At 70.6% G+C, this 57671-nt stretch carries 49 protein-coding genes and 1 tRNA gene (1 of these 50 running past the window's edge); 37 read left to right on the top strand and 13 right to left on the bottom strand.

Annotated elements, in window-relative coordinates:
* The 4 genes from ABD264_RS09895 to ABD264_RS09880 form a co-directional block, all read left to right on the top strand.
* A protein-coding gene (locus ABD264_RS09895; RefSeq protein ID WP_344205836.1) for a hypothetical protein crosses the window boundary here: on the top strand, positions 1-328 show its final stretch. Its footprint begins 2798 nt before the window's first position; the window shows 328 of its 3126 coding nt (coding positions 2799-3126); the start codon falls outside the window, past its left edge; its stop codon occupies positions 326-328.
* 441 nt (positions 329-769) lie between these two features.
* Complete coding sequence (gene betT / locus ABD264_RS09890; RefSeq protein ID WP_425554322.1) at positions 770-2800, top strand: choline BCCT transporter BetT; 2031 nt, start codon at positions 770-772, stop codon at positions 2798-2800.
* Entirely contained in the window at positions 2797-4290 is a 1494-nt protein-coding gene (locus ABD264_RS09885; RefSeq protein WP_144942402.1) for an aldehyde dehydrogenase family protein, read from the top strand. Before betT ends, ABD264_RS09885 begins: the two co-directional genes overlap by 4 nt.
* A 176-nt stretch (positions 4291-4466) precedes the next feature.
* Positions 4467-6047 carry a GMC family oxidoreductase gene (locus ABD264_RS09880; protein WP_344205835.1) on the top strand — a complete coding sequence of 527 codons (1581 nt, stop codon included), beginning with the start codon at positions 4467-4469 and terminating at the stop codon, positions 6045-6047.
* 221 nt (positions 6048-6268) lie between these two features.
* On the opposite strand, the gene ABD264_RS09875 is transcribed toward ABD264_RS09880, so the two are convergent.
* Together ABD264_RS09875 and ABD264_RS09870 are read right to left on the bottom strand one after the other, a co-directional pair.
* Positions 6269-6565, bottom strand: a complete 297-nt coding sequence (locus ABD264_RS09875; protein WP_126874927.1) for a hypothetical protein — start codon at positions 6563-6565, stop codon at positions 6269-6271.
* Positions 6566-6784: 219 nt separating this feature from the next.
* Entirely contained in the window at positions 6785-7984 is a 1200-nt protein-coding gene (locus tag ABD264_RS09870) for a glycosyltransferase family 4 protein (protein ID WP_344205834.1), read from the bottom strand.
* A 116-nt stretch (positions 7985-8100) separates the two neighbouring features.
* Between ABD264_RS09870 and ABD264_RS09865 the strand changes: the two genes are divergently transcribed.
* Positions 8101-9945 (top strand): cell division protein PerM, encoded by a 1845-nt coding sequence (locus tag ABD264_RS09865; RefSeq protein WP_222126493.1) that lies wholly within the window; start codon positions 8101-8103, stop codon positions 9943-9945.
* A 109-nt stretch (positions 9946-10054) separates the two neighbouring features.
* On the opposite strand, the gene ABD264_RS09860 is transcribed toward ABD264_RS09865, so the two are convergent.
* Positions 10055-10699: a hypothetical protein gene (locus ABD264_RS09860; RefSeq protein WP_153245895.1), complete on the bottom strand. Its 645-nt coding sequence runs from the start codon at positions 10697-10699 to the stop codon at positions 10055-10057.
* 86 nt (positions 10700-10785) lie between these two features.
* Here ABD264_RS09860 and purN point away from each other — a divergent pair, with 86 nt between their 5' ends.
* A complete protein-coding gene (gene purN / locus ABD264_RS09855) occupies positions 10786-11379 on the top strand; it encodes a phosphoribosylglycinamide formyltransferase (protein WP_055083468.1) in 594 nt (197 codons plus the stop codon).
* A 175-nt stretch (positions 11380-11554) separates the two neighbouring features.
* On the top strand, positions 11555-13165 hold the full coding sequence (gene purH / locus ABD264_RS09850; RefSeq protein ID WP_055083470.1) for a bifunctional phosphoribosylaminoimidazolecarboxamide formyltransferase/IMP cyclohydrolase: 1611 nt from the start codon (positions 11555-11557) through the stop codon (positions 13163-13165).
* Between the two features lie 238 nt (positions 13166-13403).
* Here purH and ABD264_RS09845 read toward each other — a convergent pair whose 3' ends face one another.
* On the bottom strand, positions 13404-13916 hold the full coding sequence (locus ABD264_RS09845; RefSeq protein WP_344205845.1) for a gamma carbonic anhydrase family protein: 513 nt from the start codon (positions 13914-13916) through the stop codon (positions 13404-13406).
* 58 nt (positions 13917-13974) lie between these two features.
* Positions 13975-17331, bottom strand: coding sequence for a beta-phosphoglucomutase family hydrolase (locus ABD264_RS09840; RefSeq protein WP_344205830.1), 3357 nt, complete (start codon positions 17329-17331; stop codon positions 13975-13977).
* 259 nt (positions 17332-17590) lie between these two features.
* On the opposite strand from ABD264_RS09840, the gene glyA reads away from it, so the two are divergent.
* From glyA to ABD264_RS09805, 7 genes are all read left to right on the top strand, one after another.
* On the top strand, positions 17591-18877 hold the full coding sequence (gene glyA, locus ABD264_RS09835) for a serine hydroxymethyltransferase (RefSeq protein ID WP_055083476.1): 1287 nt from the start codon (positions 17591-17593) through the stop codon (positions 18875-18877).
* Position 18878: 1 nt separating this feature from the next.
* Positions 18879-19769, top strand: coding sequence for a bifunctional methylenetetrahydrofolate dehydrogenase/methenyltetrahydrofolate cyclohydrolase (locus tag ABD264_RS09830; protein ID WP_094393553.1), 891 nt, complete (start codon positions 18879-18881; stop codon positions 19767-19769).
* 275 nt (positions 19770-20044) lie between these two features.
* Positions 20045-20581: a hypothetical protein gene (locus ABD264_RS09825; RefSeq protein ID WP_126874922.1), complete on the top strand. Its 537-nt coding sequence runs from the start codon at positions 20045-20047 to the stop codon at positions 20579-20581.
* A gap of 59 nt (positions 20582-20640) precedes the next feature.
* Positions 20641-21480 carry an exodeoxyribonuclease III gene (locus ABD264_RS09820; RefSeq protein ID WP_055083482.1) on the top strand — a complete coding sequence of 280 codons (840 nt, stop codon included), beginning with the start codon at positions 20641-20643 and terminating at the stop codon, positions 21478-21480.
* A 183-nt stretch (positions 21481-21663) separates the two neighbouring features.
* Positions 21664-22692, top strand: a complete 1029-nt coding sequence (gene trpS / locus ABD264_RS09815) for a tryptophan--tRNA ligase (protein WP_344205825.1) — start codon at positions 21664-21666, stop codon at positions 22690-22692.
* A 63-nt stretch (positions 22693-22755) separates the two neighbouring features.
* Complete coding sequence (locus tag ABD264_RS09810) at positions 22756-23328, top strand: 2'-5' RNA ligase family protein (RefSeq protein WP_303106537.1); 573 nt, start codon at positions 22756-22758, stop codon at positions 23326-23328.
* Positions 23315-24517: a YihY/virulence factor BrkB family protein gene (locus tag ABD264_RS09805; protein ID WP_303106538.1), complete on the top strand. Its 1203-nt coding sequence runs from the start codon at positions 23315-23317 to the stop codon at positions 24515-24517. The genes ABD264_RS09810 and ABD264_RS09805 overlap by 14 nt, the downstream gene beginning before the upstream one ends.
* Before the next feature lie 138 nt (positions 24518-24655).
* On the opposite strand, the gene ABD264_RS09800 is transcribed toward ABD264_RS09805, so the two are convergent.
* The 4 genes from ABD264_RS09800 to sdhC form a co-directional block, all read right to left on the bottom strand.
* A complete protein-coding gene (locus tag ABD264_RS09800) occupies positions 24656-25438 on the bottom strand; it encodes a succinate dehydrogenase iron-sulfur subunit (RefSeq protein WP_126874919.1) in 783 nt (260 codons plus the stop codon).
* The gene (gene sdhA, locus ABD264_RS09795; protein ID WP_126874918.1) at positions 25438-27189 is read right to left on the bottom strand and encodes a succinate dehydrogenase flavoprotein subunit; all 1752 of its coding nucleotides are present in this window, start codon (positions 27187-27189) and stop codon (positions 25438-25440) included. The genes ABD264_RS09800 and sdhA overlap by 1 nt, the downstream gene beginning before the upstream one ends.
* Before the next feature lie 106 nt (positions 27190-27295).
* The gene (locus tag ABD264_RS09790) at positions 27296-27781 is read right to left on the bottom strand and encodes a succinate dehydrogenase hydrophobic membrane anchor subunit (RefSeq protein ID WP_055083498.1); all 486 of its coding nucleotides are present in this window, start codon (positions 27779-27781) and stop codon (positions 27296-27298) included.
* Positions 27782-27785: 4 nt separating this feature from the next.
* Positions 27786-28163, bottom strand: coding sequence for a succinate dehydrogenase, cytochrome b556 subunit (gene sdhC / locus ABD264_RS09785; protein WP_083482375.1), 378 nt, complete (start codon positions 28161-28163; stop codon positions 27786-27788).
* Positions 28164-28500: 337 nt separating this feature from the next.
* On the opposite strand from sdhC, the gene ABD264_RS09780 reads away from it, so the two are divergent.
* The 18 genes from ABD264_RS09780 (at position 28501) to ABD264_RS09695 (ending at position 48576) form a co-directional block, all read left to right on the top strand.
* Positions 28501-29616 (top strand): mannose-1-phosphate guanylyltransferase, encoded by a 1116-nt coding sequence (locus ABD264_RS09780; RefSeq protein WP_055083500.1) that lies wholly within the window; start codon positions 28501-28503, stop codon positions 29614-29616.
* A 65-nt stretch (positions 29617-29681) separates the two neighbouring features.
* Positions 29682-30950 (top strand): amidohydrolase, encoded by a 1269-nt coding sequence (locus tag ABD264_RS09775; protein ID WP_344205818.1) that lies wholly within the window; start codon positions 29682-29684, stop codon positions 30948-30950.
* Positions 30951-31070: 120 nt separating this feature from the next.
* Positions 31071-32162 (top strand): BMP family lipoprotein, encoded by a 1092-nt coding sequence (locus tag ABD264_RS09770; RefSeq protein WP_144830762.1) that lies wholly within the window; start codon positions 31071-31073, stop codon positions 32160-32162.
* Between the two features lie 27 nt (positions 32163-32189).
* The gene (locus tag ABD264_RS09765) at positions 32190-33830 is read left to right on the top strand and encodes an ABC transporter ATP-binding protein (RefSeq protein ID WP_055083506.1); all 1641 of its coding nucleotides are present in this window, start codon (positions 32190-32192) and stop codon (positions 33828-33830) included.
* The gene (locus ABD264_RS09760) at positions 33827-35044 is read left to right on the top strand and encodes an ABC transporter permease (RefSeq protein WP_303105967.1); all 1218 of its coding nucleotides are present in this window, start codon (positions 33827-33829) and stop codon (positions 35042-35044) included. The genes ABD264_RS09765 and ABD264_RS09760 overlap by 4 nt, the downstream gene beginning before the upstream one ends.
* Positions 35041-36366, top strand: a complete 1326-nt coding sequence (locus ABD264_RS09755; protein WP_186320775.1) for an ABC transporter permease — start codon at positions 35041-35043, stop codon at positions 36364-36366. Before ABD264_RS09760 ends, ABD264_RS09755 begins: the two co-directional genes overlap by 4 nt.
* Positions 36367-36407: 41 nt before the next feature.
* A complete protein-coding gene (locus ABD264_RS09750; protein WP_144830769.1) occupies positions 36408-36821 on the top strand; it encodes a cytidine deaminase in 414 nt (137 codons plus the stop codon).
* Positions 36822-37053: 232 nt separating this feature from the next.
* Entirely contained in the window at positions 37054-38865 is a 1812-nt protein-coding gene (locus ABD264_RS09745; RefSeq protein ID WP_344205811.1) for a hypothetical protein, read from the top strand.
* Positions 38866-38867: 2 nt separating this feature from the next.
* Complete coding sequence (locus tag ABD264_RS09740) at positions 38868-40067, top strand: adenosine deaminase family protein (protein WP_344205809.1); 1200 nt, start codon at positions 38868-38870, stop codon at positions 40065-40067.
* Positions 40064-40951, top strand: coding sequence for a MazG nucleotide pyrophosphohydrolase domain-containing protein (locus ABD264_RS09735; protein WP_344205807.1), 888 nt, complete (start codon positions 40064-40066; stop codon positions 40949-40951). Before ABD264_RS09740 ends, ABD264_RS09735 begins: the two co-directional genes overlap by 4 nt.
* Positions 40952-41054: 103 nt before the next feature.
* Positions 41055-42338, top strand: a complete 1284-nt coding sequence (gene eno, locus ABD264_RS09730) for a phosphopyruvate hydratase (protein WP_344205805.1) — start codon at positions 41055-41057, stop codon at positions 42336-42338.
* A gap of 149 nt (positions 42339-42487) precedes the next feature.
* Positions 42488-43021 (top strand): FtsB family cell division protein, encoded by a 534-nt coding sequence (locus ABD264_RS09725; protein ID WP_126874765.1) that lies wholly within the window; start codon positions 42488-42490, stop codon positions 43019-43021.
* Entirely contained in the window at positions 43018-43569 is a 552-nt protein-coding gene (locus ABD264_RS09720) for a DUF501 domain-containing protein (RefSeq protein WP_126874766.1), read from the top strand. The genes ABD264_RS09725 and ABD264_RS09720 overlap by 4 nt, the downstream gene beginning before the upstream one ends.
* A gap of 60 nt (positions 43570-43629) precedes the next feature.
* Positions 43630-44577: a Ppx/GppA phosphatase family protein gene (locus tag ABD264_RS09715; protein WP_344205801.1), complete on the top strand. Its 948-nt coding sequence runs from the start codon at positions 43630-43632 to the stop codon at positions 44575-44577.
* 70 nt (positions 44578-44647) lie between these two features.
* Positions 44648-46006, top strand: coding sequence for a S8 family serine peptidase (locus ABD264_RS09710; protein ID WP_344205799.1), 1359 nt, complete (start codon positions 44648-44650; stop codon positions 46004-46006).
* Positions 46007-46114: 108 nt separating this feature from the next.
* Positions 46115-47500: an NAD(P)/FAD-dependent oxidoreductase gene (locus tag ABD264_RS09705; RefSeq protein ID WP_303105981.1), complete on the top strand. Its 1386-nt coding sequence runs from the start codon at positions 46115-46117 to the stop codon at positions 47498-47500.
* Positions 47501-47556: 56 nt separating this feature from the next.
* Positions 47557-47630 (top strand) — tRNA-Leu (locus tag ABD264_RS09700).
* Positions 47631-47775: 145 nt separating this feature from the next.
* The gene (locus ABD264_RS09695) at positions 47776-48576 is read left to right on the top strand and encodes a Bax inhibitor-1/YccA family protein (RefSeq protein WP_055082577.1); all 801 of its coding nucleotides are present in this window, start codon (positions 47776-47778) and stop codon (positions 48574-48576) included.
* 191 nt (positions 48577-48767) lie between these two features.
* Here ABD264_RS09695 and ABD264_RS09690 read toward each other — a convergent pair whose 3' ends face one another.
* Complete coding sequence (locus ABD264_RS09690) at positions 48768-49370, bottom strand: nitroreductase family protein (protein ID WP_232300192.1); 603 nt, start codon at positions 49368-49370, stop codon at positions 48768-48770.
* Positions 49371-49443: 73 nt separating this feature from the next.
* On the opposite strand from ABD264_RS09690, the gene ABD264_RS09685 reads away from it, so the two are divergent.
* Together ABD264_RS09685 and ilvA are read left to right on the top strand one after the other, a co-directional pair.
* Positions 49444-50814: an AI-2E family transporter gene (locus tag ABD264_RS09685; RefSeq protein ID WP_344205795.1), complete on the top strand. Its 1371-nt coding sequence runs from the start codon at positions 49444-49446 to the stop codon at positions 50812-50814.
* Between the two features lie 150 nt (positions 50815-50964).
* Positions 50965-52212 (top strand): threonine ammonia-lyase, encoded by a 1248-nt coding sequence (gene ilvA / locus ABD264_RS09680; protein WP_344205793.1) that lies wholly within the window; start codon positions 50965-50967, stop codon positions 52210-52212.
* A 126-nt stretch (positions 52213-52338) separates the two neighbouring features.
* On the opposite strand, the gene ABD264_RS09675 is transcribed toward ilvA, so the two are convergent.
* The 3 genes from ABD264_RS09675 to ABD264_RS09665 all read right to left on the bottom strand — a co-directional run bounded on the left by ABD264_RS09675 (position 52339) and on the right by ABD264_RS09665 (position 53825).
* Positions 52339-52554, bottom strand: coding sequence for a hypothetical protein (locus tag ABD264_RS09675; protein ID WP_055082585.1), 216 nt, complete (start codon positions 52552-52554; stop codon positions 52339-52341).
* A 110-nt stretch (positions 52555-52664) separates the two neighbouring features.
* Positions 52665-53162, bottom strand: coding sequence for a transcription elongation factor GreA (gene greA / locus ABD264_RS09670; protein ID WP_055082587.1), 498 nt, complete (start codon positions 53160-53162; stop codon positions 52665-52667).
* A gap of 183 nt (positions 53163-53345) precedes the next feature.
* Positions 53346-53825 carry a DUF4307 domain-containing protein gene (locus ABD264_RS09665; protein WP_344205789.1) on the bottom strand — a complete coding sequence of 160 codons (480 nt, stop codon included), beginning with the start codon at positions 53823-53825 and terminating at the stop codon, positions 53346-53348.
* 203 nt (positions 53826-54028) lie between these two features.
* Between ABD264_RS09665 and mca the strand changes: the two genes are divergently transcribed.
* The 3 genes from mca (at position 54029) to ABD264_RS09650 (ending at position 57514) form a co-directional block, all read left to right on the top strand.
* On the top strand, positions 54029-54949 hold the full coding sequence (gene mca, locus ABD264_RS09660; RefSeq protein ID WP_126874772.1) for a mycothiol conjugate amidase Mca: 921 nt from the start codon (positions 54029-54031) through the stop codon (positions 54947-54949).
* A gap of 6 nt (positions 54950-54955) precedes the next feature.
* The gene (locus tag ABD264_RS09655) at positions 54956-55288 is read left to right on the top strand and encodes a hypothetical protein (protein ID WP_083482306.1); all 333 of its coding nucleotides are present in this window, start codon (positions 54956-54958) and stop codon (positions 55286-55288) included.
* A 99-nt stretch (positions 55289-55387) separates the two neighbouring features.
* Positions 55388-57514 carry a thioredoxin domain-containing protein gene (locus ABD264_RS09650; protein ID WP_344205785.1) on the top strand — a complete coding sequence of 709 codons (2127 nt, stop codon included), beginning with the start codon at positions 55388-55390 and terminating at the stop codon, positions 57512-57514.
* Positions 57515-57671: the final 157 nt, after the last annotated feature.

The following is a 57671-nucleotide window of genomic DNA, read 5'->3' as shown; positions in this document are numbered from 1 at the left end:
GGGGCTGTACCGGATCAACCACCACCACAAGACGCGCTACGCGTACCGCACCGCCGAGGATGTCGCTTCCGGCCACGCCCGGTCCGTGTCCTCGAACCTCGGCAAGCACGTGGTGGCACGCGAGACCGGAGTGGCGCTCGTGAGCTACGACCCCGAGCTGCGGCTGCTCTCAGTGCCCATCGGAGCCGCGCTGCCGGGGCTCTACGGGCGGGCCGCGGTGCTGTGCTCGGGGCTGCTGCCCACGCTCGTGGACGAGGACTTCTCCCTGAACTACGGGGACATCTCCCCGGAGTTCGCCCACACGCTGGTGGCCAAGCTGCTGGGGTGAACCGTCCGGTGCCGTCTCGTCCGTGCCGTTCGGGGACCCGCAGCGGCCCCGAACGGCACCGGGTGGCTCCTGTGCCGTCCCCCGAGCGGCACCGTGCAGCCTCCGCGTGCCGCCCGCTCGGCGGGTCCGGAGCTCCAGCGCGCGATGTGCCGTTCGCGTGCGACTGCCCTACAGTGGGAGGGCCGCAGCGGACTACCGTGCGGTAACACGACGTCTCGACCCCGGGTCGCCCGCGTCCGGCCCAGACATGTGGACCCTTCCATGAGTGAATCCTCGACCACACCTCCGCAGCCTGCCGGATCCTCCGTGAGCCGCGCCCACACCACGGTGAAGCCGGATCGACGAGCGCGGCCAGATCGGCCCCCGCAGCCAGATCGACCCGCGCAACCGGGGCAGTCCGCATCGGCCGATGCCGAGCCGCGGCTTCCGATCAACTGGCGGGTGCTGATCGCGGCTGGAACAGCCATCGTGGCGCTGTCCGTGTGGGCCATCATGGCTCCGGAGCACGCGGAGACCGTGATCGGCGGGGTGGTCGCGTGGGTGGGTTCGCGCCTCGGCTGGTTCTACATCCTCACCGCCACCCTCGTGATTGTCTTCGTGATCATGGTGGCCGCAAGCCGCGGGGGCACCGTGCGCATGGGGCCGGACCACGCGCGGCCCGAGTTCAACATGTTCACCTGGACGGCGATGCTCTTCGCCGCGGGCATCGGCGTGGACCTGATGTTCTTCTCCGTCTCCGAACCGGTCAGCCAGTACCTGGCGCCGCCCACGGGCGAGGGGGAGAGCCTCGAGGCCGCGCGCCAGGCGGTCGTGTGGACGCTGTTCCACTACGGGATCACCGGGTGGGCCATGTATGCGCTCATGGGGATGGCCTTCGGCTACTTCGCCTACCGTTTCGGGATGCCCCTGAGCATCCGCTCTGCGCTCTACCCCCTGCTGGGCAAGCGGATCCACGGGGTCGCGGGGGACGCGGTGGACACCGCCGCCCTGCTGGGCACGGTCTTCGGTGTGGCCACGTCCCTGGGCATCGGCGTGGTGCAGCTCAACTACGGGCTCAAGTCCCTGTTCGGCGTGCCCGAGAACCTCGCCGTGCAGTCCGCGCTGATCGCGCTGGGCGTGGGCATGGCCGTGGTCTCGTGCGTCTCCGGCGTGGACAAGGGCATCAGACGGCTCTCCGAGCTGAACATTGTGCTGGCCATTGGGCTCATGCTCTACGTCCTGGTCACCGGGCGCACCGCGTTCCTGCTGGACTCGATCGTGATGAACATCGGGGACTTCATCTCCCAGTTCCCCGGGATGACGCTGAACACGTTTGCATTCGAGGCGCCGCAGGAGTGGATGAGCGCCTGGACGCTGTTCTTCTGGGCCTGGTGGATCGCCTGGGCGCCGTTCGTGGGGCTCTTCCTTGCCCGGATCTCCCGCGGGCGCACCCTGCGCCAGTTCTTGCTGGGCACCATGACAGTTCCGTTCGCGTTCATCCTGCTGTGGATCTCGATCTTCGGGAACTCCGCCCTGGACCTCGTGGTGGGCGGCAACAGGGCCTTCGGTGAGGTGGCCATGAACACCCCCGAGCGGGCCTTCTACTCGCTGCTCGAGCAGTACCCCGGCGCCACCGTGGCGGCCTCGATCGCCACATTCACCGGTCTGCTGTTCTACGTGACGTCCGCGGACTCCGGGGCCCTGGTCATGAGCAACTTCACGTCCCGGATCGAGGACCCCAACCAGGACGGTCCCAAGTGGCTGCGCGTGTTCTGGGCCGTGAGCACCGGCGTGCTGACACTGGCCATGCTGCTGGTGGGCGGCGTGAGCACCCTGCAGAACGCAACCCTCATCATGGGCCTGCCGTTCTCGGTGGTCATGTACCTCATCATGGTGGGGCTGTGGCGTTCGCTGCGCGTGGAGGTCAGCTCCGCGGCCTCGGGCGCGGTGGCCAGCCGTTCTGCCGTGGCGGGTCGCACCGGGCGGGACACCCACTGGCGCTCCCGGCTCTCCCGGCTGGGCAGCTACCCGGGTGCCCGCGCAGCCCAGCGCTACGCGCGCGACGTTGTCGTACCCGCACTGACCACGTTTGCGGACGAGATCCGCGAGACCGGAGTGGGCGTCACGGTGCAGGCGAAGCCCGCCGAGGGCCACCCGGCCGTGGAGCAGGTGTGCCTGCACGTGGACCTGGCACCGGAACGGGACTTCGTCTACCGGGTGCATCCGGTGGCCTTCCCCACCCCGGGTTTCGGTGGCTTCCGCACCAACCCGGACTCTGACCAGTACTACCGCCTGGAGGTCTTCACGGCCACGGGTTCCCTGGGCTACGACGTCCTGGGGTACACGTCCGAGCAGCTCATCAACGACGCCCTGGACTGCTACGAGCGCCATCTCGAATTCATCCGACTCAACCACGACCACCCCGGAAGCACCCAGATCGGACTCCCGACGTCCGAGCTGGAGGTCACACCGACCAAGGAGGACGACGCATGAGCAGCACCCTGTACATCGACGGCCAGTGGGTCCCCGCCCTGCAGGGCGGCACCCGCACCATCCACTGCCCGGCGGACGGCACTGAGGTGGCCGTCGTCGCCGAGGCCACTGCCGAGGACACCGAGCGCGCGATTGCCGCCGCCCGTGGGGCGTTCGACGACGGCCGCTGGTCGGACGTGCCTGCGGGGGAGCGCGGCAGCTTTGTGCTGCGCGTGGCCGCCCGGCTGCGCGAGCGCGCCGAGGAGTTCGCCCGCGCGGAGTCCCTCGACACCGGCAAGCGCATCGAGGAGTCCCGCCAGGACATGTCCGACATTGCGGACTGCTTCGAGTACTTCGGCAAGATCGCGGCCGACGACGCCGGGCGCGTCGTCGACGCCGGGAACCCGGACGTCGTCAGCCGCGTGGTGCACGAGCCTGTGGGCGTGTGCGGGCTGATCACCCCCTGGAACTACCCGCTGCTGCAGGCCGCGTGGAAGATCGCCCCGGCTCTGGCCGCAGGCAACACGTTCGTCCTCAAGCCCGCCGAGCTCACCCCGCACACGGCCATCCTCATGATGCAGGTGCTCGAGGAGCTCGAGCTGCCCGCGGGCGTGGCCAACCTGGTGCTCGGCGCGGGCGCCCAGGCCGGGGCGCCGCTGTCCTCGGACTCGCGCGTGGACCTCGTCTCCTTCACGGGCGGACTCGTCACGGGCAGGGTGATCGCCCGAGAGGCCGCCGCGACCGTGAAGAAGGTGGCGCTGGAGCTGGGCGGGAAGAACCCGAACGTGGTCTTCGCGGACGCCGACTACGACGCTGCGCTTGACAACGCTCTCAACGCCGCCTTCGTGCACTCCGGGCAGGTCTGCTCCGCCGGCGCACGCCTGGTGGTCGAGGAGTCCATCGCCGAACAGTTCGTGGGCGACCTCGCTGCGCGCGCGGAGGCCATCCTGCTGGGCGGGCCGTTCGATGAGAAGGCCGAGACCGGTGCCCTGATCTCCGAGGCCCACCGCGAGAAGGTGCACGCCTACGTGGAGCACGCTCGTGAGCAGGGCGCCCGGATCCGCTGCGGTGGCCGGTTCGCGGAGGGCCCCTCCGCGGACGGCTCCCTGCAGCTGGAAGACGGCTTCTTCTACCTGCCCACGGTGATCGACAACTGCACCCCGGACATGGACTGCGTGCACGATGAGGCCTTTGGCCCCACCGTGACCGTGGAGACCTTCCGCACCGAGGAGGAGGCCGTGGCGATCGCCAACGACACCCACTACGGCCTCGCCGGTGCAGTGTGGACCCAGGACGCGGGCAAGTCCCAGCGTGTGGCCGGGAGGCTGCGCCACGGCACCGTGTGGATCAACGACTTCCACCCCTACCTGCCGCAGGCGGAGTGGGGCGGCATGAAGCAGTCCGGCGTGGGCCGCGAGCTCGGCCACGACGGGCTGGGAGAGTACCAGGAGACCAAGCACGTCTACCAGAACATCCGCCCCGCGGTGACCGGGTGGTTCCCACAGCACTGAGCGCCGCGCTCCCCCGAGGTTCGTCACACGGAGCTCAGCACCATTGAGCTCCTCCCCGCCGCGCCGGGTTCCGGCCCGGCGCGGCGGGGACACGAGTCACCGCCGACGACGCCGCGTGCGCACCGCCGCCGCGCGGGAGCGCCCACGGCGTCGGGCACCCACCGAACGGAGAACACATGAGTGAGAAGAACCCCATCGCCGAGTACGACTACGTGGTCGTGGGCGCAGGATCCGCGGGAGCGGTGGTCGCCGCTCGGCTGAGCGAGGACCCGGACGTCACCGTGGCACTGCTCGAGGCCGGGGACCACGACTCCGGCTACCCGGAGATCCTGCAGCTCAACCGCTGGATGGAGCTGCTGGAGTCCGGCCACGACTGGGACTACCCGCTCGAGGAACAGGAGAACGGCAACTCCTTCATGCGCATGGCCCGCGCGAAGGTGCTGGGCGGTTGCTCGTCCCACAACTCGTGCATCGCCTTCTGGGCGCCGTCGGAGGACCTGGACGAGTGGGAGTCCGTCTACGGGCTGGAGGACTGGAACTCGGAGATGGCGTTCCGGCTCTACCAGAAGCTCGAGAACAACGAGGACCCGGGCGCTCACCACGGCCACGACGGGCCCGTGCGGCTGCGCAACGTGCCCGCGGTGGACCCGTGCGGCGTCGCTCTACTGGACGCGGCCGAGCAGGCCGGGATCCCGCGCGCGGACTTCAACACCGGCAAGACCGTGACGCAGGGTGCGAGCTTCTTCCAGATCAGCGCGCGGGAGGACGGCACCCGCTCGTCCTCCTCCGTCAGCTACCTGCACCCCGCGCAAGACCGGGAGAATCTCACGATCCTCACCGGCACGCAGGTCAAGCGCGTGCTCTTCGACGAGAACCGCCGCGCCACCGGTGTGGAGGTCACGGACAACGCGTTCGGCAAGGCTCACAGGATCTCCGCCCGGCGCGAGGTGGTCGTCTCGGCGGGTGCGATCGACACCCCCAAGCTGCTGATGCTCTCGGGCATCGGCCCCGCCGAGCACCTGTCCGAGGTGGGCGTGGACGTGCTCGTGGACTCTCCGGGCGTGGGCTCGCACCTGCAGGACCACCCGGAGGCGGTCATCCAGTGGGAGGCGAAGAAGCCCATGGTGGAAGACTCCACCCAGTGGTGGGAGATCGGGATCTTCGACCAGGTGGACGGGGGCCTGGACCGCCCGGACCTGATGATGCACTACGGCAGCGTGAACTTCGACATGCACACCTACCGGCAGGGCTACCCCACGGCGGACAACGCGTTCTGCCTCACCCCGAACGTCACGCACGCCCGCTCCCGCGGCACCGTGCGGCTGCGCACGCGTGACTTCCGGGACAAGCCCCGCGTGGACCCGCGCTACTTCACGGACCCCGAGGGCTACGACATGCGGATCATGACGGCGGGCATCCGCCGGGCCCGCGAGATCGTCTCCCAGAGCGGGCTCTCGCAGTGGGCCGGCCGGGAGCTGTTCCCCGGAGAGGATGTCCAGAGCGACGAGGAGATCGCGGACTACATCCGCCGCACCCACAACACCGTGTACCACCCGGCGGGCTCGTGCCGCATGGGCCCGGCCACGGACGCGGACTCGCCCCTGGATCCGCAGCTGCGGGTCAAGGGCGTCAGCGGGTTGCGGGTCGCGGACGCCTCGGTGATGCCGGAGCTCGTCACGGTGAACCCGAACATCACCGTCTACATGATCGGCGAGCGCGCCGCGGAGCTGATCCGCGAGGAGCGCGCCGGCGAGTAGTCGGGGCCAGGGCCCGACGCGACCCGCTGCGGGCGTCTCTGCCGGCTTCCGGCACGGGTGCGCCTCTCCTTGTGGGAGGGGGGCCCGGGGAGTGCCGGCTCCATGGGGCACCAGATCTTCGCGGCACCGACTCTGATGAGCACAGGTACATGAGAAGGGGCGGGCCCCGCACGTGGTTCACGCGCCGGGCCCGCCCTCTGTGCTGGGCGCGCAGCCGCGGCTCAGGCCGGCATGGGCTCCAGCTTGTAGAAGGAGGCGCCACCGGTCACGCGGGACGCACCCGGGACCAGGAGCCTGCGGTACTTGGCGCACCACTGGCCGCGGCCCTTGGTGTGCTGGGTGGCCAGGGCGAGCTCGCGGACGTCGTCCGCGAAGTACTCGTGGGGGGTGCCGTCCGATCCAGTGAGGGCGACGACGTGGCGGACGGGGTCCGCGTTGACGGTGACGTCCACCCACTGCTCGCGGGACTCGTTGCTCGCTTCGGGAGCTTGCGGGGGTGTCTGTGCTGCGGTGTTCATGTTCTGTGCCTCTGAGTTTTTCCTGGTTGCTTGCCGGGGCCACAGGTGTGGACACGGCCGCTTCGTCATCCAATCCACCCCTGAACCGAGGGTTGGCGTGTGCCGAGTTGGAGCTCCGGTTGCGCGCGGGCGTGGTGCCCGTGCGCAGGCACATCTCATGAAGTCGTTGTCGAGCCTATCCGCGTGAGCTGCGCCGCAACCAGGTCCGGGCCGAGAATGTCACCAAAATTTAACCAAGGTGCCGTTGCGTGCCAGGTGTGCAGTTCGGGTGCGTCGGGTGCGCAGCGTCGTGGGGCGCGGCGACGTCGCCATGGCACGTTCGTAGTGGCCGAGCAGCTCGTCGCACACGGCCTGCCAGGTGCGGTCCCGGACCGTGCCCCGCGCGGTGGCGGCGAAGGCGCGGCGCTTGGCCTCGTCGCCCACCAGGTCCTGCACGAGCTCCCGCAGCCGTGCCGTGTTCCCGGGCGGGTAGAGCCACCCGTTGCGTGAGGAGTCCACGAGGTCCAGCGGCCCGCCGCGCCCCACCGCCACCACGGGGACGCCCGATGCCATGGCCTCCTGGATGGTCTGACAGAACGTCTCGTGCTCGCCGGGGTGCACGAACACGTCCAGGGAGGCCATCACCGCGGCCAGCTCGTCACCGGTGCGGAAGCCCTCGAAGTGTGCGCGGGGCAGCGCGGTGCGCAGCGCGTCCTTCTCAGGCCCGGAGCCCACCACCACGAGCCGCGTGCCCGGCAGGGAGTCCAGCACCGCCAGGTCCGCCACCTGCTTCTCCGGTGCGAGCCGGCCCACGTAGCCCACGAGCCTGCGTCCCTGACCCACGCGTTCGCGCCACGCGTGGTCCCGCAGCTCGGGGCGAAAGCGCACGGTGTCCACGCCCCGGCGCCACAGGTGCACGCGCTGCACGTCGTGGCCCCGCAGCTGCCGCAGGGACGCCGTGGACGGCGCGAGCGTGAGGGTGGCGGCGTTGTGCATCGTGCGCACGTGTGCCCACAGCGCGGTCTCGAGCACTCCCGCGCCGTAGCGCGCCGCGTAGCCGGGCACGTCTGTCTGGTAGACCGCGACGCTCGGCAGGCCGAGGGCGGCAGCAGCCTGGATGGCGCGCCACCCCAGGACGAACGGGGAGGCAACGTGCACCACGTCCGGAGCGAAGCGGCTGAGCACCCGCTGCATCCGGTGCACCGTGCAGCCGGCCACACGCACCTCCGGGTAGCCGGCGAGGGGCAGGGACGGTATGCGCTCCACGTGCACCCCGGGCAGCCCGGGCTCCGCACCGGGAAAGAGACCCTTCTCGTAGGACGGGGCAACGACCATCACGCGGTGCCCGTGCGCCCGCAGGTGATCCACCACTCGCAGCACCGAGTGGGTCACACCGTTCATGTGGGGGAGGAACTGTTCGGCGACCACTGCGATTCTCATGCCCCCACCGTGACGGGTCCGGTCCACGGGCGGGTCACGCGGCAGTGACGCGCCGGTGAAGAACGGGCGAACACGGCTGCGGGCCCCGCCCCCGCGGACGTGGAAAGATGAAGCCGATGAAACTTCCCTCTGTGCCCGGCGCGATCTCGGGCGTACGCGACCGATTCACCACCCGCGGCTCCAGCAACCGGGACTCCAGCAACCCGGGCTCGGGCACCAGTGGCTCCACTGCCGCGGGTGCCACCGGGCGCACCCGACCTCCGCGTGGTGAGAACCCGGGCATGCCCATGCCCCTGGCACTGCAGGGCGTGATCGAGCTGCTCGTGGTGGCCGTGGTGGGGTTGCTGCTCAGCGCAGTGCTGCTCGGCGCCGTGTGGGTGGCCGGCGGCTTCGCGACCCTCGGGGCCGCGGGCAGCTTCCGCCTGGCTGGCCAGGTCTGGCTGCTCGCGCACTGCACGCCCCTCACCATCGAGTCCGTGCAGGGCCTCTCCCTGGACGGCGGCGGCACGCTCACGCTCGTGCCCCTGGGGCTCACGCTCATCCCGTTCGGTCTGGCCGTGGTGGCCGGCCGCCGGATCGCGCGGGCGTGCTGGCGCGGCCAGTTCCTGGTGCCGTTCGTCGCGGGCATGATCGGCTACGGACTGTTCGCCGGGCTCGTGGGGCTGCTCAGCCGCACGGACCAGGTCCGGGTGGAGCTGCTGCCCGCCACGCTGCTGCCCCTCATTCCCGCGGGGCTGGGGACGCTCGTGGGCGGCTGGAGCGTCTCGCGCTCGCTCGCCGCGGTCCTCGGGGCCGACGCCGCCTCCTGGTTGGAGCGCACGAGCCAGTACTCCCGCTGGGCGGGCTCCTACGTGTGGGCCGTGATCCGGGCGGGCTTCCTGGCCGCCGTGGCCGCGGTGGGCGCCGGGGCCCTGCTGTTCGCCGTGACGCTGCTGTGGCACTGGGACCGCGTGGTCACCGTCTACCAGGACCTCGGCGCGGACGCGGCCGGGGACACCGCGCTCACGGCGCTGCAGTTCGGCTACCTGCCCAACCTGGTGCTCTGGGCGCTCGCATGGGCCACCGGCGCGGGGTTCTCGCTCGGCACCGGCACCATCACCTCTCCGTTCGAGAGCGTCCTGGGACCGCTTCCGCAGGTGCCCGCGCTCGCGGCGCTGCCTTCCGGTGACCCCTGGGGTCTGGCCCCCGCCGTGCTGGTGCTGCCGGTGCTGGCGGGTCTGCTCGCGGGGTGGTGGTTCTGCCGCGAGGGCGAGAACCACCTGGACGACTGGATGGCCATCCGGCTGCCCCTGCGGTGGTTCACGTTCCTGCTCTCCACGCTGCTCACGGTCGTGTTCATCGCCGCCGTGGGCGCTGGCCTCGTCTCGCTGCTGACGTGGCTGTCCAACGGGTCGCTGGGCATCGGGCGCTTGACCACCGTGGGTCCCCAGACGTGGCAGGTCTTCCTGTGGCTCGGCGCGGAGTTCGCGGTTGGCGCCGCGCTCGGCTACGTCCTGGGGCCCTGGCTCGAGCGGGAGGGCTACCGCTCGCGCGCGTGGCAGGCGGACGACGACGCGGCGGATCCCGATCCCGTCGACGACGTCGATGCGGCGGCCGGAGCGCGGCGCGGACGCACCGCGGCCCGTGGGGTCTCCCCCCAGTCCGTGGCTCCCGGGGCAGGTGTTCCCCGGACCCCCGCGCCGTCCGCATCCGTCACGGATAGTGCGCCACACGCTGGTGGGTCCTCCGCCGTGGGCGCCACCCGGCCGGCCGAGCGGCCCGCCGCGGCTTTCCCTGTCCATTCCGGTACCCGTCCGCGCACGCGCGCGGACAACGGCGCCGGCACCCGAGAGACCCCCGCGGAGGAGACGTCGGACCGGGTGGCTCGGCGGGCAGAGGCCAGGCAGCGCAGGGCCGCGAAGAAGTCCGCGAAGCGCAAGGCCGCCCGGCTCGCCGCGCTGGACGAGGACGACCGCGGGTAGTCTTCAGTGGGTGCCGTGCCCGCGTCACGGACCACAACCGGACGAGAAGAACGCCGTGGCCGAGCTGGATCCGTGGACGGATACGTTTCCCGGGCCCTCCAGCCAGTGCTCAGCGGTCCGTGGGGCTCGTGGTCGGTGTGGGCGAGGGAGTGGCAGAGGCGCTCGCGGAGGGTGAGGCCGTGGTGGGGTCCGATCCGGGGGTGGCGGACGAGGTCGTCCTCGCGCTGGGATCCGCGCTGGCGTCTGCACCGGGGGACGCGTTCGGGCCGGCGGTCGGGGACGCCGAGTCCTGCGGGAACCCCGTCTGCAGCGGGGTGCCCGAGAAGTGGTGCCACACGTTGTCGGTGAGCTGCTGCTCGCAGCGCTCGGTGGAGGACAGCGTCAGCGTATTCTCGGTGCACTGCTGGAACGCCTCGCTGGCGGGCCAGACCACCAGGCGCGTGCCGCCGCCCACGGCGTTGAGCACGCCCCACGCGATCGCGAGGATGGCCAGGGCCGTCACGACCCCGCGCGAGGTGGTGCCCCGGGAGCGCACGAGCGCCACGAGGGCGAGGACGGTTCCCGTCACGGCGGCGAGCACTCCCGCGGCCGTGGACCAGATCCCGCCCATCACGAGGGCGGATGACAGGACGGAGAGGCCGGCGCCCGCCGTGGCGAGCCGGACCCATCCGGAGCCGTCCTGGCGGGGGCCCGTGGCCGGGCCGCCCGGGCGCTGGTCGTGCGGTGCTGTGCCCCGGGGGCCGGATTCGTGCATGCCCTCCACTGTAGGGGAGGCGCGGGGCAGCCCATGCCCCCCGGCGGCGCAGCGCGCCGGGTGTGGCGCACCGATAGCATGGGTCCATGCGCTTAGTGGTTCTCGTTTCAGGCTCCGGCACCAACCTGCAGGCGATGCTCGACGCCCTGCACGCGGGGGAGGAACCGGTGGAGATCGTCGCGGTGGGCGCGGACAAGCCCTGCCAGGGACTGGAGCGCGCGGAGTCCGCCGGCATCGCGACGTTCGTCGTCCCGCCCGGCGAGCACGTCGACCGCGCGGACTGGAACCGCGCACTGCAGCGTGCTGTGGCGTCCCACCACCCGGACCGCGTGGTCTTCGCGGGGTTCATGCGGATCGTGGACGCCGAGTTCGTGGCCGCGTTCCCCGGCCTGATCGTGAACACGCACCCCTCGCTGCTGCCCTCCTTCCCCGGTGCCCACGCGGTGCGCGACGCCCTGGCCTACGGGGTGAAGATCACGGGTGCCACGGTCCACGAGGTCGTCGCGGACGTGGACGCCGGACCGGTCCTCGCCCAGGTGGCTGTGCCCGTCGCCGAGCAGGACACCGAGGGCGAGCTGCACGAGCGCATCAAGGCCGCGGAGCGGGAGCTGCTCGTGAGCACGCTGGCACGCCTGGCGCGTGAGCACGACGGCGCGCAGGCCCCTGGGGCGCGGCCGTAGACTGGAACGGGCGGTCCGCAGGACCTCCGGCGGCCCTCTCTGCATGGCGAGGGGCGCGGGGAGGACCCGCGGGCGACGTCGCCGTCCCACCCCAGCTCCACACCAGCGGTGTCCATCGCGCTCCCCGCCCGGGCGGCTCCGCTGCACTTGAACCCACGTCTGCACTGGAGAGTCTGTGAACACTTCCGACCTGAACCGCGTGCCGCTCAAGCGGGCACTGGTCTCCGTCTACGACAAGAGCGGTCTGGAGGACCTCGCGCGCGGGCTGCACGACGCCGGCGTGGACATTGTCTCCACCGGCTCCACCGCCAAGACCATCCAGGCTGCGGGCGTGCCCGTCACCGAGGTCTCCGAGGTCACCGGTTTCCAGGAGTGCCTGGACGGGCGCGTGAAGACCCTGCACCCGCGCGTGCACGCGGGAATCCTCGCGGACCGCCGCAAGCAGGAGCACGAGGACCAGCTCGAGGAGCTCGGAATCGACCCGTTCGACCTCGTGATCGTGAACCTCTACCCGTTCCAGGACACCGTTCGCTCGGGCGCTGCCCAGGACGACGTCGTGGAGCAGATCGACATCGGCGGGCCCTCCATGGTGCGCGCGGCGGCGAAGAACCACGCCGCCGTCTCCGTGGTCGTGGACCCGGCGAGCTACCCGGACGTCGTGCGCGCCGCGCACGAGGGCGGCTACGACCTCGCGGCCCGCCAGAAGCTCGCGGCCGCCGCGTTCGCCCACACCGCCGCGTACGACACCGCGGTGGCCACGTGGACGGCCCAGCAGTTCGACCACGACCCCGAGGCCAACTTCTGGCCGCCCTACGCCGGGCTGGCGCTGCAGCGTGCCGAGTCCCTGCGCTACGGCGAGAACCCGCACCAGAAGGCTGCGCTGTACACCAACGACGCCGCGTCCCCGGGTGTTGCCCAGGCAGAGCAGCTGCACGGCAAGGCCATGTCCTACAACAACTACGTTGACGCGGACGCCGCCGTGCGCGCCGCCTACGACTACGAGCAGCCCGCCGTGGCCGTGGTCAAGCACAACAACCCGTGCGGCGTGGCCGTGGCGACCCCGGATGCGGCCGACCCGATCGCGGACGCCCACCTCAAGGCCCACGCGTGCGACCCGCTGTCCGCGTACGGCGGAGTGGTGGCCGCGAACCGCACGGTCACGGGGGAGATGGCGCGCAACCTCAAGCCGATCTTCACGGAGGTCGTGATTGCCCCCGGCTTCGAGCCCGAGGCGCTGGAGGTGCTGCAGGCCAAGAAGAACATCCGGCTGCTCACCCTGCCCGAGGACTTCACGCGCGATCCGCTCGAGTACCGTGCCGTGTCCGGCGGCACGCTGTTCCAGCAGGCCGACCGCCTGGACGCCGAGGGCGACGACCCCGCGAACTGGGCCCTTGTCTCCGGGGAGCCCGCAGACGAGCAGACGCTCGCGGACCTCGAGTTCGCGTGGCGCTCCCTGCGGGCCGTGAAGTCGAACGCCATCCTGCTCGCCCACGACGGCGCCTCCGTGGGCATCGGCATGGGCCAGGTCAACCGCGTGGACTCGTGCCGGCTGTCCGTGGAGCGGGCCAACACGCTTGCCGAGGATGGTGCCGAGCGCGCCCGCGGGGCCGTGGCGGCCTCGGATGCCTTCTTCCCGTTCGCGGACGGGCTGCAGGTGCTGCTCGACGCCGGTGTGAAGGCCGTGGTCCAGCCCGGCGGCTCCATCCGGGACGAGGAGGTCGTCGCGGCGGCCGAAGCGGCCGGCGTGACCATGTACGTCACCGGGGCGCGGCACTTCTTCCACTGATGATCCACTGAGCCGTCCCCGCCTGGGCTGACACCGCCCGCCCCGGTCCTGATTATGGTGCTCCGCCTGCGCTGGGCCTCCGGAAGCACACGGCACAGGTACGCAGAAGGCCCGCACGTCCCTCACGGGGGTGCGGGCCTCTGGCGTTGCGGGGCCGGTCGGCCCGTTCAGAGTTCAGCGTGCTCAGAATTCGGCCCGGCCCATTCAGCAGGTCAGCGAGTTCAGGGGGCAGGTGCGCTCAGGAGTTCAGTGCCCGGTGCTCCCGGGAGAGACCGATGTAGTTCTGCGCGTTGCGACTCACCCCGTGGCGCTCCTGCTCGGTGAGCTGGCGCCGCACCTTCCCGGGGACCCCCGCCACGAGGGAGCCGGGCGGGACCACCTGACCCTCCAGCACAACGGTCCCGGCGGCGATCAGGCTGCCGCTGCCCACCACCGCGCCGTTGAGCACGGTCGCATTCATGCCCACCAGGACGTCGTCCTCGAGCGTGCAACCGTGGACGACGGCGCCGTGGCCCACGCTCACCCGCTCGCCGATCGTCGTGGGATGGCCCGGGTCCGAGTGGACGCTCACGTTGTCCTGCAGGTTGGAGTTCGCCCCGAGCCGGATGGGCGAGCGGTCACCGCGCACCACGGCCCCGTAGAACACCCCGGAACCGGGACCCACCGTGACGTCGCCGATGAGGGTTGCGGTGGGTGCCACGAACGCCGTCTCCGCCACGGACGGGCGGTGGGGGCCGTAGGGCAGGATCAGGGGCTCGTGCTGCGGNGGCGGTGGCGCCGCGGCGTCGTCGTCGGCGGTGCCGGGAGGCTCAGTCGCGGCCCTCGTCCGAGACGAAGCGACGCTTGAGCGCTGCCATGGCCTTCTCGGGACGGCGGGATTCCCGGTGGCGCAGCGCCACGGAGATCTTCTGCCCGCCCTTGAGGACGTACTCGGCGCCGTTGACGTGGATGGTCACGGGCGCGGCCTTCACAGAGACGCCCTCGAGCTCCAGGATGTCGTGGTCCAGCGAGACCTCGATCACCTGGCCGCAGTAGAGCACCGTGAAGTCCACGGCGTCGAGCTCGCGGGGCAGGGCGGGCTGGAACTCGAGCCAGTTCCCGCGCACGCGCAGCCCGGCGTAGGCGCGGGTCACCACGTCCACGGAACCGGCCATCGCCCCGAGGTGGATGCCCTCGCCGGTGGTCCCTCCCTGGGTGTCGTCCATGTCGATCATGAGCGAGTCCTGGAAGGAGCCCCAGGAGCGGTCTGGGTCCAGCCACGCGAGCACCGCCGCGTTGACCACGCGGGACAGCGAGGAGCCGTTGGAGGAGCGCGCGATGTAGTGGTCCACGGTGCGCTGCACGGCGTCGAGGTCCGTGGTGTAGCCCATGCGGGCCAGCTCCTCGATCACGCCGTCCGGACCCAGCAGGTAGACGAGCATGATGGTGTCCGCCTGCTTGGACAGCTTGTAGTTGTTCGTGAGGTCGCCCTCGTTCTCCAGCAGCAGGTCCAGGCGGCCGATGTTGCGGTACTTGCTGCGGTAGAAGTCCCAGTCCAGCTCGAGGAGGTCGTCGTAGCCCTCGAACTGCGCGATCGTGCCGTCCGCGTTGAACGGGACGTACATGTTCTTGGCCATGTTCAGCCAGGTCTGCACCTCCCGCGCGGAGATCTCGAAGCGCGACTCGAGCTCCTCGCGCTGGTGCTCGACCATGTCGTGGAAGATGTGCGCCGAGTGGCGGAACAGCCAGGACGCCAGCACGTTGGTGTACGCGTTGTCCTTGAGTCCTCCGCCGTGCTGGCCCGCCGGGCCGTCGTGGTACTCGTCCGGGCCCATGACACCCGCGATGTGGTACTTGCCGTCGTGCGAGTCGTACTCCGCGAGGGACGCGAACAGGCGGGTGATGCCGATGATCAGCTCCGCGCCGTGGCCCGAGAGCCAGTCGATGTCCCCGGTGGACTCGTAGTACAGCCACGCGTTGTACGCGATCGCCAGGCCCACGTGGAACTGGCGCCAGGAGTTGTCCGGCAGCCAGCGGTGCGAGTGGTGGTTGTAGAGCTCCGGCGGGGTTTCCTCGCGGCCGTCCGAGCCGGACTGCCACGGGAACGCCGCGCCGTAGAGGCCGATGTCCTGCGCGCGCTGCTGCGCCATCGCGAGCCGGCGCCAACGGTAGGAGAGCAGCGAGCGGGTCACGTGCGGCTGGCGCATGTTGATGACGGGCAGAATGAAAAGCTCGTCCCAGAAGATGTGGCCGCGGTAGCCCTCGCCGTGCAGACCGCGGGCGGGGACACCCGCGTCGCGCAGCGACAGGTGAGGGGCCAGCGTCTGTGCGGCGTGGAAGAGGTGCGTGCGCACCGCCAGCTGGGTGCTCAGATGCTGGGGGGTGTCCTCCGCGGACTCCAGGGTGACCTCGTAGCGGTCCCACAGCCGCGCCCACTCGATCTCGTGGGACGCGAGCAGCTTGCGCACGCCGAACGGGGTGCGGTTCAGCTCCGCCAGGGCGCCCTCGCGCGGGGAGCCGATCGCGGCGTCGCGGCTCGTGACCACGGCGGTGGTGCTGTCCACCAGCACCGGCGCCTCCGGGGAGATCTGCACGGTGTGGCGGCGGAACTCGATGCCGCCGGGGCGCACCTCGCGGCGCTCGCGCACAGGCGACTCGGAGTCGACGCGTGTGCGCTGGGCCATCGCGATCTCGATCTTGGACTGGGACGTGCGCACCAGGGACAGCAGGGTCTCGTGCTCGTCCGGCAGCGTGGTGGACTCCAGCAGCACCAGGTGGTGGGCGTTGAGCTCGCGGTACTCGGCCACGCCGCTGTTGGTCACGGCCGGGTCCACGCCCGTGCGCACGTGCAGGCGCCCGGTGTAGCCTCGCGAGACGATCCGCGTCTCCTGCGCGCCCAGGTGGCGGTGGCGCAGCGAAACCAGGCGCCGCTGGATGATCTCGAGGCTGCGGGCGGGCTCGTCCGAGTTCGGATCGGCGTCCGCGTCCGTGAGCACGAGCGTGCGGGTCAGCAGCCCGCGGCGCAGGTCCAGCTCCTCGCGCTCGTGCGAGGGAACCAGCCCGCCCTCGGACCACCACTGGCCCTCGGAGAAGCGCAGGTCCAGGTGCAGCCAGTTGGGGGCGTTGACCATTGACTCGTGCTCCACGTCCCGCCCGTTGAGGTGGCTGAGCACGCGGTTGAACACGCCGGCCAGGTACGTGCCGGGGTAGTGCACGGAGTTCGCCGGGAACTCGCACGCGGCGCCGCGCACACCCATGTAGCCGTTGGCCAGGGTGAGCAGCGCCTCGCGGCGGGGCTCGGACGCGGGGTCGAAGCCGTCGAAGACGAGTGCCCAGGGATCGGTGCGCCGCGCGCCCAGGTCCAGCTCACCGACGTCGTTGAGCACCACGTGCGCGCCGGCCCGGTACAACCGCTCGCGGGCGCCGTCCCGGTTGATGCCCACGACGAGCGCGAAGCCCCCCGCGGCGCCGGCCTGCACGCCGGCCACGGCGTCCTCGACGACCACGCTGTTGGCCGGGTCCACGTCCAGCAGCCGGGCGCACTCCAGGAAGGTGTCCGGCGCGGGCTTGCCCGGGAGATCGTGCTCGGCGGCCCAGTTGCCGTCCACGATGCGGTCGAACGAGTCCCGCAGCCCGGCCGCCGCCAGCACGACGTCGCTGTTGCGGCTCGCGGTCACCAGACCCACGGGGACCCCGCCCTCGCGCAGCCGCTCGATCAGCGCCACGGTGCCGTCGAACACGCGCACGCCGTGGACCTCGAGCTCCTCGTGGAAGTAGCCGTCCTTGGCCGCGGCCTGGCCCTGCACGGTCCAGTCTCCGGGCTGCGGGTCCTCGCGGTTCTCGGCCTCCGGAAGCATTGCGCCGCGCGCGGCGAGCAGGGCGCGCACGCCGTCCTCGCGGCGTCGTCCGTCCACGTACGTACGGTACTCGGCGACCATGTCGAAGGGGGAGCGGTCCACCTCGTCGCCCTCCTGGGCGGGTTCGAGGCGAGGGTCCGCGAGCAGCTCGTCGAACAGCTTCTTCCACGCGCGCGCGTGCACGCTGGCGGTGTCCGTGACCACGCCGTCCATGTCGAAGATCACCGCGGAGTAGGAGGTGCGCAGCACGTCCACCGGGTGGGAAAGGACGGGTCCGTCCGCGACGCGGGGCATGGCCGTGGTGAACGGGGCAGTGGGAAGAGCGTTCACGGTGCGGGAACTCCTAGCACGGGGAAATGAGGGCCTGGATCGGGTGCTGCGGGTGCGCATGTTCACTGGTCGAGGGCCGTGGCCCGGCATCGTCGCGGGGCTCCGCGCGGACAGCTGGCACGCGCGCGGTACCTACACACACGTTACCCTCATGTGACCTCCCGGTACCACATGACATGATGGGCCCCCGGCGGGGCAGCGAACGGGGGTGGCCCGGATATGCTGGGGCGGACCCTACAGCGCACAGAGAAGGTGGAGCATGACGCAATCCCCGGGACATTCCGTGACCAACCAGCCGCTCTCAGAGGTGGATCCGGACGTCGCCCAGGCCATCGAGGACGAGCTGGGCCGCCAGCGCTCGACGCTCGAGATGATCGCCTCCGAGAACTTCGCGCCGCGGGCCGTGCTCGAGGCGCAGGGTTCCGTGCTGACCAACAAGTACGCGGAGGGCTACCCGGGCCGCCGCTACTACGGCGGCTGCGAGTACGTGGACGTCGTGGAGAACCTCGCCCGCGACCGGGCGTGCAAGCTCTTCGGCGCGGACCACGCGAACGTGCAGCCCCACTCCGGCGCGCAGGCGAACACCGCCGTGATGGCCGCCCTCATGCAGCCCGGTGACACGCTGATGGGGCTCTCGCTCGCCCACGGCGGCCACCTGACCCACGGCATGAAGATCAACGTCTCCGGCAAGCTCTACAACATCGCGGCCTACGAAGTGGACCCTGAGAGCCACCGGATCGACATGGACCAGGTGCGCGAGCAGGCCCTGGCTGCCCGCCCCGCGGTGATCGTGGCCGGCTGGTCCGCGTACTCCCGGCAGCTGGACTTCGCCGCGTTCCGCTCCATCGCGGACGAGGTCGGCGCGAAGCTGTGGGTGGACATGGCCCACTTCGCCGGTCTCGTGGCCGCGGGGCTGCACCCGAACCCGGTGCCCCACGCGCACGTCACCACCTCCACCGTGCACAAGACCCTCGCCGGACCCCGCTCCGGTGTGATCCTGTGCGAGGCGGACCTGAAGAAGAAGATCGACTCCGCGGTGTTCCCCGGCCAGCAGGGCGGGCCGCTGATGCACGCCGTCGCCGCGAAGGCCGTGGCCTTCAAGATCGCCGCGTCGCAGGAGTTTGCCGAGCGCCAGCAGCGCACCATCGAGGGTGCCCAGATCCTCGCCGATCGCCTCGTCTCCCCGGACCTCGCTGAGCACGGCGTCTCCGTGCTCACCGGGGGCACGGACGTGCACCTCACGCTCGTGGACCTGCGGGACTCCGAGCTGGACGGCAAGCAGGCGGAGGACCTCCTGCACCAGGCCGGGATCACCGTCAACCGCAACGCGGTGCCGTGGGACCCCCGCCCGCCCATGACCACCTCCGGGCTGCGGATCGGCACCCCGGCGCTCGCCACGCGCGGCTTCGGCGCGCAGGAGTTCACCGAGGTCGCGGACATCATTGCCGAGGCGCTCAAGCCCGGTGCGGACATCGCGGCCCTGCGCTCGCGCGTGGAGACGCTGACCGGGCAGTTCCCCCTGTACCCCGGCCTCGAGGAGTGGTGAGGTGACGGCCCAGGTCCTGGACGGCAAGGCCACTGCCGCACAGATCAAGTCCGAGCTCGCGCAGCGTGTGGCACGGCTCGCGGAGCAGGGCGTGGTGCCCGGCCTCGGGACGGTCCTCGTGGGGGACGACCCCGCCTCGCGCTCGTACGTGGCGGGCAAGCACCGCGACTGCGAGCAGGTGGGCATCGCCTCCATCCGCAGGGAGCTGCCCGCGGACGCCTCGCAGGAGGAGCTCGAGCAGGTGATCGACGAGCTCAACGAGGACCCCCGGTGCACGGGCTACATTGTGCAGCTGCCCCTGCCCGAGCACATGGACACCAACGCGATCCTCGAGCGGATCGACCCGGCCAAGGACGCGGACGGACTGCACCCCACCAACCTGGGACGCCTGGTGCTCAACGTCAACGAGCCCATGACCTCTCCGCTGCCGTGCACGCCCAACGGCATCGTGGAGCTGCTCACGCGCCACGGCGTGGAGCTCGCGGGCCGCACGGTGCTCGTGATCGGACGCGGTGTCACGGTGGGGCGGCCCATCGGGCTGCTGCTCACGCGCAAGCCGGTCAATGCCACAGTGGTCCTCGCGCACACAGGGACCACCAACCTGCCCGAGCTGCTCGCGCAGGCGGACGTCGTGGTGGCAGCCGCCGGGCGGCCGCACATGGTGGGTGCGGACCAGATCAAGCCGGGCGCCGTGCTGCTGGACGTCGGCGTCTCCCGCGTGGTGGATCCGGAGACCGACAAGAAGAAGCTCACCGGCGACATCGACCCGGCGGCGGCGGAGACTGCCTCCTGGATCTCCCCGAACCCGGGCGGTGTCGGCCCCATGACGCGGGCCATGCTGCTCGTCAACGTGGTGGAGTCCTGCGAGCGGGCAGTCTCCGAGGGCGCCTGAGCACCAGCACACCGTCACCACACCCCGGTGCCCGACGCCGCGGGGCCGCCTCGTCCGCGAGGGCCCCGCGGCGTTGTCATGTGCGGGAACCCTCCGGGCACGAGAACGTCGCACGGCTGGTCCCGCGGTGGCATGCCATTCGTTCGGCCGGCACCGCGAGGCCCACATCTCGTGTTTGCGGGTTCGCGCCCGACTCGGGACGGAAGTCGGCGCAGGACATGGATCAGAGCGGGGCAGAATTCGGCGCGCACCGCGGGTTTTGAGACAATGGCCCCATGCAGCCGATCGGATCCTCGAACGCCCACACCGCCGCCTCCGCCCAGGGCCCCCGCACCGGGCGCACCGCCCTGTGGGGAACGGTGATCGGTCTCGCCGTGCTGGTGGTGATCTTCGCGGTGGCCCTCATCCAGGCGGCCCACTCCAACTCCCTGCTGGGCTGGGTGCTGGCGGGCATCGCGCTCGGGTGGCTCATGCTCGCCGTGTGGGCACTGTGGATGGTGCACAAGGCCGCGGTATTCGGCCGCGAGCAGATGCGTCAGGCGCAGGAGCAGCTGCGCGCGCAGCACGGGCGGGCACCCGCCACGTCCGCTGCGGCCGCCGGCCCTGGGCAGTCCCTGCGGGACGAGAAGCTCGCCCACGGCATGCAGGTGATCCTGGTGCAGTCCAAGGTGGTCAAGGAGCAGCTCTCCTCGCCGGACCCGGACGCCGAGCACGTCCAGCGCGCGCTGGAGACCATCGACATGACCGCCGCCAACGGGCTGCGCAGTCTCAAGGACTCCGGTACGCCGGTCAGCGGTACCGTGGAGGACTGAGACCGGCCCCCACCGGTACGAACGACCAACGCGCAGGAACCACGAGGAGACGGACGGACATGGCGGATTCAGGGCAGACGGTGCGCATTGCCACGGTGAACGTGAACGGCATCCGCGCGGCGTACCGCAGGGGCATGGCGGACTGGCTCGCCCCGCGCGGGGTGGACCTGCTGTGCCTGCAGGAGGTGCGCGCTCCGGACAAGATCACGCGCGAGCTGCTGGACGAGGACGTCTGGGACGTGCGGCACACCGAGGCCGCGGCCAAGGGCCGCGCCGGGGTGGCCATCGCCACGCGCCGAGACGCCTTCGACGGCGCCCTGCTGCCGGTGGAGTCCCGTGTGGGCATCGGCGAGGAGTACTTCGACGACTCCGGGCGCTGGATCGAGAACGACGTCCGGCTGCCCAACGGACAGAACCTCACGCTGGTCTCCGCGTACGTGCACTCCGGCGAGGTGGACACCCTCAAGCAGGAGGACAAGTACCGCTTCCTGGAGGCCATGCTCACCCGCCTGCCGCAGCTCGCCGAGCGCAGCGACCACGCCCTCGTGGTGGGGGACCTCAACGTGGGCCACACTGAGCTGGACATCAAGAACTGGAAGGGGAACGTCAAGAACGCGGGCTTCCTGCCCGAGGAGCGCGCCTACTTCGACCGGTTCTTCGGGGACGTGGGCTACGTGGACGTGGCCCGCAGCCTCGCCGGGGACGTGCCCGGTCCGTACACGTGGTGGTCCTACCGCGGCAAGGCGTTCGACACGGACGCCGGTTGGCGCATCGACTACCAGATGGCCACCCCGGGCCTCGCCGCGCTCGCGGCCGAGGCCGTGGTGGACCGCGCCGATTCCTATGACACCCGCTTCTCCGACCACGCCCCGCTCGTGGTCGACTACCGCCTGGCCTGAGCGTCGAGCGCCCGTGAGACCCCGCCGCCGATGCGCCCGGTGACTCCCGGGGGCCGGTCCCGGGCACGGTGTACAGGAAGGCCACTCCATACACACGAGGACGACGCCGCGGTGGCCCCGCGGCGTCGTCGCCCCCTGCGCCACGCACTCCAGAACAACGACCGAGAAGAAAGCCGGAACACCATGACCGAACAGAGCACGCAGCACCGCGCGGTACCGCGCGTCGTCTCGGGTGTGCAGCCCTCCGCGGACAGCCTGCACCTGGGCAACTACGTGGGGGCGCTGCGCAACTGGGTGGACATGCAGGACGACAACGACTGCGTTTTCTTCGTGGCGGACCTGCACTCGATCACGACGGGTCAGGACCCGGCCACGATGTCCGAGCGCACCCGGGTGACCGCCGCGCAGTACATTGCCGCGGGCATCGACCCGGAGCGCTCCACGTTGCTCATCCAGTCCCAGGTGCCCGAGCACACGCAGCTCTCGTGGGTGCTCAACTGCATCACGGGCTACGGCGAGGCCGCGCGCATGACCCAGTTCAAGGACAAATCCGTGAAGCAGGGAGCGGAGAACACCACCGTGGGCCTGTTCACCTACCCGGTGCTGATGGCCGCGGACATCCTCGTGTACCAGGCGAACCAGGTGCCCGTGGGGGAGGACCAGCGTCAGCACCTGGAACTGACCCGTACCCTCGCGCATCGCTTCAACTCCCGCTTCGGGGAGACCTTTGCCGTGCCGGACGCCAAGATCCTGGAGAACTCCGCCAAGGTCTACGACCTGCAGAACCCCACGGCGAAGATGTCCAAATCCGCGCCGTCGGACGCCGGGCTCGTGCGGCTGCTGGACCCGGCCAAGAAGAACGCCAAGAAGGTCAAGTCCGCAGTGACCGATGACGGCACCGAGGTGCGATTCGACCGGCAGGCCAAGCCGGGCATCTCGAACCTGCTCACCATCTACTCCTCGCTCACGGGCACGCCGGTGGGCACGCTCGAGGCCGAGTACGAGGGCAGGATGTACGGCCACCTCAAGGTGGATCTCGCGGAGGTGGTCACCCAGACCCTGGACCCCATCCAGAAGCGCGCGCAGGAGCTGCTGGACGACCCCGCTGAACTGGACCGTCTGCTCGCCCGCGGCGCGGACAAGGCGCGGGGCATCGCCGCCCAGACCCTGCGCGAGGTCTACGACCGGATGGGGTTCCTGCCCGGCGTCTGAGCACCGTGTGTGCGATCACGCCGGTGGGATACTGTGGGACGCGGCCGAACTGAGGAGGATCGCGTGAGCGAGGGTCACATCTCTCCCACCGTGCGACCCGGGCAGGTGTACGCCGGCGTGGTCATCCGCCTGCCCGAGCCCCTGGGCAGGGAGCTGCAGGACTGGCGGGCATCCTTCGGGGACACCCAGGCCGGCACCGTTCCCGCCCACATCACCCTGATGATCTCCACCCGCGGCAAGGACTGGGACGAGCTCGTGGCCCACGTCCGGGACGTGGTCTCCGGGTGGGAGCCCTTCCACGTGGAGATCGACGGCACCGGCACGTTCCGCCCGCTGACACCCGTGGTCTACCTGCGCATCGGGCGCGGTTTCGAGGAGTGCGTCCGGCTGCACCGCGAGCTCCACGGGGACACGATGCGCTCCGCGTCCCCCTTCGACTTCCACCCCCACGTGACGCTGGCGCACGGCACCACGGAGGACGACCTGAACCGCGCACAGGCCATGCTGCGCACCTACCGCGCGGGGTTCATGGTGGACCACATCGACCTCTACGAGGCGGACGAGCACGGGGCCTGGCACGTCCGCGACACGGTCCCCTTCGGTGCGAAAGCGGTGGGGCACCGTGACGGCCCCTGAACCGCCCCCGGTGGTCCCGGCGCTCGTGGACCGGGCCGGCCTGGTGGCGGAACACCACAGGCTGCGGGCCGTCCGGCGGGACCTGGCCTCCCGCCACGCACCGGCACCACGGCGCCTGGGGGCCTTCTTTGCGTGGCTCTTCGCCCGCTTCATGGCCTTCTACCCCGTGCGGCTGGTCTCGCACTACATGTTCCACGGCGGCCCGCTCATGGCGGCCGGGCTCGCGTACCAGCTGCTCTTCGCCTCCACGTCCCTGCTCGTGATCTTCTTCGCCGGGCTCGCCACATTCCTGGGAACCGACTCGCCGCTGCAGCAGACGCTGGTGGAGGGGCTGATCCGCAACATTCCCGGCTTGCTGGACACCGGCGACGGCCGCGGCGGAGTGATCCCCCTGACCCTGCTCGAGAACACGGGGCCCTTCACTGTGGCGTCCACGGTGGCCGTGGCGGTGCTGCTGTTCACCGCGTGGCGCTGGGTGGCCGGGGTGCGCCTTGCCACCCGCCGGATGTTCGAGCTCCCGCCGGCCCCTGGGGTCCCGCTCGCGGCCGTGCCCCGGGACCTCGCGTGGCTCGTGGTGATCGGCGTCCTGCTGCTCGCCTCCGCCACTGTGAGCGTCTTCGCCTCCGGTGCGGTGGACGGTGTGATCCGCTGGCTCGGCAGCATCGGTCTCACACGGGTGCAGCCCCTGCTGGACGGCGGGGGAAAGTCCACGATCATCTTCGGCGTGGGCCTGCTCGTGGACGTGCTCATGAGCCTCTCGCTCGTGCGGGGCGTGGCGCAGCTGGCACTGCACCGCAGGGCGCTGCTCGTCACGGTGATCGTGGGTGCCGTCGGCTCTCAAGCGTTGCGCTACGGCGGCAGCGAGATCATCGGGCGCGTGGGACAGAACCCGTACGTGCTCTCGGCCGCCGTGCTCGTGGGCGTGCTGCTGTGGTTCAACCTCTACGGGCAGATCCTGCTCTTCGCGGCCGCCGCCGGTGCGGTGGTGCAGGCGGACATCCGCGGGGCGCGTGCCCAGCCCGAGCGCGAAGACCGCGCCGTCACGGTCGTCGCCGCCGCCTCCCTGCCGAACGCGGCCCGGGGCAGGGGCATGGAACCCGCCGTGCGCTTCGACAGCCCCAGCGCCGGCAGTAGCGCGGTCCGCGCCGGTTCCCACACGGTGTCCGCTGACGACGACGCGGTCTCCTAGGACAACGCGATCTGCAACGCCGCGACGCCCCGCGACCGGTAGCCGCGCTCACCACGACGGCGGCGGCGTCGTGCGCGGGATGTGAAACGGCCCCGGACTCGACGAGGAGTTCCGGGGCCGCTCAGGCACTGCGGGGCGTCACAGGGCGGAGGCGAAGACCGCCTTCTTGACCTCGGCGATGGCCTTGGTCACCTGGATGCCGCGGGGGCACGCCTCGGTGCAGTTGAAGGTGGTGCGGCAGCGCCACACACCCTCCTTGTCGTTGAGGATCTCCAGGCGCATGTCACCCGCCTGGTCACGCGAGTCGAAGATGAACCGGTGCGCGTTCACAATCGCGGCGGGGCCGAAGTACTGGCCGTCCGTCCAGAACACGGGGCACGAGGACGTGCACGCCGCGCACAGGATGCACTTGGTGGTGTCGTCGAAGCGCGCGCGGTCCTCCTGGGACTGGTACCGCTCCCCAGTGGGAGTGTGGTCCTCGTTCACCAGGAAGGGCATGATCTCGCGGTAGGACTGGAAGAACGGCTCCATGTCCACGATCAGGTCCTTCTCGCACGGCAGGCCCTTGATGGGCTCCACCGTGATGGGCTTGGACAGGTCCAGGTCCTTGAGCAGGGTCTTGCACGCGAGACGGTTGCGGCCGTTGATGCGCATGGCGTCCGAACCGCACACGCCGTGCGCGCACGAGCGGCGGAAGGACAGCGAGCCGTCCAGCTCCCACTTGACCTTGTGCAGGGCGTCCAGCACACGGTCCGTGCCGTACATGGTCAGTGGCCACTCGTCCCAGTGCGCCTCGGAGTCGAACTCGGGGTTGTAGCGGCGCACCTTGAGCACGATGTCGTACGTGGGGATGGCCTCTTCGCCCTCGGCAGCGGGCTGCTGAGCGTCCTTGTTCTGGTTCTCGGTGACTGCAGTGGACATCAGTACTTACGCTCCATCGGCTCGTAGCGGGTCATGATCACCGGCTTGGTCTCCTGCCGGATCCCCGCGGTGGGGGAGGAGGGGTCCTCGTAGACCATCGAGTGGACCATGAAGTTCTCGTCGTCCCGGTTCGGGAAGTCCTCGCGGAAGTGGCCGCCGCGGGACTCGTCACGGTGCAGGGCCGCCACGGACATCACCTTGGCGAGCTCGAGCAGGAAGCCCAGCTCCACGGCCTCGAGCAGGTCCAGGTTGAAGCGCTTGCCCTGGTCCTGGATCGAGATGCTGGCGTAGCGCTCCTCGAGGGCCGCGATGTCGTCCAGGGCCTTCTGGATGGTCTCCGCGGTGCGGAACACCTGCATGTTGAGGTCCATGGTGTCCTGCAGGTCCTTGCGGATCGCGGCCACCTTCTCGTTGCCGTGCGGGCTGCGCGCGTTGTCGAGCAGCGCCTCGGTGCGCTTGGTGGCGTCGTCCGGGACGGGCAGGAACTCGGCATCGCGGGCGTACTCGGCAGCGAAGGTGCCGGCGCGCTTGCCGAACACGTTGATGTCCAACAGGGAGTTGGTGCCCAGGCGGTTGGAGCCGTGCACAGACACGCAGGCCACCTCACCAGCCGCGTACAGGCCCGGAACGGTGGTCTCGGAGTCCTGGAAGACCTCGCCCTTGATGTCCGTGGGGATCCCGCCCATGCAGTAGTGGGCGGTCGGGAACACGGGGACGGGCTCCGTGTAGGGCTCCACGCCCAGGTAGGTGCGGGCGAACTCCGTGATGTCCGGCAGCTTGGCGTCGATGTGCGCCGGCTCCAGGTGCGTGAGGTCCAGCAGCACGTAGTCCTTGTTGGGGCCGCAGCCGCGGCCCTCGCGCACCTCGTTGGCCATGGAGCGCGCCACGATGTCCCGGGGGGCGAGATCCTTGATGGTCGGGGCGTAGCGCTCCATGAAGCGCTCGCCGTCCGCGTTGCGTAGGATGCCGCCCTCACCGCGGGCCGCCTCGGAGACGAGGATGCCGAGCCCAGCGAGGCCCGTGGGGTGGAACTGCACGAACTCCATGTCTTCCAGCGGCAGGCCGTTGCGGAACGCGATCGCCATGCCGTCACCCGTGAGGGTGTGGGCATTGGAGGTGGTCTTGAAGACCTTGCCGGCACCGCCGGAGGCGAAGACCACGGACTTGGCCTGGAACACGTGCAGCTCGCCGGTCGCGAGTTCGTAGGAGACCACGCCTGCGGGGCGGCGGCCCTCCGGGGTGTCCACCATGATCAGGTCCAGGACGTAGAACTCGTTGTAGAACTCCACGTTGTGCTTGATGCACGTCTGGTACAGGGTCTGCAGGATCATGTGGCCCGTGCGGTCCGCGGCGTAGCAGGCGCGGCGCACCGGGGACTTGCCGTGGTCACGGGTGTGCCCGCCGAAACGGCGCTGGTCGATCTTGCCCTCGGGGGTACGGTTGAAGGGCAGTCCCATGTGCTCCAGGTCCAGCACCGCGTCGATGGCTTCCTTGGCCATGACCTCCGCGGCGTCCTGGTCCACCAGGTAGTCGCCACCCTTGACGGTGTCGAACGTGTGCCACTCCCAGTTGTCTTCCTCGACGTTGGCGAGGGCGGCGCACATGCCGCCCTGAGCGGCACCCGTGTGGGAACGGGTGGGGTAGAGCTTGGTTAGCACGGCAGTGCGCGCTCGCTGACCGGACTCAATGGCGGCACGCATGCCGGCGCCACCGGCGCCGACGATTACCACATCGTACTTGTGAACCTGCATACCAGATGTTCTTTCTACGTGGGTGAGGGTGAGAAGTGCGGGGCCCGGCACCGGGCCGGGACGACCGTGACCGGTGGCCCCGCGAGGGGCGCCACCGGTCACCGGGTCACTGTGCGGGGCAGAAGGAGGCCAGCAGGGACGGGTCCGCACCGGCGGGGCACGGCTCGAAGGTGAAGATCACCATGGTGCCCAGAAGGATCACGAACGCGGAGGCCACGAAGAGCAGCACCTTGAGCCAGAAGCGCGTGGTGCTGCGCCCGGCGTAGTCGTCGATGATCGTGCGGATGCCGTTGGTGCCGTGCAGCATGGCGAGCCACAGCAGCAGGAGGTCCCACACCTGCCAGAACGGGTTGGCCCACTTGCCGCCCACGAAGCCGAAGTCGATGGCGTGGACGCCCTCGCCGACCATGAGGTTGACAAAGAGGTGGCCGAAGACGAGGACGACGAGCACGACGCCGGACATGCGCATGAACAGCCACGCGAACATCTCGAAGCTGCTGCGGGAGGAGCTGGCGCGGTTGTACTTCACGCCGTCGACCTCGAGGTCCCGGCTGCGAGGGACCTGGATCTTGGTCTTGAGAGGAGTGCTCACGGTATCAACCCCCGAAAACGTGCGACAGGTGACGGATAAGGAACGGGATCATCACGATGACCCACAGGGCGATGACGCCCCAGAGCAGGCCCTTCTGGTTCTTGGTCCCGCCCTTCCAGAAGTCGATCAGGATGATGCGCAGGCCGTTGAAGGCGTGGTACACGATGGCGGCCACAAGGCCCGCCTCGCCCAGACCCATTACGGGGTTCTTGTACGTGGCCATCACTGCGTTGTAGGCCTCGGGGGAGACACGCACGAGGGCGGTGTCGAGGACGTGGACCAACAAGAAGAAGAAGATGGCCACGCCGGTGATTCGGTGGGCAACCCAGGACCACATGCCGTACTGGCCGCGGTAAAGGGTGCCCCTGGATGAGTTCGCCACGGAATGTCCTCCCTGTGTCGCTCGTCGTCGTGCGCACTGAAAGTGGTGGAAGCGGCAGCGTTCTCGCGCTCGCGCTCGTGCACGGCGACGGCGGAGCCCTGGCTGGCTCTGTCATGGATGATGCGGTAGTTCTCAGCAAAGATACCAGCCCCGCGCACGGTGACTGACAACGTGTCTGCAAGCGTGACCCGCGCCGTGACGGGGAATTACGGCACTCGGACGTGTCCGAATCGGGATCGAGCAGGGGTTCCCGCGACTGGCTGCCGGGCCACCCTCCCGGGGCGTCACACAGCCGGGTTCCGGTGCTGCTGAGGGGGCGGCCCGTACACTGTCGGTCGTGACTTCGCCATTGCAACGATTCCATCCGTTCATCCCCGCGGGCGGGGTGGGCTCTCGGCTGTGGCCGCTCTCCCGAGCGGACGCGCCCAAGTTCCTGCTGGACCTCACCGGTTCCGGCTCGTCGCTGCTGCGCGCCACCTACGACCGGCTCGAGGGCCTGTCCGCCGGCCCGCTGATGGTGGTCACCGGACGCTCGCACGCGGGGGCGGTGCAGGAGCAGCTCCCGGAGCTCTCCGCCACCGACCTCGTGCTCGAGCCCTCCCCCAAGGACTCCGCCGCGGCGATCGGCCTGGCGTGCACGCTCATCGAGCGGCGGGACCCCACCGCGATCATCGGCTCGTTCGCCGCGGACCACGTGGTGGAGCCCGCGCAGGCCTTCCAGGACGTGGTGCGCGAGGCCATCCAGGCCGCGGACACGGGGCGGATCGTGACGATCGGCATCACGCCGTCGTCCCCTGCCACCGGGTTCGGCTACATCAAGGCGGGGCGCTCCCTGGGCCTCGAGCAGGCCCCCCACGCGCTCACGGTCGAGCAGTTCGTGGAGAAGCCGGACGAGGAGACCGCCCGGCAGTACGTGGCCAGCGGGCGCTACACGTGGAACGCGGGGATGTTCGTCGCGCCCGTGGGACTGATGCTGGACTACCTGCGGCGCAGCGAGCCGGAGCTCGCGAAGGGCCTGGACCGGATAGCGGACGCGTGGGAGACCACCGAGCGCGACGCCGTCGTGGACGAGGTGTGGCCCACCCTCACCAAGACCGCGATCGACTACGCGGTGGCCGAGCCCGCCGCGGCGGCCGGGGACGTGGCCATGGTCCCCGGCGACTTCACGTGGGAGGACGTGGGGGACTTCGCGGCGATCAACCGGCTGAACAAGGTGGACCCGCAGACGGACTCCCAGGTCTCGATCCTGGGCAGCAACAAGCGGGTGCTCGCGGACGAGTCCTCCGGCATCGTCGTCTCGGACACCGCCCGGCTGATCGCGCTGATCGGGGTGGACGACATCGTGGTCGTGGACACCCCCGACGCCCTGCTGGTCACCACGGCTGAGCACGCCCAGCGCGTGAAGAACGCGGTGGACTCCCTCAAGCGCAACGGGGACACGGACGTCCTGTGACCCGTTCCCCACGGCGCGGGGCGTGGCGGCGCGTGCGGTAGAGCCCCGGCGGTAACCTGAGAGCCATGTTGGATCTGCCACTGCCGAACGCCGACGACATCGGCCAGCCTCCCGCCATCGGACCCTTGCTCTCGCACTACTTCCCGGACCTGGTCCGCTTCCGCCGCGACATCCACCGGCACCCGGAGCTGTCCTACGAGGAGTACCGCACCACGGAGCGGATCGTCCACGCGCTGGAGGCCTCGGGGCTGCGCCCTGTGCGCTTCGAGCGCACGGGGTGCTACGTGGACATCGGCCGTGGTCCGGTCATGGTGGGGCTGCGGGCGGACATCGACGCCCTGCCCATCCTCGAGGAGACGGGGCTGGACTACGCCTCGATCAACGAGGGCGTGATGCACGCGTGCGGCCACGACATCCACACCACGGTGATGCTCGGCGCCGCCCGTGTGCTCGCGGACCTGCACCGCTCCTCGCCGTTCGCCGGCGCCGTCCGCGTGGTCTTCCAGCCCGCGGAGGAGAAGCTGCCCGGCGGTGCGCTGAGCATCATCAAGCAGAACGTGCTGGCCGGGGTGCCGCGGATGTTCGCGCTGCACTGCGAGCCCAAGGTGGACGTGGGCAGCGTGGGCACCCGGATCGGCGCCATTACCTCGGCCTCCGACACCATCCGGATCGAGCTCTCCGGGCGCGGCGGGCACACCTCCCGCCCGCACCTGACCGAAGACCTCGTCTACGCGATGAGCCAGATCGCGATCGACGTGCCGGCCGTCCTCTCGCGCCGTGTGGACGTGCGCTCCGGGGTGGCGGTGGTGTGGGGGCAGATCCACGCCGGCGTGGCGCCCAACGCGATCCCCATGAGCGGCTTCATGGCCGGGACCATGCGCTGCCTGGACGCGGACGCGTGGTACCGGGCGGGCGAGATGCTGGACGAGGTCGTGGGACAGGTGGCCGCGCCCTACGGGGTGAACGTGGACCTCGAGCACATCCGTGGCGTCCCACCGGTGGTCAACGGGGAGACCGAGACCACCCTGCTGGAGATCTCGGCCCGCGCCGAGCTGGGGGAGGAGAGCGTCCTGCTGGTCGAGCAGTCCATGGGCGGGGAGGACTTCGCCTGGTTCCTGCAGCACGTGCCGGGCGCCATGATGCGCCTGGGCACGCGCGAGCCGGGTGGGCGCACCTTCGACCTGCACCAGTCCGACTACGCCCCCCAGGAGGAGGCCATCCGCTGCGGCGTCCAGGTCATGGCCTCCACCGCGCTGCGGGCCCTGCGCCTGAGGGTGCGCGAACTCGCGGATGCGACACTGCCGCCGGAGGGCACGGAGGGCGCAGAGGTTTGACACGCCCGGGGTGAGGGCATTCACGGGGTTCTCCGGGGCTACACTGAGCAGACTCACGAGCCGCCTGCGCCGCCCCGCGAGCGCACGGCGTCCCCCAGCCCCACAGACCGGAGGACCCCCATGACCACTCGACGTTTCCGCGCTCTCGGCGCGCTCGGACTGGCCGGGGTCACCGGCCTGGTCCTCGCCGGCTGCGGCTCCGCCCCGGACAGCTCGGGTGGGTCCAGCCAGCAGGCCTCCGACTTCAAGGGATGCATCGTCTCCGACGACGGCGGGTTCCAGGACCGCTCCTTCAACCAGAGCTCCTACGAGGGCCTCAAGGCAGCTGAGGAGCACAAGGGAATCCAGGTCAGCCAGGCGGAGTCCCAGTCCGAGACGGAGTTCGAGCCCAATCTCACCTCCATGACGCAGCAGGGCTGCAACCTGACGGTCTCCGTGGGCTTCCTGCTCGCGGACACCACCAAGAAGGTTGCCGCCGCGAACCCGGACAAGCACTTCGCAATCGTGGACGACAACTCGATCACGGCGGACAACGTCAAGCCCATCGTCTACAACACCGCCGAGGCCGCGTTCCTGGCCGGGTACCTGGCCGCGGGGACCACGCAGACCGGCAAGGTGGCCACGTACGGGGGCATGGACATCCCCACCGTGACCGTGTTCATGGACGGCTTCGCGGACGGCGTGAAGTACTACAACGAGAAGAACAAGAAGGACGTCAAGGTCCTGGGCTGGAACAAGGACTCGCAGAACGGCACGTTCCTGAGCTCCTTCCAGGACTCGTCCAAGGCGAAGACCGTCACTCAGAACCTCATCGGGGACGGCGCGGACGTGGTGCTGCCCGTGGCCGGACAGGCTGCGCAGGGAACGGTAGACGCGGTGTCCGAGGCGAACAAGGGCGGCGACGAGGTGCGCCTGATCTGGCCGGACACCGACGGCTACGAGTCCCTGGATTCCGGCAAGGAGTACGTGCTGACGTCGGTGCTCAAGGAGATGTCGAAGTCTGTGGAGGATGTCGTGACGCAGGCGGCGGACGGCACCTTTGACCACACCCAGTACGTGGGCACGCTGGAGAACGGCGGCGTGGGCCTGGCTCCCTACCACGACCAGGAGGACGCGGTGGGCGAGGACCTCGACAAGCAGGTCCAGCAGCTGAAGCAGGACGTCATCGACGGCAAGGTCACGGTCGAGTCCAAGAGCGCGCCGAAGTCCTGACCGATCACTCCCGGCAGGAGCCGACACGTGCAGCTGACACTGAACGAGGTCACCAAGAAGTTCGGTGACTTCACCGCCAACGACCGGGTGAGCCTCACGGTGGAACCCCACCAGATCCACTGCCTTCTCGGTGAGAACGGCGCGGGCAAGTCCACCCTCATGAACGTCCTCTACGGGCTGTACGAGCCCACGTCCGGGGCCGTCGAGATCGACGGCGAACCCGTCCGCTTCAGCGGCCCCGGGGATGCCATGGCGGCTGGGATCGGCATGGTGCACCAGCACTTCATGCTGGTCCCGGTGTTCACCGTGGCCGAGAACGTGGCGCTGGGCCACGAGAGCACCCGCGGGGCGTCCCTGGACCTGGAGAGCACACGGGCCAGGATCCGGGAGATCTCCGAGCGCTACGGCTTCGCGGTGGACCCCGATGCCGTGGTGGAGGACTTGCCGGTGGGTGTCCAGCAACGCGTGGAGATCATCAAAGCGCTGGTGCGCGACGCCGAGGTGCTGATCCTGGACGAGCCCACCGCCGTGCTGACCCCGCGCGAGACGGACGAGCTGCTCGAGATCATGCGCCAGCTGCGGGAGAGCGGCACCTCGATCGTCTTCATCTCCCACAAGCTGCGGGAGGTGCGCGCCGTCTCGGACGTGATCACCGTGATCCGTCGCGGCCGCGTGGTCGCGCAGGTGGGCCCGGAGACCTCCACGGACGAGCTCGCCGCCCTGATGGTGGGCCGGGACGTCAGCCTGACCGTGGCCAAGAAGCCCGCCCGGGGCGGCGGCGCCGCACTGGAGGTGCGCGGCCTCACCGTGGTGGGGGACAACGGCGTCGTGCTGCTGGACGGTGTGGACCTCGACGTCGCACCCGGCGAGATCCTGGCGGTGGCCGGCGTGCAGGGCAACGGGCAGACCGAGCTGACGCAGGCGCTCGTGGGTCTCGAGGAGCGGGTGAGCGGTTCAGCGCGGCTGGAGGGAAGGGAGCTCGTGGGGCTCGGCACACGGGAGGTGCTCGGGTTCGGCGTGGGCTTCGTGCCGGAGGACCGGTCCACGGACGGTCTCGTGGGGACCTTCTCCGTGGCCGAGAACCTCGTGCTCGACAGGTACCGGGACCGGGAGTTCTCCCGGGGTCCGTCCCTGCGTCTCGGAGCGATCACGGATCACGCCGGCGCACAGGTGGCCGAGTACGACATCCGCACCGGCTCGGTTGACTCCGCAGTGGCCACGCTGTCCGGGGGCAACCAGCAGAAGGTGGTCATCGCCCGCGAGCTCGGGCGCCCGCTCAGTCTGTTCGTGGCCTCCCAGCCCACCCGTGGCGTGGACGTGGGTTCGATCGAGTTCATCCACCGCCGGATCGTGGCCGAGCGCGACACCGGCACCGCCGTGCTGATCGTGTCCACCGAGCTGGACGAGGTCTACGCCCTCGCAGACCGGATCGCCGTCCTCTTCCACGGCCGTCTCATGGGCATCGTGGGCCCGGACACCCCGCGCGAGGCACTGGGCCGGATGATGGCGGGCGAGCCCGCGGTGGCGGTGGTGCCGCCCGTGCCATGGGATTACTCGCAGCAGCCCTCGCCGAGCGAGCAGGACAACGGCGCGGTTGTCCGCAGTGCCGACGCCGCGCGACCCAGATCCGCGGCGACCGACCGACCCGAGGGGAACCCCACCGCATGAGCGCCTCTACCGCACCGGCACCCACGGAGCAGGTCTCCGCGCCACCACCTACCGAGCTCTCCGCGGACGGGCAGCGCAGGACGCTGCTGGGCTCCACGGTGCAGTCCGTGCTCGCCGTGGTCACCGCCCTGCTGCTGGGCGGGCTGCTGGTCGCCGTCACGGACGAGAAGGTCCGCCACACCGCCGGGTACTTCTTTGCCCGCCCGGGGGACACGTTCGCCGCGATGTGGCGAGCGGCGTCCAGCGCGTACGTGGCGATGTTCCACGGGGCCGTCTACAACCCGTCCGGCGCGGGACTCTCGGGAAAGCTCTACCCCCTCACCGAGACCCTGACCGTGGCCACACCCCTGATCCTTGCGGGCCTGGGCGTGGCACTCGCGTTCCGGGCGGGGCTGTTCAACATCGGTGCCCAGGGACAGATCCTCGTGGGGGCCACCCTCGCGGCCTGGGTCGGGTTCTCGTGGCACCTGCCCGCCGGCGTGCACCTGCTGGCCGTGCTCGCTGCGGGCGCGCTGGGCGGCGCGGTGTGGGGAGGCATCGTCGGCTTCCTCAAGGCCAGGACCGGCGCGCACGAGGTCATCCTCACCATCATGCTCAACTACGTGGCACTGAACCTGGTCGCGTGGCTGCTCACGCTGCCGGGCTTCCAGCGCGAGGGCTCCTCGAACCCCATCAGCCCGGCCGTCGACGAGAATGCGATGTTCCCCAAGCTGCTGGGGGAGCACTTTCGGCTGCACTGGGGCTTCGTGGTGGCCGTGCTCGCCACGGTGGCCGTCGCATGGCTGCTCAACCGCTCCACGGTGGGTTTTGAGCTGCGCGCGGTAGGAGCCAACCCGCGCGCCGCGCGGACCGCGGGGATCTCGGTGACGCGCGGCTTCGTCGTCGTGATGCTGCTCGCCGGAATGCTCGCCGGACTCGCGGGCACGGCCCAGATCTCCGGGACGGAGTACTCGCTGACCTCCGGGGTCGCGGCGTCCTTCGGCTTCGACGCCATCACCGTGGCGCTGCTCGGGCGCTCCACGCCGTGGGGCACGTTCTTCGCAGGCATCCTCTACGGGGCGTTCCGCGCCGGGGGCGTGACCATGCAGTCGATGACGGGCACGAACATCGACATCGTGCTCGTCGTGCAGTCCCTCATCGTGCTGTTCGTGGCACTGCCGCCGCTGCTCACGCTCGCCACCCGCCGTCGCCGCATCCAGGAGGTTGCCGCGTGAGCTCCGCCCTCACCACCCCGGCTCCCCGACCGCAGCGTCGGGACACGGTTCCGGAGACCGAACTCGCCACCGCGGCCGCCAACCGCGCGGTGGGTGTGCGGACCCTGCGGCCCGCTCTCGGCTTGGGCGTCCTCGCGCTGCTCGCCCTGCTGGTCTTTGCGCTGGGCGCCTCCGGGCAGGCGGTGCAGTTCCGCCTCTCCGAGGACGACGACGCCGTCCGGCTGCCCGATCTCTGCGTGCCCTCCGCGCCCTGGGGGTGGTTCGTGGCTGTCGCGCTCGCGGCGCTCGCGGTCTGGGCCGCCGTCCGGGCCCGGAAACTGCCACGCTGGGCTGCCGTGCTGGCAGGGTTCCTGTTCGTGACCGGCTTCCTCGTGTGGGTCGTGGCCACCGCGCGCACTCCCAGCCTCTCGGTGACGGCGCTGCTCGCGGGCTCGGTGGCGCTGGCCACCCCGCTGGTCTTCGGGTCGCTGGGCGGGCTGCTGTGCGAGCGCTCCGGGGTGGTGAACATTGCGATCGAGGCGCAGCTGCTGTTCGGCGCGTTCGCCGCGGCGGTCGCGGGCACCCTGGCCGGAAGCGCGTGGGTGGGCCTGCTCGCGGCGGTGCTCGGCTCCGTGCTGGTCTCCGCCGTGCTGGCACTGTTCGCGATCCGCTTCCGGGTGAACCAGGTGATCGTGGGCGTGGTGCTCAACGTGCTGGTCTCGGGCTTGACCGGCTTCCTTTTCGCCACCGTGCTGGAGCCCAACGCCGCGGTGTTCAACGCTCCCGAGCGGCTGCCACTCGTGCGGATCCCGCTGCTCGCAGAGATCCCCGTGATCGGCCCGGTGCTCTTTGACCAGTCGGTGATCGGCTACCTCATGTACCTCGCGGTGGCCGTGGTGTGGTTTGCGCTCTACCGCACCCGCTGGGGGCTGCGCACCCGCGCCGTGGGGGAGCACCCCAAGGCCGCGGACACCCTGGGCGTGTCCGTCAACGCGCTGCGCGTGCGCAACGTGCTGCTGGGCGGCGCGGTGGCAGGCATCGGCGGCGCGTTCTACACGCTCGTCTCGGTCTCGGCGTTCACCCGGGACATGACCGCCGGTGCCGGGTACATCGCGCTGGCCGCACTGATCTTCGGGCGCTGGAACCCCGTGGGTGCGCTGCTGGCGTCCCTGCTGTTCGGCTTCGCGTCAAACCTGGAGTCCATCCTCTCGTTCCTCGGGACGCCGGTCCCCAGCCAGTTCCTGGCCATGCTGCCGTACGTGGTCACGATCCTCGCCGTCGCCGGGCTCGTGGGCCGCTCGCGAGGACCCGCGGCTTCCGGAGAGCCCTACACCAAGGAATGACGATGCCGCCAGCTCACGGCGGCCACGAGACAGGAGCACCCATGCAGGACGCACACGCCCACGCACCCGTGGACGGGACCACCTGGCAGGAGCTGCAGCGCGCGGCCACCGAGGCCCTCGCCCACTCCTACTCGCCCTACTCGAACTTCCCCGTGGGAGCGGCTGCGCTCGTCTCCGACGGGAGGGTGGTGACCGGGGCCAACATCGAGAACGCCTCCTACGGAGTGACCCTGTGCGCCGAGTGCTCGCTGGTGAGCGCGCTGCACATGTCAGGTGGCGGGTCCCTCGTGGCGTTCGTGTGCGTGGACGGCAACGGGGACGTCCTGATGCCCTGCGGGCGCTGCCGCCAGCTGCTCTACGAGCACCGCGCGCAGGACATGCAGCTACTCACCGTCAGCGGTGTCCGCTCCATGGACGAGGTGCTGCCGGACGCGTTCGGGCCGCAGAACCTCTGACGGTCCTGCCGGGCCGCCATCGATCCCTGCCCCGCCCGTCTCCTCGGGCCATGGGCTCCGAGCTGCGCGAGCAGGATGGACACGGGGACGCGGCGGACGAGGCTTCGGCGCGGGCCACGGCGGTGCGCGCGGGGACTCCCGGTGTCACGGGTCCAGGCTCCGCCAGGGACGCCCCGCATATACTTTGGACGAGAAACCACGCCAGGCTCTGAAGGGAAACGATCACGTGGGTTTGAGAGATTTGTTCCGCGGCAACAAGAACACCAACCCGGCCCCGCAGCCGTCGCCCGGCCCGCAGCCGACCCTCCCCGCGGTGGAGCGGCCTGCGCAGCCGAACGCCCCCGAGTCGGCCGCTGCGAAGCAGGAGAGCACCCGGCGTCGGCCCGAGACCCAGGCGGCGCCCCTGCCCGAGAGCGGTGCACTGCGCAACCTCGTGGAGCTGCTGCTCTCCCGCGGCGCGGACCGCGCACGGCTCACGCTCGTGCAGTCCGGCAACATCATGACGCACCAGACCCGGCAGGCCGTCGGTGAGGCGCAGGACGAGGTGGAGAACGGCACGGTGGACCAGGGTTCGCCGCTGTTCGACGACGTCGCGGACCTCTACACCCAGGCCATGAGCACCCCCGTGGGCCCGTGGCGGCAGCTGGACATCGCGGCGTCCGCCCCGAACGAGGGCCGGCGTGAGATCACGGTGTCCTACGACTTCCCCAACGGCGAGTCCCGCGTGGAGCGCTACAGCCACGGTGCCGTCAGCCACGGCGCCATCGCGGGTCCCGGTGCGGACGCCGGCGCGCATCGCGACGTGGTAGACCACGCCTCCCAGGGCGGCGTCGCCGAGGAACCCACCGGTGGCCTCCCCGAGGACGCCCGGCACGACGTCACGTCCACGGACCGCGCCGACGGTGCGGATTCCGCGACGCAGGGCGAGGCCGAGCTCGGCCGCCAGGACGACGCCGTGCGCGTGGTCGACGACGGTGTGGCCCAGCCCGCCGAGGACGGCGACGTCGTGGCGGCCGGCGAGCACCCGGCACCGCTGGTCACGAACGCACCGACCGCGCAGGACACCACGGCAGGGGACCCCCTGGCCGAGGACGCCGCGGCCGCTGACGCCGCCCGCGCCGAGGGCCTCGACGCCCAGGACGGCCGGGACGCCGAGGACGTGGCGCCCGAGACCGGCGTGGCCGACGAGGACCCGTTCACCGCGCCCGCCGTGGACGCCCAGGACGAGGTGGTCACGGACGGGACCGCCCAGACGCTGACCAGCACCGAGGGGGAGGAGCTCACCGAGCAGAACCTCTCCGGCCAGAACCTCCCCGAGCAGGGCGTGGCACTGGATGAGCAAAAGCTCCCGACGACCGCCACGGCGGCCGCGGAGGAGAGCACCGCCACCGGTTCCGAGGACCTGCCCGTCCACGTGGACGAGTCGGCGTTCGGCACCGAGACGAGCGACCCGCTGGTCCCGGGTGCCGCGACCGACGCGGACGAGGACCCCGAAGGGGCGCCGCAGCTCGCGGCCGCCACGGACGTGTCCCCGTCCTACCGGGGCTCGCAGGAGCAGGGCGTGGACATGTCCGCGCTGGCTCCGGGCAACCTCACCCTCACCACCGGGGACGTGCTCGCCCGCCTCGCCGAGGCGCAGCGGCACCTCTTCGGCTCCGAGGGCACGGCCCGCGAGGTCTCCACCGTGCTGATCCGCGTGCGCGCGCTCGGCACGTACTACGACGCCCTGACCCACGTGCGCCTGAACGGCTTCTGGGACCAGCGCCCCACGTTCGATCTGGTGCCCGAGGACCTGCTGAAGGTCCAGGAGCTCAAGGACGACTCCTACGTGGAGGGCTCCGGTGCACCGCTGGCCATGATGTTCCGCTTCCGGCCGGGCCTGCCCCCGGAGGTCACGTTCGACTACTCGGACGAGGAGGCATTCGTGCGCTACGAGCAGCGGCTGCCGGGGCAGAACTACCTGGAGGAGCTGCGGATGTACCCGCGCACCGGCTCCAACATCCCGCAGCACGTCAACGAGGCGCTGCAGGACTGGAACTACTGAGCATGAGCACACGAGAGTCCCCCGAGGGCCCCGTCCGCACTGCGGGCGGGGCCCTCGGGCCACGTCCCCGGATCTGCCTGCACGACCACCTGGACGGGGGAGTGCGCCCGGCCACGGTCCTCGACCTCGCCCGCGAGGCGGGCCACGAGCTGCCCGCCTCCGACGCCGAGTCCCTGGGCCGGTGGTTCCGTGACAGCGCGAACTCCGGCAGCCTGGTGCGCTACCTGGAGACCTTCGAGCACACGGTGGCCGTGATGCAGACCGCGGACGCCCTGCGCCGCGTGGCCCGCGAGTACACGCAGGCCTGCGTGGCGGACGGGCTCGTCCACGCCGAGGTGCGGTGGGCGCCGGAGCAGCACGTCGCGGGCGGGCTCACGCTCGACGCCGCGGTGGACGCCGTGCAGCAGGGACTGGCCGAGGGCGTCGAGGAGGTCCGCGCCGCCGGGGGCCACCTCTCGGTGGTCCAGATCCTGTGCGCGATGCGCCACCTGGAGCGCTCCACCGAGATCGCCGAGCTCGTGGTGCGCCGGGTCCGCGGCGAGGATGCCCTCGTCGGCGGCGCCGCGGGAGCGGCCGCCGAGCAGCTGACGCCCCAGGAGCTCCCGACGGCGACGTCGCCCGGCCGGGTTCCCGGGGAGCCGGAGCCCGGAGCGGTGGTCGCCTTCGACCTCGCTGGCCCCGAGGCGGGCTTCCCCGCCTCGGCCCACCGCGAGGCCCTCGACCTGCTGGCCGCGCACCGGATCCCGGTGACGCTGCACGCGGGCGAGGCGGACGGCGCGGCGTCCATGGCGGATGCCCTGCTGGTGGGGCGCGCCCTGCGCCTGGGCCACGGCGTGCGGCTGCTGGACGAGGACCCGGAAGGCACGTCCCCGCTCGCTTGCTGGATCCGGGACCGGCAGGTCGCGCTGGAGGTCTGCCCGTGCTCCAACCTGCAGACCGGCGCGAGCAGCGCGTGGGGCGAGGGCATTGCCGAGCACCCGGTTACACGGCTGCTGCGGGGCGGTTTCGCGGTCACGATCTCCCCGGACAACCGGCTCATGAGCGACACCTCGGTCGGCCACGAGCTCGAGCAGCTGCGCACCCGTGCGGGCTGGTCGGACGCGGACGTCGTGGCGGTCCAGCGCAACGCGGCCCGCGCGGCGTTCGTGCCCCGCGAGTACCAGCTGTGGCTCGAGGAGCAGGTCACGGGGGAGCGGGTGTGAGCGCCGAGGACAGGACAGCACCCGGGCCGCGGTTCGAGCGGCTGCTGGAGGTCATGGACCGGCTGCGGTCCCCGGGCGGCTGCCCGTGGGACGCCGCCCAGACGCACGAGTCGCTGCTGCGCTACCTCGTGGAGGAGGCGTACGAGGTCGTCGAGGCGGTCGAGACGCTCGAGCCCTCCCTGCGGCGTCGTGACGAGCTCGTCGAGGAGCTCGGGGACGTGCTGCTGCAGGTGGTCTTCCACGCGCGGATCGGCCAGGAGCACACCGGTGAGGAGCACTTCGACGTCTCGGACGTGATCGACGCGGTGACCGCCAAGCTCATCCGCCGCCACCCCCAGGTCTTCCCGGGGAACGAGGCCGCCGGGCGGGAACCCGCGGCCGGTGATGCGGCGACGTCGTCCGCCACCCAGGATGCGGCCCTCACGGACGGCGCGGAGGCGTCGTCGTCCGCCTCCGGCGCGGGCGTCGCAGCCCCGGACACCGCGACCCCCAGCACGACGCCCCCGGGCGCTGTGCCCCCTGATACCGCGGCCCTGGCCCGTGCGACTGCGAGCAGCGCGGAGCTGTCGGCACGCTGGGACGCTGTGAAGCGGGACGAGAAGCCGCACCGCACCCGGATCTTCGACGGCATTCCGCCGTCGCTGCCCGCGCTGGCCTACGGTGAGAAGGCGTTCTCCAAGGCACGGCGCCACGGCGTGAGCGCGGTGACGCCGGTGCAGGAGGAGCCCACCGCCGGGCAGCGGGAGGCGGAGGAGCGTGAGCTCGGCGACCGCCTGCTGGCGCTGGTGGAGACGGGCTCGGCGCGCGGGCTCGATGCCGAGCGCGCCCTGCGCGGGGCGGTGCGCCGTTTCGTGCGCGAGAACGACGGGCCCGTGACCGGCTGACACCTGGTGCCCCGCGACGGATCGCACTGACCCGGTACCCTCGGTAGGCTGGAGGCTGGGGCGCAGACCGTCCCACGGGTCGACGACCGACAAGGAGATTTTCATGGCAATGATCATTGCGCTGCAAGCACGCCAGATCCTGGATTCCCGCGGCAACCCCACGGTCGAGGTGGAGGCGTTGCTCGAGGACGGCAGCTTCGGACGCGCGGCCGTTCCGTCCGGTGCCTCGACCGGCGAGTTCGAAGCCGTCGAACGCCGTGACGGAGACAAGAAGGTCTACCAGGGCAAGGGCGTGCTGAACGCCGTCCACGCCGTGGACGAGGAGCTGGAGCAGGCGGTCGTGGGCCTGGACGCCTCGGACCAGCGGGCCGTGGATCAGGCCATGCTGGAGCTCGACGGCACGGACAACAAGGCCAAGCTGGGCGCCAATGCGATCCTGGGCGCCTCCATGGCCATTGCCCGTGCGGCCGCGAGTTCCGCCGACCTCGAGCTCTACAAGTACCTGGGCGGCCCCAACGCCCACGTGCTGCCCGTGCCCATGATGAACATCCTCAACGGCGGCTCCCACGCGGACTCCAACGTGGACATCCAGGAGTTCATGATTGCGCCGCTCGGCGCGCCCACGTTCTCCGAGGCCCTGCGCTGGGGCGTGGAGGTCTACCACAGCCTCAAGTCCGTGCTGAAGGACCGCGGCCTGTCCACCGGTCTGGGCGACGAGGGCGGCTTCGCACCGAACCTCGAGTCCAACGCCGCCGCGCTGGACCTGATCCTCGAGGCCGTCAAGAAGGCCGGCTACACGCCGGGCAAGGACATCGCGCTCGCGCTGGACGTGGCGTCCTCCGAGTTCTTCGAGAAGGGCTCGTACTCCTTCGAGGGCCAGAAGCGCTCGGCCGAGCAGATGTCCGCGTACTACGCGGACCTCGTCGAGAAGTACCCGCTGGTCTCCATCGAGGACCCCCTGGACGAGAACGACTGGGAGGGCTGGGCCACCCTGACCGAGCACATCGGCGAGAAGGTCCAGCTCGTGGGCGACGACCTTTTCGTGACCAACCCCGAGCGCCTGGCCCGCGGCATCGACGAGCACGTGGCCAACGCCCTGCTCGTGAAGGTCAACCAGATCGGCTCGCTCACCGAGACGTTCGACGCCGTGGAGCTGGCCCAGCGCAACGGCTACCGCTGCATGATCTCCCACCGCTCGGGCGAGACCGAGGACACGACCATCGCGGACATCGCCGTGGCCGTGAACGCGGGGCAGATCAAGACCGGCGCTCCCGCCCGGTCCGAGCGCGTGGCCAAGTACAACCAGCTGCTGCGCATCGAGGAGGAGCTGGGCGAGTCCGCCACCTACGCGGGCGCCTCCGCGTTCCCGCGCTTCACCGCGAAGTGAGCCGCGCAGCGGCGTCGCACCCGTGACGTCGCCGGTGCCCACCGACGCGCCGCCCGGTCCCCGTTCGCAGGGGACCGGGCGGCGCTGCGCTGCGGGTAGACTGGCCCAGCACGAAGAGCCCCACCACGTCTTCCCCCGGAGGTGACCGCATGGTCGGTCCAGGCCCGCGGATTCCCCGGCCGGGATCCCTGCGCGACGATGGCGACGAGACTCCGGCACCTCCCGGCGGTTCCCACACCCTCGCGGCGCCCACCCCGGCGCACTCGTTCAACGGTCGTCTGGTGGCGCTGATCGTGGTGGCCACCCTCATCGTCTTCCTGGCCGCGCCCACGGCCAAGATCTTTATCGACCAGCACACGCAGATCTCCGAGCTGCGCAGCAGCATCGCCGAGGAGCAGGACCAGCAGCAGCAGCTCAAGCGCGAGGAGCAGCTGTGGGGGGACGACTCCTACGTGGAGCAGCAGGCCCGGGAGCGGATGTCCTACGTGATGCCGGGGGAGAGCGCCTACGTGGTGGTCGGAGCCCAGCCGGACGTCCACCAGGGCGTGGAGTCCTCCGCCGAGCAGGTCGAGGCGGGCAAGCCCGCGTGGGGTGACGGGCTCTGGCAATCGGTCGTCGACTCCGCTTACCCGCAGCAGGACGTCACCCTCGAACCACGACCCCAGGAGAGCAGCGACAAGTGAGCGACGCCGCACGAGAGCAGGACCGCACCGTCACGGACCAGGACCTCACGGTCGTGGGCCACCAGCTGGGACGGCCCGCACGGGACGTGGTGGAGATTGCCGCGCGCTGCGTGTGCGGCAACCCGCTCGTCGTCGCCACCGCACCCCGGCTGGGCAACGGGACACCCTTCCCCACGGTCTTCTACCTGACCCACCCCGTGGTGACCGCGGCTGTCTCCCGGCTGGAAGCGGAGGGTGCCATGTACGCCATGTCGGAGCGCGTGGCCGAGGATCCCGAGCTCACCGAGCGCTACCGGGAGGCTCACGAGCACTACCTGGCCCAGCGCCGTCGTATCGGGGAGCTCGCCGGCACCGGCGAGGTGCCCGAGATCGAGGGGATATCCGCCGGGGGGATGCCCACCCGCGTGAAGTGCCTCCACGTGCTCGTGGGACACAGCCTGGCCGCGGGCCCCGGGGTGAACCCCCTGGGGGACGAGACGCTGGAGAGCATCTCCGCCACGTGGACGCCGCAGCGCTGCGCGTGCGACCCCGCTTGGCGCGAGGCCTGAGCGGCCCCCGCGCCGAGCGACTCCGACTCCCCACCCCACGACCAGAGGACCCTTGCTGCCATGCGCGTCGCTGCCATCGACTGCGGTACCAACTCCATCCGTCTGCTCATCGCGGATGCCACCGACGGGCCGCGGTCCACGCTCACGGACGTGGTGCGGGAGATGCGCATCGTCCGGCTGGGACAGGGCGTGGACGCCACCGGCTGGCTCGCGGAGGCCGCGCTGGAGCGCACCTTCGCCGCAGCGGACGAATACGCGGCGCTGATCGCGCAGCACGGGGCGCAGCGCGTGCGCTTCGTGGCCACGTCCGCGACCCGCGACGCAGGCAACCGGGACGTCTTCGTGGCGGGCATCCGCTCCCGCCTGGGAGTCGAGCCGGAGGTCGTGAGTGGTGAGGAGGAGGCGGCGTTGTCCTTCCGCGGTGCCCTCAATGCGGCGTCGTCCCTGGACTCGCGGGACCGCGTGCTCGTGGTGGACCTGGGTGGCGGTTCGACGGAGTGCGTGCTCGGCACGCCCACGGAGGTGCTGGCCGCGAAGAGTGTGGACATCGGCTGTGTGCGCCTCACCGAGCGTCACCTGGGCGGCAACCCTCCCACCGCGGCCCAGCAGGAGCTCGCGCTGCGGGATGTGGACGAGGCCATGGACGTGGTCGCCCGGACCGTGCCGCTGGAGCAGACCACCAAGATCGTGGGCGTGGCAGGGACGGTCACCACGGTCACCGCGGCAGCACTTCGCCTCACGGAGTACGACCCGCAGCGGATCAACGGCACCGAGCTGCCCATCCCGGATGTCGTGCGCGCCTGCCGTGAGCTGACGCAGATGACCCGGGACCAGCGTGCCGCGCTCGGTTTCATGCACGAGGGCCGCGTGGACGTGATCGGTGCCGGGGCTCTCGTGTGGCGTCGGGTGCTCGAGCGCGTCTCGGCCGCCACGGACGGGCGGGTCAGCGCCGTGACGGCGAGTGAGCACGATATTTTGGACGGCATCGCACTGTCCCTGGTCTCCTGACGCGGGCCCCGGTCCACCACGAGCACGAACGGGCGCGGTGCGCCGCACCGCGAGGCAGAACAGAGGGGTCATGATCGGACGCACGAGGACTCGGGCCCTGCTCGCGGCCACTGCGGCGGGCGCGCTGCTCGTCGGGATGACGGCGGTCCCCGCGCTCGGACAGCAGCCCGCGGTGCCCGCCCCGGCGCCATCGGTGCCCGTGGAGTCGCCCATCGCCCCCGCTCCCACCAACGGCAAGGCCGCCGTGGAGGGCTCGGACATCCAGCAGCGCGAGTACTGGCTGGACGACTACGGCGTGCGGGACGCGTGGAAGTCCGCGACCGGCAAGGGCGTGAAGATCGCCGTGATCGACACCGGTGTGGACGGCTCCCACCAGGACCTCACGGGCTCCGTGGGGGAGGGCACGGACGTCTCCGGCAAGGGGCGGGCGGACGGGCAGCAGGGCCTCGGCGAGGAGCCGGAGCACGGCACGCTGGTGGCCTCCCTCGCGGCGGGCCACGGCCACGGGGAGGACCGCTCGGGCGGCCCCGGGAAACAGCAGGGCATCCTGGGGGTCGCCCCGGACGCCGAGATTCTCCCGGTGTCGATGTGGCTGGGCGCCGAGCAGCCGGGTGTGAAGGACGTCAACGAGCAGATCCCGGACGCCGTCCGGTGGGCCGTGGACCACGGCGCTGACGTCATCAACATGTCTGTGGGCTCCAACGCCACCGCGTGGCCGCAGTCCTGGGACTCCGCGTTCGCGTACGCCGAGGAGAAGAACGTGCTGGTGGTGGCTGCCGCGGGCAACAGGGGCAGCGGACTGACCCAGGTGGGTGCCCCCGCGACGATCCCGGGCGTGCTGTCCGTGGGCGGGGTGGACCGCCAGCGTCAGGCCAGCTGGGACTCCTCCTCCCAGGGCATCTCGATCGGGGTGGCGGGGCCCAGCGAGGACATGGTGGGGGCGATGCCGGGCAACGGCTACGCCGAGTGGTCCGGGACCTCCGCGACCGTTCCGCTGGTCTCCGGGACGGCGGCGCTCATCAAGCAGAGGCACCCGGAGCTCACGGGTGCGCAGATCGCGCAGCGGATCGTCAAGACGGCCCACGACGCGGGGGAGAAGGGCAAGGACCCGTTCTACGGCTATGGGATCCTGGACGTCCGCGCGGCGGTGGAGGACGACGTCGAGACCACCGAGGAGAACCCGCTGGGCAGCGTGCAGCACTGGATCGAGCAGAACCGGCCGCACACCGCCTCGCCCGGCGCGAGCGCCTCGGCGAGCGCGGACGAGGGGGACACCGAGCACGTGACGCAGGAGGCCACCCCGCCCGTGGCGCGGAAGCCCCTGAACGAGACCGGTGCGTTGCCCGTGGTGATCCTCGCCTCCTTCGCGGTGGTCGTCAGCGGCCTGACCGTGGCGGCGATCCTGCACATCCGGCGCCTCTCGCGCTGAGACGCCGGTGCGCCACCCGCGTGGAGCACCCTCCGAAGTATCCTGCAAGGCCGTCACCGTACGGCAGGGCGTGAGCAAAAGTTCCCGGTGATGAGTAAACTTCCAGGCATGTCTTTCAATCAACTTGCCAAGGACCGTCCGCGCCTTCTCATCGTGGGTGGCGGGTACGTCGGTTTCACCGTCGCGCAGAAGCTGCAGACCCGTATCAAGGAGTCCGGCGGCGTGGTCACCGTGGTGGACCCCAACCCGTACATGACCTACCTTCCCTTCCTCCCCGAGGTCGCGGCCGGGAACATTGAGGCGCGCTTCGCCACGGTTCCCCACCGCCAGAACCTGCGGGACTGCGAGTTGATCGACGGCCGCGTGGAGAACATCGACCACGCCAACCGCAAGGTCACCATCCGCGGCATCGACGAGGGTCCCGAGTTCGAGCTGCCCTACGACGAGATCGTGGTGGCCGGCGGCTCCAACACCCGCACGTTCCCCATCCCGGGGCTCGCGGAGAAGGCCATCGGCATGAAGACGATCGAAGAGGCCGTCTCCGTGCGCAACTGGATGCTCGAGCGCATCGAGGTGGCGTCCCTCACCGACGACGAGGACGCCAAGCGCCAGGCGCTGACGTTCGTGGTCGTGGGCGGCGGCTTCGCCGGCATCGAGACCATTGCCGAGCTCGAGGACATGGCACGTACCGCTGTGGAGCGCAACGACCGCCTGAAGGTCTCGGACCTGCGCTTCGTGATGATCGAGGCCATGGGACGGATCATGCCCGAGGTCTCCAAGGACCGCGCTGAGAAGGTCGTGGCCGAGCTGCGCTCCCGCGGCGTCGAGGTGCTCCTGAACACGTCCGTGTCCGAGGTAGACGGGGACGTCGTCAAGCTCATCAACATGGGTGACAAGTCGCCCGCCGGCGAGCTCGCCACGGACACCCTGATCTGGTGCGCCGGCGTGGCCGCCGCGTCCTTCATCAAGAACAGCGATCTCCCCATCGACGAGCGCGGCCGCCTGCGCGTGGGCGCAGACCTGCGCGTCACCGGCGACGACGGGCCCTTCGACGGCGCCTGGGCCGCCGGCGACATCGCCGCCGTCCCGGACCTCACCGGTGCCGGCCCGGGTGGCTTCTGCGTGCCGAACGCCCAGCACGCGGTCCGCCAGGCAGCCAGGATGGCCAAGAACATTATGGCCGCCCACCAGGGCGAGCCCCTGCAGGACTACTATCACGAGGGCCTCGGCTCCGTGGCCGGACTGGGCCTGTACAAGGGTGCCGCCACGGTGCGCAACATCGACCTCGGCGGACTGCCTGCGTGGCTCATGCACCGTCTGTACCACGGCTATGCGATCCCCACGGTGGACCGCAAGGCACGCGTGTTCACCCAGTGGGGCCTGAACATGGTCTTCGGGCGGGACACCCAGCCGCTGCGCCACCTGCGCGATCCGCGCCGGGCCTTCGAGAAAGCCGCCGGCGTGAAGGTCTCGGACGCCAAGGCCAGCCTGTAGCCTGCACGTCGACGACGGTGGGGCCGCCTGCGGGCGGCCCCACCGTCGTCGTACCCGCCCCCATAGCCCAACCGGCAGAGGCAGCGGACTTAAAATCCGCTCAGTGTGGGTTCGAATCCCACTGGGGGCACCCCCGACGCAGCACCGATCCCGCCGCCCGGCACTCGTGAACCGACCCCCGCGGGTCTGTTCGCCGTCCACGGACTCCAGGCTGGCGTGCAGGTTCCGGTGCTAAACTGGGATCTCAGCTCGCCCACGCCCAGAAAGGACGTCCCATGGCCGGCGGCAACCCCCTCCTGCGAGACTTCAACAAGAAGAACGCCACCACCGTACCCGCATCACCCCAGGGTGCCCAGTACTCGCCCGAGCAGCTCGAGCGGATGTACAACGCGCCCGCCGCCGGGCCCGCCCAGACCGGGCGCATGAGCTACGACGACGTCGTAATGCGCACTTCGCTCGTGCTCGGCTGCGTGGTCGTGGCCGCCTTCGCGGGCTGGTTTGTGCCCGTCCTCGCGGTTCCCGGTGCCATCGTGGGCCTCGTCCTCGGTCTGGTGAACTCGTTCAAGCGGGAACCCAGCCCCGTGCTCATCATCCTGTACGCGCTCGCGGAGGGCCTGTTCCTCGGCGGCATCTCGGGCATGTTCGAGAGCACCTACCCGGGCGTGGTGGTGCAGGCGGTCATCGGCACCCTGGCGGTCTTCGTCTCGGTCCTCGTGCTCTACAAGACGGGCGTGCTGCGCGCGACCCCGCGAGTGACCAAGTTCTTCTTCGTGGCCATGATGGCCTACGCCATCTTCGCCCTCGTGAACCTGGGCACCTCGTTGCTGGGCGGCTTCAACCTGCGCACCGACGTCTCCGTCTTCGGCATTCCGCTGGGGCTCTTCGTGGGTGCCATCGCGATCCTGCTGGCCGTCTACAGCTTCGTACTGGACTTCGAGAACATCAGCGACGGCGTGAGGCGCGGCATCCCCCAGAAGGCTGCCTGGTCTGCGGCGTTCGGCCTGACCGTGACCCTGATCTGGACCTACGTGGAGATCCTGCGTCTGCTGACGATCATCCGGTCGATGAGCGACTGACTCCTCCTGGACTGAAACGTCCCGACAGCGACGGCCCGGTGCACGCACACCGGGCCGTCGCTCTGTCTGTCCCAGGGCGGTGGACGAGGCGCGGCGCCGCTAGGTACCGGGGCCGACAACGGCGCTGCGCAGCGGACGTGCGGCACGCCGCGCCACCGGGGCCGCGCAGCGTCGTCGCGCCCGGTGCCCGCTCAGATGTAGCTGATCCCGAGGTCGCGAGGTGGCAGGTTGATCGCACGGGAGGGCACACTGTCAGGAGCGGCGCGGCCCACGAAGAGCCAGCCGAGGACCTCCTCGTGCTCGTCGAGGTCGTAGAACGAGCGGAGAATCTCCCGGTCGTAGGGCTCGCGCTGGGACCAGATGGTGGCCCAGCCCTGCGCGTAGAACGCGGCCTCCAGGACACCGCGTGCCGCGGAGACCTCCCCACGCTGGACCTTCTTGGACTCCTCGAGCTCCGGGTGGTGGCGGAAGACGATCGCGATGGCGGCGCCGCCGCGGGAGGCCCACGAGAGGGAACCGCGGTAGGCGGCGAGAACCCGGATCTTCTTGCCCTTCAGGCGGGGGACCGGGCCCGTGAGGTTGGGCACCGAGGCCAGCCCGGCCATGGCGGCGGCCAGCAGGGGGGCTGAGGGGCGGGTGGTCACCACGGCACGCCAGCCGGTGGGCCGCTCGTCGTACTTCGCACCGGCGGCGGCACGCAGGACGGCCTCGAGCTCCTCCTGGCGGGGTGCCTCCTGGCTCAGCAGGCTCGCGGGACGGCGTTGGGCCAGGATGCGCAGCAGTGTGGTGGACATGGCAGCCATTTTGTCATCCCGCGGGCGGCGGGCCGGTAACAACATTGCGCGCAATGATGCGATCATGGTGCCCATGTCTTCCAGCATCTCCACGTCTCCCGCGAGCACGTCCCCGGACCGCGTGCCGGACGCCCCGCGGTCGAGCGACGCTCCCGCCCACGACGCCCAGGACACGGTCACGGCTCCCGTGCGGATCGCCGCGGCGTGGTCCTGGCGCATCCTGCTCATCATCGCCGGGGTGGGGGTGGTCGGGTGGCTGCTCTCGCTCGTCACCACCGTTCTGATCCCGGTACTGCTCGCCGCCCTGCTCGCCGGGTTGCTGTTCCCCGCCGTGCGCTGGCTGCGCTCCAGGGGATTCCCCGCCGCGCTCGCCTCCATCACCGTGGAGCTCGGCCTGATCGTGCTGGTCCTGGGGCTCCTCACCCTGGCGGGGCAGCAGATAATCGTGGGCTTCGCCCAGCTCTCGGACAACGCCGTGGCGGGCTTCCAGCAGCTGATCGGCATGCTGGAGGACAGCCCGCTGAACCTCTCCACGGACAACATCAACCAGTGGATCGCGGACCTCGGCAACACGCTGCAGCAGAATTCGGACAAGGTCCTCTCCGGGGCCATGACCTTCGGCTCCACTGCGGGCAACATCGTCACCGGCACGATCATCATGCTGTTCGTGCTGCTCTTCTTCCTCATGGACGGCGAGAACATCTGGCTGTTCGTGGTCAAGCTCTTCCCCCGCCGCGCTCGTTCCGCAGTCAACGGATCCGGTCGCCGTGGCTGGATCTCCCTGGCCCAGTACGTGCGGATCCAGGTCTTCGTGGCGTTCGTGGACGCCGTGGGCATCGGCGTGGGCGCATTCTTCCTGGGCGTGCCGCTCGCCCTGCCCATCGGCGTGCTGGTGTTCCTGGCGTCCTTCATTCCGATCGTGGGCGCCGTGGCCACCGGTGCGGTGGCCGTGCTGGTCGCCCTCGTGGCCGTGAGCCCGTGGATCGCCCTGGCCATGCTGGGCGTGGTGCTGCTCGTGCAGCAGCTCGAGTCCAACGTGCTGCAGCCCCTGATCATGGGAAGGGCCGTCTCCCTGCACCCGGTGGCCGTGTTCCTGGCGGTGGCCTCCGGCAGCGTGCTCTTCGGCATTGCCGGTGCCCTGTTCTCCGTGCCGCTGATGGCCGTGCTCAACACGATCGTCCGCTACCTGGCCAGCCGTGCCTGGGAGCACGACGACGAGATCGCGTGGGAGCCGCTGATGTACCCCCGCGAGATCAAGAAGACGGCCAAGAAGAAGGACCTGGACCGCGACCAGGTCATGGCGCTGCTCCAGCGCTTCCGCGGCAAGCGCCACAAGGAGCGCGAGGCCGAGGAGCACAGGCGTGACGAGAAGCACCGCAAGCAGACGAAGCACAACGCGAGCATCGAGGAGGACGTCCTGAGCACGGACGACTCCCGGCGCTGAGACCTCTCGCGAGGTAATAGCATGGAGCGCGGCGCCCCCACCCACGGGCACCGCGTTCTGTTGTCCCCGCCCCGCAGTCCCGGTCGCGATCCACCGGGCCCGGCACCCCGCGGCGGACCAAGCAACCGGCTACGACGAAGGAAGTTCTCTGTGGCCCACCCAGATCTGCCCGTAACGGTGGAGGACGTCCGCCGTGCCGTCACGCTGCTGGAGGGGGTGACCGAGCGGACGCCGCTGGCCCACTCCCGGGCGCTGTCGCGCGCGCTCGGTTCGGAGGTCTACCTCAAGTGCGAGAACCTCCAGCGCGCGGGCTCCTTCAAGGTGCGCGGCGCGTACGTGCGGATGTCGCAGCTCTCGGACGAGGAGAAGGCCAGGGGAGTGGTGGCGGCCTCGGCCGGCAACCACGCCCAGGGCGTGGCCCTCGCTGCCGCCAAGCTCGGCATCGAGGCGCGGATCTACATGCCGCTCGGTGCGGCGCTGCCCAAGATCGCGGCCACCCAGGACCACGGCGCGGAAGTGGTGCTGCACGGCTCCACCGTGGACGAGGCGCTCGCGGAGGCTCAGCGCTTCTCGGACCAGACCGGTGCGGTGTTCGTGCACCCCTTCGACCACGTGGACATCATTGCCGGGCAGGGCACGATCGGCCTGGAGATCTTCGACCAGCTGCCCACCGTGGACACCGTGATCGCGGGAGTGGGTGGAGGCGGGCTGCTCGCCGGCGTCTCGGTGGCCATCAAGGCGAAGGCCCGTGAACAGGGCCGGGACATCCGCGTGATCGGCGTACAGGCGGAGAACGCCGCCGCCTACCCGCCGTCGCTCGCCGGTGATGCCATCGTGACGCTGTCCCGGGTCTCCACGATCGCGGACGGCATCGCGGTGGGCCGCCCGGGGCAGCTGCCCTTCACCGTGATCCGGGAGCTCGCGGACGACGTCGTGACGGTCTCCGAGGACTCGCTCGCCCAGGCGCTGATCTTCATGCTTGAGCGCAACAAGATGGTCGTGGAGCCCGCCGGCGCGGTGGGCGTGGCCGCAATCCTCGAAGGCGACCTCAAGGAGAGCCACCCGGACCTCGGCAACACGGTGGTGCTGCTCTCCGGCGGCAACATCGACCCCATGCTGATGCTCAAGGTCATCCAGCGTGGTCTCAGCGCAGCGGGACGCTACATGACGGTCAGGATGATGCTGACCGACCGCCCCGGCGAGCTCGCTCAGATCTCGCAGATCATCGCGGACCTGGACGCCAACGTCACGGGCGTGGACCACACCCGCATCGGCGGTTCCCTGTCCATGGGGGACGTGTCCATCACCATCGACATGGAGACCAAGGGCCACGAGCACTGCGACCAGGTGATCGCCGAGCTGGAGGCGCACGGCTTCCACCCCGTGATCGCGCACTGATCCCTGGACTCTCAGGCCCGGGGCCTTGGGGCCTGTGCCGCTGCGGAAGCCACGTCGCAAGGACGACGCTGCAATGAGGACGACGCTACGACCACGAGGACGCGACGACGTCGCCGCGGCGCCCGCTCAGCGGCGTCGTGCCCCGCGGGCCGTCACGTAGGTGACGAACGCCATGACGAACGTGGCGAACCACAGGATGTTGCGCAGACCGCCGGTCGAGTTCAGTGCGGGGTGACTCTGGCCCACGAAGTGCACGACCACCGCGGCCACGGCCAGCAGCGCGGTGAGCACGAGTAGGGGCCCGCTCCAGCGGTTCGGGGTGCGGTTCCAGTGGGTGACCACGAGGGGTTCTCCTGTCGGGGAGGCAACGGGAGCCGCCACGTTGCGCTGTGACGGCGTAGGAAACGGCTGAGGGCCACACCGCGGCTGCGGCGTGGCCCTCAGTTCGGGGGTCAGCGGCTGAAGGGCTTGGCCTTCAGGATCTTGACTGTGATGTCCTTGCCGTTGGGGGCCTGGTAGCTCACGGTGTCGCCCACCTTGTGGCCGTTGATCGCGGCACCCATGGGGGAACGCTCGGAGAATACCTCGAGGTCCTCGCCCCCGGTGAGGTCCTCGGCGACCTCACGGCTGCCCATGAGGAAGGTCATCTCGTCGCCGGCGATCTCCGCGGTGACCACCATGCCGGCCTCGATGACGCCGTCGTCCGCCGGGGCCTCGCCCACCTGGGCGTTCTCGAGGAGCTGGGTCAGCTGGACGATGCGTCCCTCGTTCTTGCCCTGCTCCTCGCGTGCGGCGTGGTAGCCGCCGTTCTCCTTGAGGTCACCCTCGGAGCGGGCCTGTTCGATCCGGTCGACGATCTCCTGCCGGTAGGGACCGGCGATGTAGTCGAGTTCCTTCTTGAGCCGGTCGTACGCTTCCTGGGTGAGCCAGGCTCCCTCGTGAGTAGGCACTGTGCCTCCGTTTCTCCGGTGCTCACCGCCCTGGTGAGCACGTGTGAAAAACCCCGCCCCGGTGCGAGCCGCGTGGCCCAGCGTGTCCGGGTCGGGGATGTGATCTCGCGGCAAGTCTAGTGGAGGCCGCGCGCCCAGCCCAACATGTCGCGTTCCACGACCACAGTCGCAGGGGGGGGCGGGTCAGCCGGCGTCCTCCCAGCAGGTGTCCACGCCGGCAGTCGTGGCGATTCCCGTGGTGCGCAGCGTGACGCGGTGCGTGCTCGTGCGGCCGTTGAGCTCCTCGTCCGCCACGTGCCCGACCGTGACCTCGCGCCAGCCCACCACGGCGTACTGCTCGTTGAGGGCCTGCACCGCGCACGTGACCGTCTGGTCCGGGTCTTTTGTGAGGTCGAAGTCCGCGTAGACGTGACCGGCGTCCGTGATCTGGAAGCTGACGTCCTTGGCCACCGGCCGCTGGGAGTTCCCCCACACGATCCACACGACGAACAGGGAGGCCAGAAGGGTGGCAGCGGCCGCGATCACGATCCAGCCGCGTGTGGAGGGCCCCCGCCGCCGTGGCCGGTTGACGCGGCGGTGCCCGCCGCCGTAGCGCTGGGCGAGCACGCGGTCCGTTCCGGGTGCGGGCGAGCCACCGGGCGGCTGGGGGATCGCAGAACTCATGCCCCCACTCTACCGAGGGCCGGTGGGCGAAGACTGGGTACCCAGCGGCGGACGACGCCGCCGCGCGGCCGGTACGGGAGGCGTCGTCGGTCGTGAAGTGGCGTGACGCACGCGCCGCACGGCATTCGGGTGCGGCGTAGGATACCGGGGATTGCATTTTTACGGCGGTTTTTCCGCGATGAGGTCTTGGAGGCATTCGTTCGGTGACGGACTATTCACAGTTGCGCCTGTTGGCGATCCACGCCCACCCCGACGACGAGTCCAGCAAGGGAGCCGCAACGATGGCCCACTACGCGGGCCTGGGCGCCCGCGTCATGGTGGCCACGTGCACCGGCGGCGAGCGCGGCTCGATTCTTAACCCCGAGATGGAGGGGGATGTCGCGGCCGAACGGGACCTCGCTGGCCTGCGCCGCCACGAAATGGCCGCTGCCGTGCGTGCACTCGGCGTGGAGCACCGCTGGATCGGCTTCATGGACTCCGGTCTGCCCGAGGGGGACCCGCTTCCCCCGCTGCCGTGGGGGTGCTTCGCACTGCAGCCGCTGGAGCGTGCCGCGGCGCCCGTGGTGCAGCTGGTGCGGGAGTTCCGGCCCCACGTGATCCTGACCTACGACGAGAACGGCGGCTATCCGCACCCGGACCACATCCAGACCCACAACGTGGCCATGGAGGCGTACCTGCGCGCGGGGGATCCGGACGCGTACCCCGGCACGGGCGAGGCCTGGGCCCCGTCCAAGCTGTACTACGACCGCGCCTTCAACGTGGAGCGCTTCGTCGCCCTGCACGAGGCGCTCGAGGCGCGCGGGCTGCAGTCGCCCTACGCCGAGCGGATCGCCGCCATTCAGGAGTCCGATCCGGAGGGCCACCGCCCGCCGGTGCCGCGCCACGAGACGACCACCAGGATCGAGTGCGCGGACCGTTTCGAGGCCCGGGACGAGGCACTGCGCAGCCACCGCACCCAGGTGGACCCGAACGGCATGTTCTTCGCGGTCTCCGCGGAGACGCAGGCGGAGGTGTGGCCGTGGGAGGACTACACGCTCGCGGAGTCCCGCGTGGACGCGCAGCTGCCCGAGACGGACCTGTTCGCGGGCGTCGCGGACGCGCCCTCGAACCCCGGAAGCGAGTGATCCCGCGTGCCCACGCTGCTGAGCGTCCTGAACGCGGCCACGCCCGCGCCGAGCCCCGAGAACACGCTGCGCCCCGGTCTCGACCCGAGCCAGGTCTCCCCGGGGCTGGTCGGGTTCCTGATGACCTTCGTGCTGGCGGTCGCCGTGGTGCTGCTGGTGATCGACTTCAACCGTCGCAACCGGCGGCTGCGCTACCGGGCGGAGTACGCCGAGCGGCGCGCGGCCGAGGAACGGGCCGCCACCGGTGCGCTCCCGGAGGGCACGACGTCGGCCGAGGGCCGCACAGCGGGTAACGACGCCGCCCGCCGCACCGGTGCTGAGAGCGACGTCGAGCGGTAGCGACGCCGTCCGGTCACCGCCCACGGGCCGCGCACCCGACGGGCGGGACGGCTCCAGCCGGTCCTGACGGCGCCGGCCGCACTGTGAGACGGTGGTGCCATGCCGAATCGTCTGGCCGGTGCCACGAGTCCCTACCTGCTCCAGCACGCGGAGAACCCCGTGGACTGGTGGCAGTTCAGTCCCGAGGCCTTCGCGGAGGCGCAGACGCGCGACGTGCCGGTGCTGCTCTCCGTGGGCTACGCGGCGTGCCACTGGTGCCACGTGATGGCCCACGAGTCCTTCGAGGACCCGGAGACGGGCGACTACGTCAACGCGCACTTCGTTCCCGTGAAGGTGGACCGTGAGCAGCGCCCGGACGTGGACTCGGTGTACATGGCGGCCACCCAGCTGCTCACCGGTCAGGGCGGCTGGCCCATGACCGTGTTCCTGACGCCGGAGGGCCGCGCGTTCCACGCCGGCACCTACTACCCACCGCGGCCGGCGCACGGCAGACCCTCCTTCATGCAGGTCATGGTGGCCGTCACCGAGGCCTGGACCGTGCGACGGGACGAGGTCGAACGCTCCGCGGAGCAGCTGACGGAGGCCCTGGAACGGCACCCGGAGCTCGTCGACAGGATGCTCGCGGACGCCGGCCCCTCCGCGGTGGCCGAGCCTGCGGGGGACGGCGCGCGGGAACTGTCCGGTGAGCTCGCGGGTGAGTGGCTCAACGGCCTCGAACTCGCCCGAGACGCGGCCCACGAGGGCTTCGGCGGGGGCGCGAAGTTCCCGCCGTCCCCGGTGCTCGAGGCCCTGACGACGATTGCGCGGTCACCCTTCCAGGCCCACGAGGGCACGGCGTCCTCGTGGCTCATCCCGGAGCAGCGGCGCGCGGCACGCGAGCTGCTGAGCAGGACGCTGGACGCAATCGTGCTCGGAGCCCTCCAGGACCACGTGGGAGGCGGGTTCTTCCGCTACTCCGTGACGCCGGACTGGTCCCTGCCGCACTACGAGAAGATGCTCTACGACAACGCCCAGCTGCTGCGGGTGCTCGCCCGCACCGTGGTGATCCTGGAGCGTGAGGGGACGGACCCGAACCGTGCGGCGCGGTACCGTCACGCCGCCACCGCGCTCGTGCACTGGCTTCACCGGGAGATGGTGACCCCCCAGGGTGCGTTCGCGGCGTCCCTCGACGCGGACAGTGACCCGTCCCCGGACGAACCGCACGCGGAGCGCGAGGGTGCGTACTACACCTTCAGCCGCGTCGACGAGGGCCTTTCCAGCAGTGGGGGCGTCCGCCCCGAACCGGTCACCGCCGCGTGGGGTGAGGGGGGGCGTGTCACGGGGATCCTGGACGAGTCCCTCCGTGCCGCGCTGTGGCAGCGCAGGCTCGAGCGTACAGCGCCACACCGGGACGACAAGGTGGTCACGGCGTGGAACGGCATGATGATCGCGGGCCTCGCCGACGCCGCCGTGCTCCTGGACGCCCCCGAGTGGCTCGACCTCGCGGGCGCGGCCGCGGAGTTCCTGTGGGAGCACCACCGGGACGCGGCGACAGGGCGGCTCGCGCGGACCTCCCGCGGCGATGCGGTGGACCCGCACGAGGGCCAGCTCGAGGACTACGCGTGGCTGGGGGCGGGGCAGCTTGCTCTGTACCGCGCGACCGGGGACGGGGTCTGGTACGAGCGCAGCCGCGCGCTTGCGGAAGTCACCGTGGAGCGCTTCGTGCGCGACGACGCCGTCCTTGAGTCTGCGCGCCTGGACCCCACCCTCGTGACGGCCGGGGCGACGGGCCGTGCCGAGCCGTTCGACGACGTCGCCCCGTCCACCCCGGCCGTCCTCGCCCGGTGGCTCACGGACCTCTCACAGCCCCGGACGGCGGGCATGGCCACGCGCGACCTCGTGGAGCGGCTGACTGCCCAGGCCACGGGGGTGGTGCTGAAGGCCCCTACCGCCGCCGGTGGAATGGTCTCGGCGGTGCTGGAACGGGAGGACCCGCCCGCACTGCTGGTGGTCTCAGCAGCGCATCCTGCACAAGTCCGCGAACTCAGGGACGCCGTGAGGGCCCGCCGCGTGGTGGACGTGCTCGTGCTGGACGCCGCCGTGGCACCGTACGGGGTCCCCATGACGCCAGAGGCTACGGAGGCCCCGGAGCACCCCGGCACAGGGTTCACGGTGTGGCTGTGCCGTGACGGGCGTTGCGAGCTGCCGGTGCACAGTCCGCAGGAGGTCGGGCGGTTGCTGGGGTGACCCGGCCGATGAGCTGACCCGGGCCTGCCCGGCAGGTTCCAGGGGTCCTCGCAACACCTGGTTGTTTAGTCAGTGATTAGTAGATCACGCAGACGCTGGGCTGGGTTCTTCCAGTCCAGCGTTTTGCGTGGTCGCCCGTTGAGTTCCTGGGCAACAT

Source organism: Kocuria salsicia (genome assembly GCF_039532055.1).
GTDB classification, from domain to species: Bacteria; Actinomycetota; Actinomycetes; order Actinomycetales; family Micrococcaceae; genus Kocuria; species Kocuria salsicia.
The sequence above is the reverse complement of the archived record's forward strand: the minus strand, read 5'-3'. Positions and strand labels throughout refer to the sequence as shown.

What these genes read in the sequence shown, in the direction of transcription:
- ABD264_RS09885 (WP_144942402.1), top strand. Translation starts at nt 2,797, where the DNA reads ATGAGCAGCACCCTGTACATCGACGGCCAGTGGGTCCCCGCCCTGCAG.
- ABD264_RS09880 (WP_344205835.1), top strand. Translation starts at nt 4,467, where the DNA reads ATGAGTGAGAAGAACCCCATCGCCGAGTACGACTACGTGGTCGTGGGC.
- ABD264_RS09875 (WP_126874927.1), bottom strand. Translation starts at nt 6,565, where the DNA reads ATGAACACCGCAGCACAGACACCCCCGCAAGCTCCCGAAGCGAGCAAC.
- ABD264_RS09870 (WP_344205834.1), bottom strand. Translation starts at nt 7,984, where the DNA reads ATGAGAATCGCAGTGGTCGCCGAACAGTTCCTCCCCCACATGAACGGT.
- ABD264_RS09865 (WP_222126493.1), top strand. Translation starts at nt 8,101, where the DNA reads ATGAAACTTCCCTCTGTGCCCGGCGCGATCTCGGGCGTACGCGACCGA.
- ABD264_RS09860 (WP_153245895.1), bottom strand. Translation starts at nt 10,699, where the DNA reads ATGCACGAATCCGGCCCCCGGGGCACAGCACCGCACGACCAGCGCCCG.
- purN (WP_055083468.1), top strand. Translation starts at nt 10,786, where the DNA reads ATGCGCTTAGTGGTTCTCGTTTCAGGCTCCGGCACCAACCTGCAGGCG.
- glyA (WP_055083476.1), top strand. Translation starts at nt 17,591, where the DNA reads ATGACGCAATCCCCGGGACATTCCGTGACCAACCAGCCGCTCTCAGAG.
- ABD264_RS09825 (WP_126874922.1), top strand. Translation starts at nt 20,045, where the DNA reads ATGCAGCCGATCGGATCCTCGAACGCCCACACCGCCGCCTCCGCCCAG.
- ABD264_RS09820 (WP_055083482.1), top strand. Translation starts at nt 20,641, where the DNA reads ATGGCGGATTCAGGGCAGACGGTGCGCATTGCCACGGTGAACGTGAAC.
- trpS (WP_344205825.1), top strand. Translation starts at nt 21,664, where the DNA reads ATGACCGAACAGAGCACGCAGCACCGCGCGGTACCGCGCGTCGTCTCG.
- ABD264_RS09800 (WP_126874919.1), bottom strand. Translation starts at nt 25,438, where the DNA reads ATGTCCACTGCAGTCACCGAGAACCAGAACAAGGACGCTCAGCAGCCC.
- sdhA (WP_126874918.1), bottom strand. Translation starts at nt 27,189, where the DNA reads ATGCAGGTTCACAAGTACGATGTGGTAATCGTCGGCGCCGGTGGCGCC.
- ABD264_RS09775 (WP_344205818.1), top strand. Translation starts at nt 29,682, where the DNA reads ATGTTGGATCTGCCACTGCCGAACGCCGACGACATCGGCCAGCCTCCC.
- ABD264_RS09770 (WP_144830762.1), top strand. Translation starts at nt 31,071, where the DNA reads ATGACCACTCGACGTTTCCGCGCTCTCGGCGCGCTCGGACTGGCCGGG.
- ABD264_RS09760 (WP_303105967.1), top strand. Translation starts at nt 33,827, where the DNA reads ATGAGCGCCTCTACCGCACCGGCACCCACGGAGCAGGTCTCCGCGCCA.
- ABD264_RS09750 (WP_144830769.1), top strand. Translation starts at nt 36,408, where the DNA reads ATGCAGGACGCACACGCCCACGCACCCGTGGACGGGACCACCTGGCAG.
- ABD264_RS09740 (WP_344205809.1), top strand. Translation starts at nt 38,868, where the DNA reads ATGAGCACACGAGAGTCCCCCGAGGGCCCCGTCCGCACTGCGGGCGGG.
- eno (WP_344205805.1), top strand. Translation starts at nt 41,055, where the DNA reads ATGGCAATGATCATTGCGCTGCAAGCACGCCAGATCCTGGATTCCCGC.
- ABD264_RS09725 (WP_126874765.1), top strand. Translation starts at nt 42,488, where the DNA reads ATGGTCGGTCCAGGCCCGCGGATTCCCCGGCCGGGATCCCTGCGCGAC.
- ABD264_RS09715 (WP_344205801.1), top strand. Translation starts at nt 43,630, where the DNA reads ATGCGCGTCGCTGCCATCGACTGCGGTACCAACTCCATCCGTCTGCTC.
- ABD264_RS09710 (WP_344205799.1), top strand. Translation starts at nt 44,648, where the DNA reads ATGATCGGACGCACGAGGACTCGGGCCCTGCTCGCGGCCACTGCGGCG.
- ABD264_RS09705 (WP_303105981.1), top strand. Translation starts at nt 46,115, where the DNA reads ATGTCTTTCAATCAACTTGCCAAGGACCGTCCGCGCCTTCTCATCGTG.
- ABD264_RS09695 (WP_055082577.1), top strand. Translation starts at nt 47,776, where the DNA reads ATGGCCGGCGGCAACCCCCTCCTGCGAGACTTCAACAAGAAGAACGCC.
- ABD264_RS09690 (WP_232300192.1), bottom strand. Translation starts at nt 49,370, where the DNA reads ATGTCCACCACACTGCTGCGCATCCTGGCCCAACGCCGTCCCGCGAGC.
- ABD264_RS09685 (WP_344205795.1), top strand. Translation starts at nt 49,444, where the DNA reads ATGTCTTCCAGCATCTCCACGTCTCCCGCGAGCACGTCCCCGGACCGC.
- ABD264_RS09665 (WP_344205789.1), bottom strand. Translation starts at nt 53,825, where the DNA reads ATGAGTTCTGCGATCCCCCAGCCGCCCGGTGGCTCGCCCGCACCCGGA.
- ABD264_RS09650 (WP_344205785.1), top strand. Translation starts at nt 55,388, where the DNA reads ATGCCGAATCGTCTGGCCGGTGCCACGAGTCCCTACCTGCTCCAGCAC.